A 52227-nucleotide genomic window follows, 5' to 3' on the forward strand; every position below is an offset into this window, starting at 1 on the left:
GGCTGATTGGTTTTTATGCCGAAAATAAAGGAATACACCTTAATTATCAGGCAAATAGTATCAAATCAAGAAGAGTCATCTCTCACCTAACATTAGCGGAGAATGTATTACGCCATTCTCCGCTAATATTATTTGAAATAGTGCTTAATAAAACACTCAAGCACCTCGCCAAAATCTACCAAAATATGGTTTTGATTTATTAGCGCTGATTTGTGGGGATTCCTCAGCGCTTTATGGCGGGCCGTTAATTAGTGAAAGTGAAGAACTGAATCAGTTACGAGCAGATGTTACTGGTGCTGCTGTTTCTTGAACAATGCTGTTAGCGGAAGTTGAGAGCTGTTTACCTAGCGAATTATTCAGAGCAACTAAATCCTTCTCATTTAGCGTACCCAGTGCATGCTGAATATTTAGCTGATTAATCAGATAATCATAGCGAGCATTGGATAGCTTCTGTTTGGCGTCGTACAACTTGGTAGTGGCATTCAGTACATCAACAATGGTGCGTGTACCAACTTGATAACCCGCTTCCATTGCGTCGAGTGAGCTTTGCGCAGAAACAACAAGCTGTTTATAGGCGTCGATACTGCTGATGGAAGCAGATATGTTGTTAAAGGAAGAACGGACAGTCTGTACAACATTGCGGTAGGTGCTCTCTAATTGTTCGCTGGCGCTGACAAAACCATATTGTGCCTGTTCAACGCGGGAGCTGGTGGCTCCGCCGCTATAAATTGGCAGACTAAGTGTCAGGCCAACGCTGTTTTCACCGCTATAGTTGTTTGATCTGCCTGGTGCATGATTCTGGCTGTTTGAAACATTGGTAGAAGCGCCTAAATTGATAGTTGGCATATGCCCTGTTTGGGCCGCTTTGATTTGTTCACGAGCCAGATCCTGACCTAAACGGGCAGATAGTAGACCTAAATTACGTTTCTCTGCCTCTTTTAGCAGAATATCCACTGATTCTGGTTTTTGTGTTTTGAAATGATCAATATTCAGCGAGGCTAGCCGAGGGTAATAAATACCGGTTACTTGACGCAGAGCTTCCAGTGCATTGTCCAGATCATTACGGCGGGCAACTTCCTGAGCTAGTACGTCATCGTAGTTAGCGCGAGCGTTCTGGACATCAGTAATTGCAACCAGACCGACATTAAAACGTTGAGTCGTTTGATCCAACTGGCGGTAAATGGCCGCTTTCTGAGCTTCAATGTAGGAGAGTGTATCAATGGTACGCAGTACTTTGAAATAAGCTGTCGCACTATCCAAGATCAGTTTTTGTTCACTGCTTTGATAGGTAACATCAGCAATACCTGCCGTTTTTTCTTCTAAGTTCAATAGGCGCCATTTAGACATATCAAAAATGGTTTGAGTCAAACCAAGCTTTGCATTCAATGTATTGCTTTCTGTGTCACGTTGATCGCGGTAACCACTGTTATAGGAGTATCCAGTATTTAATTCCAACTGAGGTAATAATGGGCTACGGGATTCATTAATTTTTTCAAAAGCTTTATTACGTTCAGCCATTGATTTACGTAGTTCAGGGTTACTCTCTTTTGCTTGCTTATAAACTTGCAAAAGATCTTCAGCCTGACCCATTGAACTAAATCCCGTCAGGCTCATAGCGATAAAAATGGAGAGCAGTTTTTTCATTGTAATTCCTTGATTGCACAGCTATTTTGCTCGTTGTCTATCCCATTAGGCTATTTTATTTGCCATGTTTTGTGATAAAGAGTGAATGCTTCAGGTGCTGAGCACAGTCTGAGTTCACTGTTCATTTACAAAAACGGCCTGCACCAATTACGCTTATTGGGATAGACTCTTACGTTGCCTTGGTGAAAAACGAAATGTTACTGATTCTAGCAGAGTATGCTATCAGCGAAAGGTAGCCGTTTGTGCCATATTGCCTTAATTTAGCTTAACTTTACACCATCAAAGAGTGAATTTTTTAACTCTGCTTGATTAATATCATCTTAGTGGCTAGCAAGTCAGGAACGATTTAGGAGAATTTTATGCATAAGAAGCCGTTAATGCCAGTCATGTTGGATAAGCAGGATATAGAAATTATCGCGAAAAAAAGTTTGTACAATGGATTCTTTAAGCTGACAAATTATCGTTTCCGTCATCGTCTGTTTGCCGGTGGTTGGAGTGAAGAGGTTAGCCGTGAAGTTTTTGAGCGGGGCCATGCCGGTGCATTGTTGCCTTATGATCCACGTCGTGATGAGGTTGTATTGATAGAGCAGATACGTATTCCGGCAATAGAGACGAAAGCAACGCCGTGGTTACTGGAAATTGTTGCCGGTATGATTGAAGAGGGCGAAGATGTGGAACAGGTGGTGCGCCGAGAAACGATGGAAGAGGCAGGAATCGAAGTTAAACGTTGCAAACCAGTGTTGAGTTATCTCTCCAGTCCCGGAGGAACAACGGAACGTATCTCTGTGATGGTGGGGGAAGTGGATGCGACGACAGCCACCGGTATTCATGGATTATCTGGTGAACATGAAGATATTCGGGTGCATGTAGTCAGCCGTGAACAAGCTTATCATTGGATGGAAGAGGGAATTATTGATAATGCTGCTTCAGTTATTGCGATACAATGGCTGGCATTACACCATGAAAAGTTAAAAAAAGAATGGAATTCAGATGATTCCTAATTTTTAACCGAGAAAAGGGAAGTGTGTGCCAGTCAGCAGATCTCTTGCGTTAAAACGAGTTATGATGCTCGTCGATGACTTATAGGACAAGGAAACCATTTGGAAAGCCAGTTTGAACTGCCTGTGGTAGAGGGAACCACAGCCAAAATATTGCAAATAACAGATACGCATCTTTTTGCCAGCAAAGAAGATACTTTATTGGGTATCAATACTTATCGCAGTTACCAAGCGGTGCTGGATGCCATCCTTAAACAAAATGCTGATATTGGTTTAATCGTAGCGACAGGTGATTTGGTGCAGGATCAGTCGTTGGAAGCTTATCGGCATTTTGCTGATGGTATTGCCCGTTTACCGGCACCTTGTGTCTGGTTGCCCGGCAATCATGATTACCAGCCTGCGATGGTGGATGCTTTGGCGGCGGCTGGCGTTTCTCCGTCGAAACAGATTTTAGTCGGTAAGCACTGGCAACTTTTGATGCTTGATAGTCAGGTGCAGGGCGTTCCCCACGGGGAGTTGTCGGAATATCAGCTTGAATGGATGAAAAAGTGCCTGGATAGGTACCCTGAACGTTACGCGGTGATCTTGCTTCATCATCATCCATTACCATCAGGTTGTACTTGGCTGGATCAGCATAGTTTGCGCAATTCACATATTCTGGCCCAGTATCTGCAAAGTTATTCACGGGTTAAGGCGATGCTTTGTGGGCATATACATCAAGAGATGGATCTGGATTGGAATGGCATCCGTATGATGGCGACACCATCAACATGTTTGCAATTCAAACCACATTGTACCAATTTTATGCTTGATACTGTTGCTCCGGGATGGCGTTATCTCGAATTGTCTGTTGCCGATAATGGCGAATTTGGTCTGACAACCCAGGTCTATAGACTGGCAAGTAATGAATTCTGCCCTGATTTAGATTCGGATGGATATTAGGTTGTGTTTGTCTCCTTGTGTTGCTGTGTTACTCTCTGCTTATTGGATTTGCCAAGCCTCACTATCTGTGGCATGTCGCACAGGAGCATAGTGGCCGGTGGTATTTATGCACAATTGAGGGGCACGGTCTGATGTCAACGTTACTCTATTTGCACGGTTTTAATAGTTCCCCGCAGTCTGCAAAAGCCAATGCCTTAAAAGCGTGGCTGTATCAGCAGCATCCTGAAATTGACATGCTGGTGCCTCAGTTACCCCCTTATCCTGAAGAAGCGGCTGAGCTGCTAGAAAATCTGGTGATGGAGCATGCCGGGGATGATTTGGGTATCGTTGGTTCTTCTCTCGGTGGTTATTTGGCGATATGGCTTTCACAATGTTTCAGCTTGCCCGCTGTGGTCGTCAATCCAGCCGTGCGTCCGTTTGAATTACTGCGGGATTATCTTGGGGAAAATATTAACCCCTATACTAACCAACGATATACGTTGGAATCGCGCCATATTCATGATCTCAAAAGTATGCGGATTGAACCATTGGAGTCACCGGATCTTATCTGGTTATTGCAACAAACCGGAGATGAGGTGCTGGATTACCGCCAAGCGGTTGCTTATCTGGTATTATGTAAGCAAACTATTGAATCTGGTGGTAATCATTCTTTTATCGGATTTGAACACTATTTCCCACAAATCATCAACTTTCTTGGGCTTTCTAGTGATGGCGAGAAAAAACTTGCCAAAAATGTTTGAACGACTGGTATTATCAACAGTATACAAAACTGATTAGCCCTTTAATCAAGAAGCAACCAACAGAATTACAACATGACTCAATCTAGTTACAACGCAGATGCCATTGAAGTTCTCAGTGGTCTGGAACCGGTTCGCCGTCGTCCGGGAATGTACACTGATACAACGCGTCCGAACCATTTGGCACAGGAAGTGATCGATAACAGCGTGGATGAAGCTTTGGCCGGTCACGCTAAACATATTGAAGTGATCCTTCATAGCGATCAGTCACTGGAGGTCATTGATGATGGCCGCGGCATGCCGGTTGATATTCATCCAGAAGAAGGAGTTTCAGCGGTTGAGTTGATCCTGAGCCGCTTACATGCCGGTGGTAAATTTTCGAATAAAAACTATCAGTTTTCTGGCGGTCTCCACGGTGTGGGGATCTCGGTGGTTAACGCTTTGTCCAAGCGGATTGAAGTCACCGTTCGCCGTGACAGTCAGATTTATCAGATTGCTTTTGAGAATGGCGATAAAGTGCAGGAGCTGACAGTAATAGGAAGTTGTGGTAAACGCAACACCGGTACCAGTGTTCACTTTTGGCCTGATGAAAGTTTCTTTGATAGCCCTCGTTTCTCCGTTTCCCGCTTGACCCATTTGCTGAAAGCGAAAGCAGTTTTATGTCCGGGAGTGAAAATTGTTTTTAAAGACAAGATCAACGATACCGAACAGCAATGGTGTTATGCCGATGGTCTGACCGACTATTTAATGGCTGCGGTTAATGGCTTGACAACATTGCCGGCAGCGCCTTTTGTCGGTACTTTCAGTGGTGCAACCGAAGCGGTTGACTGGGCGTTACTCTGGTTGCCGGAAGGGGGAGAGCTACTGACTGAAAGTTATGTCAACCTCATCCCGACGATGCAGGGGGGAACACATGTAAACGGGCTGCGTCAGGGATTACTGGATGCGATGCGTGAATTTTGCGAATTCCGCAATATTCTGCCGCGTGGTGTGAAACTTTCTGCTGATGATATTTGGGATCGCTGTGCTTATGTTCTGTCGGTAAAAATGCAGGATCCGCAATTTGCTGGTCAGACGAAAGAACGCCTCTCTTCGCGCCAATCCGCCGCTTTTGTTTCTGGTGTTGTCAAAGATGCTTTCAGCTTATGGTTAAACCAGAACGTTCAGGAAGCAGAGCAGTTGGCCGAACTGGCGATCGCTAGTGCACAACGTAGAATGCGTGCAGCGAAAAAGGTTGTGCGTAAAAAACTGACCAGTGGCCCGGCATTACCGGGAAAACTGGCTGACTGTACATCACAGGATCTCAATTTTACCGAACTGTTTCTGGTAGAAGGAGATTCTGCGGGGGGATCGGCAAAACAGGCGCGTGACCGTGAATATCAAGCCATTATGCCGCTGAAAGGGAAGATTCTGAATACTTGGGAAGTTTCTTCAGATGAAGTGTTGGCATCACAGGAAGTCCATGATATCTCTGTCGCGATTGGTATCGACCCGGATAGCCACGATCTCAGTCAGTTACGTTATGGCAAAATCTGTATTCTGGCAGACGCGGACTCAGATGGTTTGCATATTGCGACGCTATTGTGTGCCCTGTTTGTCCGCCATTTCCCAACATTGGTTAAGAACGGCCATGTTTATATGGCAATGCCGCCTCTATATCGTATTGATTTAGGTAAAGAAGTGTATTACGCACTGGATGAAGAGGAAAAAAGTGCGGTGTTGGATCGTCTAAGCCGCAAACGGGGTAAGCCTAACGTACAGCGCTTTAAAGGATTGGGTGAGATGAACCCCATGCAACTGCGTGAAACAACGTTAGACCCGAATACCCGTCGTCTGGTGCAGTTGACTATCGATGATGAAAACTACCAGGAAACCTTCTCTATGATGGATATGCTTCTAGCGAAGAAGCGTTCAGAAGATCGCCGTAACTGGCTGCAAGAGAAGGGCGATACGGTAGAAATTGAAGTGTAACACCCACAGGGATAGTCAAAAAAGATTCTGAGGAAATTAGCGAATGAGTGAGATAACTCATGATGGCGTGGAGCGGCAGACGCTCCACTCATTTACTGAAAACGCCTACCTGAACTACTCCATGTACGTCATCATGGATAGGGCGTTGCCTTTTATCGGTGACGGTTTGAAACCGGTTCAGCGCCGTATTGTTTATGCCATGTCAGAACTGGGGTTGAACAATACCGCTAAATTTAAGAAATCCGCCCGTACCGTGGGTGATGTACTGGGTAAATACCATCCGCATGGTGATGGCGCCTGTTATGAAGCTATGGTGTTAATGGCGCAGCCATTTTCTTACCGCTATCCTTTAGTGGATGGGCAAGGGAACTGGGGGGCGCCGGATGACCCCAAATCTTTCGCCGCAATGCGTTATACCGAGTCTCGTCTGTCCAAATATGCCGAGTTACTGTTGACTGAGTTAGGGCACGGCACAGTTGATTGGGTGCCAAACTTTGACGGTACGTTGCAGGAACCGAAAATGCTGCCGGCGCGTTTGCCAAATATTTTGCTGAATGGCACCACCGGTATTGCGGTGGGGATGGCGACAGATATTCCGCCCCATAACGCGCGTGAAGTGGCGAATGCACTAGTCACGCTGCTGGATAAGCCGCAGAGTTCCCTTGATGATCTGATGGAACACGTTAAAGGTCCTGATTATCCGACTGAAGCGGAGATCATCACTTCTCACGAAGATATCCGTAAGATTTATAAAAATGGCCGTGGTTCGGTACGGATGCGAGCTGTTTGGTCAAAAGAAGATGGCAATGTCGTGATCACTGCGCTGCCGCATCAGGTTTCTGGTGCCAAAGTGTTGGAACAGATCGCTAACCAAATGCGGGCTAAAAAGCTGCCTATGGTTGACGACTTACGAGATGAATCTGATCATGAAAATCCAACTCGTCTGGTTATTGTCCCTCGTACAAACCGGGTTGATTTGGAGCAGGTGATGAATCATCTGTTTGCCACTACAGATTTGGAAAAGAGTTATCGTGTCAACCTGAATATGATCGGATTGGATAATCGTCCGACCGTGAAAGGGCTGGTTGAGATCCTCTCCGAATGGTTGGTATTCCGCCGGGAAACAGTTCGTAAGCGTCTGAACCATCGTTTGGAAAAAGTCCTTAAGCGCCTGCATGTGCTGGAAGGCTTACTGATCGCATTTCTCAATATTGATGAAGTCATTCACATTATCCGTAGTGAAGATGAGCCAAAACCGGTATTAATGTCACGTTTTGGTTTAAGTGAGACGCAAACGGAAGCCATTCTTGAGCTGAAATTACGCCACTTAGCTAAACTGGAAGAGGTAAAAATCCGTGGCGAACAGAATGAGCTGGCAAAAGAGCGCGATAAGTTACAGGCGATTTTGGGTTCTGAGCGCAAACTGAATACGCTGTTGAAGAAAGAGATCATAGCTGATGCGGCCACTTATGGTGATGAGCGTCGCTCTCCAATGAGAGAACGCGATGAAGCCAAAGCGATGAGTGAGCATGACATCACACCTTCTGAGCCGGTGACAATCGTATTGTCCGAGATGGGTTGGGTTCGTAGTGCGAAAGGCCACGATATCGATCCGGCTGGGCTGAATTACAAAGCAGGTGATAGCTTCCGTGGTGCGGCTCGTGGTAAGAGCAATCAGCCGGTTGTTTTTATTGATACAACAGGTCGCAGTTACTCGCTTGATCCGCGGGATTTACCTTCTGCCAGAGGGCAGGGGGAACCACTAACGGGTAAATTGACTTTACCCGCGGGGGCAACGGTAGAGCATGTACTGATGGCGCCGGATGAGCAGAAGTTTCTGATGGTCTCTGATGCTGGTTATGGCTTTATCTGTACTTTTAGTGATTTGGTTGCTAAAAATCGAGCAGGTAAAGCACTGATTACATTGCCGGAAAATGCTCGCGTCATGACGCCGCTGGAAATAAATAACCCGCAGGATGATATGTTGTTGGCAATTACCAGCGCAGGCCGGATGTTAATGTTCCCGGTTGCGGATTTGCCGCAACTTTCTAAAGGGAAAGGGAATAAGATAATTTCTGTTCAGTCAGCCGCAGAAAATGACCTATTGAGTTGGTTATTGATACTACCGCCACAATCGTCTATTACACTTTACTTTGGAAAGCGTAAATTGACGTTGCGTCCTGAAGATCTTCAGAAATTCCGTGCAGAACGTGGTCGTAAGGGAACACCTCTGCCTCGTGGATTGCAGCGTATTGAACGGGTTCAGGTTGAGACCCCACCTTCTGCTACTAACGTAATTAAATAGTGGGATTATAAGAGGCGGCTATGTTAGCAATTATTCGCGGCATTATTGTTATTCTGTTTTCGATTGTAGTGTGTGTCTCTGGTGCTATTTACTGTTTATTCAGACCACGTCACCCTGACCATGTTATGGTGTTTGGTAATATGTTTGGTCGGTTGTCAAAAATATTTGGCGTCAAAATTATTGAACGTATTCCTGCTGAAGCCAGGCATTATGGTCCGAGTATCTACATTGGCAACCACCAAAACAACTATGACATGATAACTATGTCCAATGCGGTTCAGCCGGGCACAGTGACAGTCGGTAAAAAAACTTTGGTGCTGATCCCATTTTTTGGTCAGCTTTATTGGTTGGCTGGCAATATTCTGATTGATCGTGCTAACCGCGCCAAAGCACATGGCACGATTACCCAGGTTGTGGAGCAGATTAAAAATCGTCGTCTTTCTGTTTGGATGTTTCCGGAAGGGACACGTAGTCGTGGTCGTGGTTTATTGCCGTTTAAAACTGGCGCTTTCCATGCTGCGATCTCTGCGGGAGTGCCGATTGTCCCGGTTTGCGTTTCTTCCATCACTAATGGACGTATTAAGCTGAATCGCTGGAATAATGGTGCCGTCATTGTTGAAATGTTGCCTCCCATTGATACTTCTGGCTATACCAAAGAGCAGGTGCGTGAGTTGGCAGAATATTGTCATCAAGTGATGAAAGCTAAAATAGATGCATTGGATGAAGAATTGGTTGCAATGGAGAAATAGGGTAAGTACTCATAATAGGTTATATGGGGCCACTCTTTTATAATAAAGTGCGGGTCTGACAAAGGCGATAGCTTTTAAGTGTACTTTAATCCTCACATATTTAGTATATGTGAGGATTTTTGTTCGTTGTCTATGACCACAATTTTTATTCTTAGTCGGAAATGACATGTACTGATCGCTGACCGAGAGAGATTCGTGTAATGCATTCAGATAGTTTAATTCTCTCCATATTCGCGTTATGATGAGAGCTTGATAAATAATGTTTTTGTTAAGCGCAATCAAAAGGATAATAAGCTTTAATAACTTCAATAATGAGTTATTCGCTTCCGGGGTGAATGATTGCAGTGTCTCAACTATTTTTGAGGCATATAAACCCGGAATTTAATTAGGTTTGTCGCGGAGAAAATATGTCATTTAGTCGGCGCCAATTTATTCAGGTATCAGGCTTGGCGATGTGTATCGGAGCCGCTCCTCTATTGGTTCGAGCCAGCAAAAATCAGCAGACTGCTTTGCCGGTTCCCCCTTTATTGGAATCCCGTGGTGGGCAGCCGTTATTTCTGACTTTACAAAAAGCGCATTGGACTTTTGATGGACAATATAAAACCAGTGTATGGGGAATTAATGGCCAATATCTTGGTCCGACTGTACGGGTTCATAAAAACGATGATGTCAAACTGATATACAGTAATCGGTTAGCGGAGCCGGTTTCGATGACTGTCAGCGGATTACAATTACCGGGTACGTTGACCGGTGGGGTTGCCCGTCAGATTTCTCCGGGGTCTGGCTGGTCGCCAGTGTTGCCTATTCGTCAGCAGGCGGCAACTTGCTGGTATCATGCCAATACACCTAATCGGATGGCACCACATGTTTATAAAGGTTTGGCTGGTATGTGGTTGGTAGAAGATGAAACCAGCCGCCATTTGCCGTTGCCGAAACACTATGGTGTTAATGATTTCCCGGTTATTCTTCAAGATAAACGGTTGGATAACTTTGGGGTTCCTGAGTATCAGCCGGCCTCTGATAGTGGATTTATCGGTAATACTCTGTTAGTTAATGGCGTACAAAATCCTTTTATTGAGGTATCTCGTGGCTGGATCCGTTTACGTTTACTCAATGCATCCAATGCCCGCCGATATCAGTTACAGATTGGTGATGGCCGTCCTTTCTATATGATAGGCACTGATTTGGGGCTGTTACCTGCTCCTATAGCCGTTCAGCAACTCTCCCTTGCGCCAGGAGAACGGCGTGAGGTATTAATCGATATGTCCAAAGAGGACGAAGTTGTTGTTACCGCAGGTGAATCAGCCGGGGTACTTGATAAGTTACGTGGGTTGTTTGAACCCTCTACCGTGTTGATTTCCAGCACTGTTCTGACCATTAAAGCAACCGGTTTATTATCTCTGGTGACAGATAATCTCCCATCTCGTCTGGTTGATGATGTTACGCCAGTTTCCAATGCAATCCGTAACCGGGAAATTTATCTTGATGATAATACGCCTGGAATAAACGGTGCGTTATGGAATATGAATCGGGTGGATATTACTAGCCAGCAAGGAACGTGGGAGCGTTGGATCGTAAATGCCTCTGCCCCACAACCATTCCATATTGAAGGTGTGCAGTTTAAGGTGATTAATCACAACGGTGAGGCCCCTCAACCGCAAGATTATGGTTGGAAGGATACAGTTTGGGTTGATGGGCGGGTGGAGTTGCTGGTTTATATGAGCCAGCCCTCTTATGAACACTTCCCATTCCTATATTACAGTCAGATTCTGGAAATGGCCGATCGCGGCTCTGTTGGGCAGTTAGTGACTATACCGGTCAATCAATAATGGAAAAAACCAGATGGGTGATAATCGGTGGAACCATGAAAATAGCTCAGCAAAATCGGGGCGCGGCGTTGATGCCGCGCGCGTTTTAATTCTGTTTTGCCCACTATCACCTTATCAATTTTATCAGCCGTTTTTCAGCACTGATTATTAGCGTTATTTTGCTCAAGAAGCTGAATGAATTCACTGAAATCAACGAATATTTCAGGGGTTGGTCCCAGACGTTTACCGATATCTAGCGTAGTCATCGCGGTCAAATCTTCTTTTTCTAGTTTGAAGTCGAACACATCAAAGTTCTCTTTAATTCTCGATAACGTGGTTGATTTTGGGATCACAATCATGCCGTTATCAATGTGCCAGCGGATAACAACCTGCGCGGGTGTTTTGCCATACTTTTGTGACAGATGTTGAACCAGTTGATTATCAAATACGTTTTCACCACCTTGTGCCAGTGGGCTCCAGGATTCGGTAACGATATTATGTGTGGCATTCCAGGCATGAAGCTGACGTTGTTGTAGCAGCGGGTGCAACTCAATCTGATTAATGACGGGATGAACGCCGGTTTCATTGATCAGTCGCTGGATATGTTCAGGTTGGAAGTTAGAAACACCGATACTGCGAATAAACCCCTCTTTCTGTAATTCAATCAATTGTTGCCAGGCACCGACATATTGATCTTGCGGTGGTGCAGGCCAGTGAATGAGGTAAAGGTCAACATAATCCAGTTGCAACTTTTCCAGACTTTCTGCCAAGGCAGCACGGGCATCAAGGTGTCTGTCATTCCACAATTTAGTTGTAACAAAGATATCTTCACGGGGGATATCTGTTTCTTGTAACGCGTTGCCTACGCCTTTCTCATTGTTGTAGATAGCGGCGGTATCAATTGCCCGATAACCGATATCCAGTGCAGCATGGATTGTTTCTGCTATCTGCTGGTCATCTGCGGCCCATGATCCAAGCCCCAATTGTGGCATGTGATTCCCATCAGCAAGTCTGATAATAGGTTGATTATCCATTACTAACTCCTATAAAAAGATAGACTTAAAATATCAGTTAAAATTATGGCGATTGATATTAAGTTGATATTAAGCGTAATTGAAGGAAGTAATACAATTGGCGTGATCTAAGCCATGTATTGTGATCAATACATGACCAAACACATGAATTAACCGGTTTGGTGGCGCATCGATACCAACAATATCACTTAGTGCTGAGCCCTTAGCCTATACCCGTTATCTTTCAAGTTGCCTCTTTGTTGGCTGCGCTCCCTCACCCCGGTCACATAGTTACCTATGCTCCCGGGGATTCGCTCCCTTGCCGTCGCGATGCATCTTGAAATCCATAGGGTATATATAATATTGGTACATTAAGTTAAGGATAAAAACCCTGCTGCTACTTGTAAACCATGATGACTTTTATTTACGTTTTATCGCCGAGATTTTCTTGTGGCGCCAGTACATCAACAGAGAGGCGCTTAAACCACTTAACAACAGCACTATGGGTAAAATTATCAAAATATTCATCACCAAATCTTGGTGATTTTTAATAAACGGGATCTGATTGAGGAGATAACCAAAACCGACCACGATGACAACCCATAGCAAGCCACTCAACCAGTTAAAAACTTGAAAGCGTTTACTGTTAAGACCGGATATACCAGCCAATGTTGGTAACAGAGTGCGGACAAAAGCCAAAAAACGGCCAATCAGTAACGCGGCCAGACCATGTTTGAAAAACAGCTCGTTAGCTCGCTGACGATACTGAATAGGAAGTTGTGCCAGCCAATCTTTAACCCGTTTGGTATCACCAAGCCATAACCCTTGAAGATAGCCGAGCCAGCAACCGATACTTGCCGCCGCTGTTAATATAAAAACGGTTGGGATAAAACTCATGACTCCCTTGGCAACTAATGCACCGGCAAGGATTAACAGAGTATCACCAGGCAGAAAAGCGGCAGGTAATAAGCCATTTTCCAGAACCAGTGTCACGAATAGAATGCCATAGATAATCCAGAGAACATCGGGGTTGGCAAGTTTAGAAAAGTCATGCTGCCATAATGCCTGCATGATCCCGTTTAGTACTTCCATTGCTTATCCTGTGACTGTTATATACCCGTCATCTTTCAAGTTGCCTCTTTGTTGGCTGCACTCGCTCACCCCGGTCACATAGTTATCTATGCTCCCGGGGATTCACTCCCTTGCCGTCGCGATGCATCTTGAAATCCATAAGGTATAAAATAAATTTATTTCATCTGTATATATAAAGTCAGTTTACAGTAAAAGCTTTGGCATGGCTTGGCTTTATCCCTGATAAGGGAAAATTAATGGCTGATACTAATGAATCAATTGGGGCACATAACCATCAAATAAAAGTTAAAAAAATAGAAAAGGAGCGATTCATCGCAACCTTTTCAAAGTACATTTTAAGGCTCGCTCATCAAAATCGATGTTAAATTTCATCTAGATTAATTCTGATCTGCTTTGCTGGATTTTTGGTACGCTCACGAACCACATCCAGAATATCCTCATCATTAATAAATTCAGTTAAATATGGTGAATCAATAGACTCTTTTAAAAGAGAATTCCAATCGTCCGGTGGATGTCCAACGTTAAGCATTTCACCAAATACTTTGTAAGCGTCATGCTTATCACCATATGCTCTTTTTGTTCTCTCGTCATTTACCCAGCCAAAGATAATAATTTTACTTTCGGCGTGGAAACGGAAAAAAAGGCGATATTGTTGGAAAAATTTTGCTCTGAACCAGTGTTTTCTTTTTCCACCCAATGTGTCATCTAAACGAAAGGCTATACCTGTCATCCTTCAAGTTGCCTCTTTGTTGGCTGCACTCACTCACCCCGGTCTCATAGTTATCTATGCTCCCGGGGATTCGCTCCCTTGCCGCCGCGATGCATCTTGAAATCCATAAGGTATATATTCGCTGGGTCATTGGGAATAATTTCAGTAACGAGTTTTATGATTGCAGCCAGGCGTTTTGTATCATTTTTTTTCAAGTAGTCATTTGGATATTTTTGCTGAAGTTGTACTACCTTATCTATTGCTTGTTTTAATTGTTCTATAAAGCATGGATGAGCAAAAAGAGCCCATCCGTTTATTACACACACTCGATCATACATAGTTCTTTACTCATCGTCAGCAGATAATGGGTTGTTCAGATCTATGTCTATTCCAGCGATAAGTGACTTCGCCCGGTTAATGAGTTGTTCATCTAATTGTTGTACTTGTTCAGGATATTTCTGAATGTCTTTTGCCAGAAAGTTCAGAAATGATTCCATGACAAGATCTTTTTCTTCTTCGCTGTTTTTACGACTAATAAGTACATCACCGGAAGATAAAATCTTATATGCGATACTGTCATGACCTGGTTTTAGCTTAAGCGCTTTACGGATAGATGTTGGGATAGTTGTCTGGCTGCGACGGGTAAGCTTGGATTCTGCACTAACTTCGAACTCAACATTTGGTAAGACGTGCATATTTCTACCTCGTTATGCTGATTTGAGAATCTGTTTAACGAAATGTAATGCAAATACATTGTACTGGCAATATATCTATACCCTATGGATTTCAAGATGGATCGCGACGGCAAGGGAGTGAATCCCCGGGAGCATAGATAACTATGTGACCGGGGTGAGCGAGTGCAGCCAACAAAGAGGCAACTTGAAAGATGACGGGTATATATTATCGCTTCATGCTGACTTCCAAGTGTTAAGTTTTTCAGTTTATTACATTGAATAACAATAAAATTAATCAACCGAAATTCGACTAAATCCCTCTGCGAGGTCATCAATCAAATCTTGAACATTCTCCAGCCCGACATGCAGGCGGAACAGGGTACCCGTTCTTTGTGGCGCACCGTACTGGCGCATCATTTTTATCTCTTCTGGTTGATAACCCAGGATCAGGGATTCAAAACCGCCCCATGAGAATGCCATTTTAAAATGGTGAAAATTATCCAAGTAATCCGTAAATTGCTGTGGGGTTAATTTCTCTTTCAATTGAAAAGAGAACAGGCCACTACTGCCACTGAAATCACGGATAAAATTATTGTGACCGGGGCAGGAAGGCAGAGCGGGGTGATAGACTGCGGCGACTTCGGTTCGTTGTTGCAGCCAGCGTGCGATTTCAATACTGCTTTTTTCATGCTGTCTCAGGCGAATAGCTAAAGTCCGTAATCCACGACTGGCCATATAAACTGTATCGGCATCTGCCATTTGTCCCATCAAATAGGAACTCTCTCGCAGTTGTACACAACAGCGTTCATTAGCCACAGCAATACCTAACATTGCGTCTGAGTGACCAATAATATATTTGGTGCCTGATTGAATCGAAATATCGATGCCGAATTCTAGCGCTTTAAACAGCACGCCTGCTGCCCAAGTATTATCGATCATGATGACAATATCCGGATTGACTTGGCGCACTGCGCGGACAATCGCGGGGATATCTTGTACTTCCATTGTGATGGAGCCAGGGGATTCAAGAAACACCACTTTGGTATTGGGCTTAATCAGATCAGCAATTTCTTCGCCAATCATGGGATCGAAATAATCGGTGGTAATATTCATCCGTGACAATATCTTGTCACAGAAACTTTGCGTCGGGTCATAAGCCGAACCGGTTAATAGAATATGATCACCGGCGGCGGCAAAAGCGAGAATGGCATTACTAACCGCGGCGGCACCAGAAGAGTAAAGCATACAGCCGGCACCACCTTCTAGTTCAGCCATTGCTGCTTGAAAAGAGAAATGAGTCTGTGTCCCACGGCGGCCATAAAACAGTTCGCTCTTGTCCCGGTTTTGCGTCGCATGTCTTTTGGCGGCGACAGAATCGAAGATCACCGATGATGTTCGCTGAATGATGGGATTGACTGCGCCTTGAGTAAATTTTTGGCTTCTACCAGCATTGACCAGTGAAGTTTCCAGTTTTTTTTCTGCCATGATCCATTGCTACCTTAGAACACTTCAATTTTTGAAATGGTGTAAAAAATAGAGTTAACACGTTAAAAGATTTAGACCTTTTTGTACAAAGGGATTAGAACAACTTGACGAAAATTCATCTCATTACCTGTGAGTAGGGGGTGCTTAACTTTATTTTGTGAAGGGGTAATACTTTTTTATTAAACAATAATGATAATTACTATCAAATCACTTAAGGTTTGATATTATCAGCCTGCATGTTCATTCAATCTGGTGAAGATGAGCAAAGACTCGGTATAAATAAGGTTAGTGAGATGACGAAAAGTAATTCACTGCTAAATAACAAGGTTTATAGCAAAGGGAGTAAAGGCCAACTGATGCGAAATTTGACTGCTTCAATAATATTAGCGCTCGGGCTGGCAGGTTCGGCATTGGCTGATACAGCACCAGAATCTGCAACAGAGACCAATAACATGGCGAAAACCGTACAGACTGCAGGGTCTATTCCGGCATCCCCCCCGGCGGTGACGGATGCAACTGCACCACCTGCAAATCAGATTGCGCTGCAAACGGCATCTGCGACGGAGGGCGCCCAAGTGACGCCGGTTGCAACGGATGAGGTTGCACCTAAAGTTCCTGCTGATGAAGCCAGCCTTTCCAGTGGCTTTGCTACTGATCTGTCTATTTGGGGGATGTATCAGAACGCTGATGTTGTGGTTAAGACCGTGATGATTGGCTTGGTGATTGCTTCTGTTATTACTTGGGCTCTGTTCTTCTCGAAAGGTACTGAACTGATAGCTGCCGGCCGTCGTTTACGTAAAGAGCAATTCGCTTTAACGGACGTGAATAGCCTTGATCAGGCTACGGAAATTGCCGAAGGTTTCAGCAAACACAGTATTGGCCGCTTGTTGCTGAGTGAAGTACAGGCAGAACGTCAATTATCTTCCGAGAGTACTGATTTGAATAGCACGAAAGAGCGTGCCACTTTCCGTTTGGAACGTTCCGTTGCGGCTATCAGCCGTCATATGGGGCGTGGTAATGGCTATCTGGCAACCATTGGGGCGATTTCTCCTTTCGTTGGTCTATTTGGTACGGTGTGGGGCATCATGAATAGCTTTATCGGTATTGCCCACTCACAGACAACTAACCTCGCGGTTGTGGCGCCGGGTATTGCGGAGGCCTTGTTAGCGACAGCACTTGGTTTGGTCGCAGCGATCCCTGCCGTTGTGATATATAACATCTTCGCCCGTATGATCGTTGCTTACCGTGGTCAGGTTGGTGACATGGCGGCACAGTCAATATTACTGCTTGGCCGTGATCTGGATTTATCAAATAGCAAGACAAGGTGATTTATGGCAATACGTCTTAATGAAGATCTGGATGATAGTGGCGAATTGCATGAAATCAACGTCACACCATTTATTGACGTGATGTTGGTGTTGTTGATTATCTTCATGGTAGCAGCACCACTGGCAACCGTTGATATTAAAGTGGATTTACCCGCTTCATCGGCAAAACCGCAGCCGCGTCCAGAAAAACCGGTATTCTTGACGGTTAAAGCTGATCGCCAGCTTTATGTCGGAGATCAACAGGTCGATTATGATACTTTGGCGGCGGTATTGGATCAGACCACCCAATCCAATAAAGAGACAACCATTTTCTTTCAAGCTGATAAAACCGTGGATTATGAAACACTGATGAGCGTGATGGATTCTTTGCGTAAATCGGGCTATCTGAAAGTGGGCTTGGTAGGGATGGAAGCGGTTTCATCAGGTTAATTGTCACTGATTCTTCCATTGAATAACCGCGCTGGAAAGCGCGGTTGAGATAAAATGATAATTGGTTTGTATTAATAAGAGCCTAATTTGAACAGAATGGAGAATGATTACGCTATTCTGGATCGATATGAAAACATCGAAATGACATTTACAGAACCTGCCTGATCATGAAGCTCATAAAGTGAACTATCGTTAGCTAGTTCAAGCAGCATTGGCACTGTAATTTTCAGACGCTTAGCTAATGTTTCAATATCAATACAAACATCATTAATAAGCACTTTTATTGCTCGATGAAATAATTCAGGTTTTTCATGGGGAATAAGATAATCCTCTTTTTCCTCAATAGCTTCTCCCTTATGTTTAAGCCCCAAAAAAGCCGTTTTGTATTGCGTATCGGTTAAAAGGGAAAGCTGATGTGCCCGATAAATAATTGCTGCTTTACTTACTTTCCAAGTTAACTTGAACTCACTTAGACCTCGCCAGTTGATTCTTCCGCTTATCGGGACAGGAAAATATTTAGCCATTGCACTTCGTGGTAAAAGTAGGGCAGAGGCAAATTGGTTGGCTTGAGATTCTGTTATTCTGTCACCAGTAGATATTCCGCCGTGTAACACAAGATGTCCAATTTCATGTGCAATATCAAACCGTTGTCGGCATGGTGACTTCTTGGCTGTATTTCTGACAATGAAAGGTCGATCTAATGGAACGGATAACGCGTCAACATCATCAGATACTGAGTCAAACGAGGTGACAAACGCACCTAGCTTTTCAGCCAGGCGAGTCACATTTTCAATTGGCCCAAGCCCTAATCCCCAATCAATCCGACATTTTTCTGCTGCTCGTTCAACTTCTTCCGGGGAGTTTGCTTTTAATTCAGGAAATAATACTGATGGTAAATTTAGGTTTTCTTCGAAAACGACGATTAATCGTCTGTATAATTCAGCCTTTGCAAGTGCTGCTAATTTTGTTGCTACTCTAATTGCGCTGCGTTTACGGAAATGAACAATCTCTTCGTTCACAGGAGATTGTATTGGGGTTTCAAAGAACGCAGGAGTAACCTGCAATACAGTCGCTAATTCATTAGAAAGTTCATTAGTGGGCACAGCAAAGCCGGATTCCAGCCGCTGAATATATTGGCGGGTTTTATTAACCCGCTCAGCCACTTGCTCAAGAGATAGCTCGTGATACAGACGAGCTAACCGCAAATTAGAACCATTGAACACTTGTCACCTACTACTTGTTGTTGCGCTTGTTTTCTCTGGATTTATCAGGCACCGCAGCACTGATAGGATCCAATTCGATTGTTACCGCAGATGGCGGTGTGTTGTCTGTAGAATGCAGCACAGATATTTTGCTGTTATCGTAAGTCCATTGAGACAACATTATTTCTACTGGTTAATACCGTGATACCAGTTATCTTCTGGCTGGTGGCAATCTATCGCAAAAGATGGCTTGGGACGTAGTGTGTAAAAATCATATTTGCTTTCTGTTATTTGAGCTAAACAGGACCACCAGAGCAGCTAATAATGCGCATCCACCACCGCTGAAAGCGATACCATACCAAGAAAAATGCCATGCCGCGACAGCTCCCAAAGAGGAACCTATTGCGCCACCGGCGAAATAGCAGGTCATAAATACGGTATTAAGCCGACTACGGGCATCAGGTAATAATGTATATAACCGTGTTTGATTTGCCACTAAACCCGCTCTGCTGCCAAGATCTAGCAGAATAATACCAACGAATAAAAATAGAATACTGTGGCTCGTGCCGCTAATTAGGCACAAGGCTAGTGTTACGAATAAAGCGCCTGCGGCAACAATTGCCTTTCCACCGAAGTGATCTGTCAACGAACCTATTATTGGTGAAGCTAGCATTCCTACAATGCCCGTCAAACCAAAAAGACCGGCGATATCACTCCCCCATCCGTAAGGTGGTTGGGAAAGTAATAAGGCCAGCGACCCCCACAGCGTATTAAAAGCGGCGAACAGTAAAAAACCGGATAATGCGGCCTCACGCAAAAGGGGGTGTTGTTTTATTAACTTACCGAGTGAAATAAGAAGTTGGCTGTAATTTATCGTGTGTGGTGTTTCTATTTCTGGCAACACAAACCAGATCAGAAAAAATAGACATATATCGATTAAAGCTGCCAATATAAACATTTCACGCCAGCCGAAATGCTCTCCGACCGCACCACTCAATGCCCTGGCAAGCAGTGCGCCGGCGAAAAGGCCACTCATCAGACTTCCTACCGCCCGGCCGCGCTTTTCTGGTATTACCCAACCGGACACGGCGGGAATAATGATTTGTGCTGAAATAGAAGTTAGCCCCATAATCAGGCTACTTGTCAGAAGACATGTAAAATTTGGTGCTGTGGCACATAAGATAAGGCTGATTATATTTCCGATTAAGAGGCAGAAAATCAGTTTGCGACGACTTAGTGTATCTCCAAGCGGCCCAAAAAAGAGAAGCCCCGTCGCATAGCCGATCTGCGTTAGTGTCGCGATCCAGCCGGATATTGAACCATTAACGTTAAAACTTGTCCCAATTATTGGCAATAATGGTTGATTATAATAAATATTCGCTACAGCAAAACCACAAGCAGCGGATAATAAGATAAGAGAAACGGAAGAAATAGGATTTGGTTTTATTGCTGTATTTGACATGGGAACTCTCAGCATTTCAGCATTTGGCCGGAATTATGATGAAATGATTTTGGCATTATCTTGAGAGCGTGGGAATAAAGAGAGCGAACGAAATTGTTTTGCATAGAATGCAAAAATAATAGCGATACCAGATATTGTGTATTATTTGTAATATATGAAATGTATAGGTAAAAATTGCGATGAAAGATTTATTACGTACCGATATGCTAACAACATTCATTCATGTTGTCCGCTCACAGAGTTTTTCTGCCGTTGCTCGTTTGCAAGGTATGGCTGCATCCTCTATCACACGTCAGATAGACAACCTTGAACAGGTGTTAGAGACAAAACTATTCTTTCGCTCTACCCGCGGTTTATCGCTGACTGACGCAGGGGAGATTTTGTTTTCAAGGGCGCAAGGTATTATCAATGATCTTGTTGATGTTCAGGCTGAGTTAGCGGCGTTGAATGGCGAACCGCAAGGGGCATTACGTGTAGCTTGCCTGCCAACTTTTGGACGTCAACATATTATTCCGATGCTAGCAGAACTATTCACTCGATATCCTAAAATTCGGGTTGAACTTGATCAAACAGAACGTTTGACTGATCCGGTCAGGGATCGTCTCGATATAGTTATTCGTATTGGTGAGTTAAAGGATAGCACACTTTATTCCAAACGTATCGCCACACAAACTTGGATTATTTGTGCCAGCCCAGGCTATATTCAAAGGCATGGAACACCGACAACACTTACTGAACTGGGTGAGCACTATTTGCTTGATAAACATCATGACCCCGCAGGTATTTGCTGGTCACGCTATCGCAGTGTTATTAACTTCAACGATGATAACAGGATCTTTCGCAGTGATGACTTTGAAACATTGAGAATGGCCGCAGTGAGTGGATTTGGAATAGCGCTTCTGCCTAATTGGGCGGTATCAGCAGATATTCGTTCTGAAAAACTTATTCCTCTATTTGATGATCCAGATGGACGTAAAGAAGATATTTATTTACTGCGGGCGCTTGCTCACCCGCCAGCAAAATTAACCGTATTTATGTCGTTATTGCAAAAGAGGCTTGCCAAGATTATTTAGGAGAATCCGTCTGATATATATTAATAAATTTATGCGATATTATTTAATATAATTCACTCACTATATGATTTTATTGGGTGTTTTTTTACTGTCGTTATTAATATCAATTTATTATTGAAGTATATGTTCTTTAGTGCTGATTTTGTTAAATAAATCACAGGATCGATTATTGGCGTAAATAATTATATCTATGTGATTATTGATTGATATAATAAATTAAAATTAATATAGGGTAATTTTAAGATATAGTTAAAAGTAATATTTAACTATTCTCTAAGTATTCGGTTCATTTATTGTTGTTGAGTTGTCAGAGAAATATATTTATTCTTCTATATTATTTTTGATTTATAACAATGTCATTTCTTAATGAATATAGAGGTTTATTGTGACTAAAATTTTTTCATTCAATAAAAATCATCGAGATTTATCGGCAGGGCATCACTCATTGCTTAAAGAGGTTAATGGCTTGAATGGTGCTCCTAAATCTTTGATGCCGGGTTTCCCTGATTTAGATGATCAATTTAATCAGATGGAAATTACCCATATCCGGCTGCATGATGGTTTTGGTATTGGGGATATGGATAATTATTTCCAAGTGGATAGAGTCAATGATCGAAATCAAATTATTGTTAATGTCCCAGAAGAAAATAAACCTGCGGCTAAAAAACTGCTTACTGATATTTCAAATATCAGAAGCATTTTTCCCAATGCGGCTGCCGGGATGAGAAATAATGATATTAGTCTTGCATTAAAAGAGGCTAATTATAAAATGACTGATGCTTATCTGCGCGATATTATGAATAATCAAGCTGAGCTAAACCCGGATAATATTCAGCGACAAATCATGTTTCGTATTGGACGTACCGGTGACGGTGGTTATGAAATACCAGAAGATTTTGATATTTATGCCATATTAGTCAGTACGCTGGTGAATCGCTACGCTTTAAACTATGCCAGAATTGGTTTACCAAGAAAAATAACCTATTGGCAGGTTTGGAATGAACCTGATTTAATTTTTTTCTGGAATAGTAATGATCCTCAAAAATATTATGAATTATATGCCAAAATTGCAAGAATAATTAAAGCTATTGACCCGGATGCTAAAGTTGGTGGCGCGGGTATTGGGTTTGTTGATAGAGCACAAGAGGATTATCTTGATGGGTTTTTACGATATTGTAGAGATAATAATGTACCATTAGATTTCTTTTCCTGGCATGGGTACGTTGAAACTGGAGACCCACAAAACATTATTGATGTGGGGAATAAGGTTCAAAAAGGTTTGCATACTTATGGTTTTACCGGTACAGAAAGTTTTTGTACTGAATGGAATTCTTGTCCTATTGGGACAAAAAATACATATACAAAAGTGCAGGGTATTAAAAATGCGGCATATATTGCTTCCACGTTTATTTATATGCAATATATAAAAATCGACAGAGCTTATTATTATCGAGGAGATGGTTCATCTTTTGGTTTGTTTAACAACCAGCCCAACCTTGAAAATCCAAGTGTTAAAAATTTCTGTACCTATTCAGCTCAATCCTTTTACCTGTTTGCCAAAATGTTCGAAACACCTTATATTTTAAGTGGTAATAAGGATTTTTCCACAGGTTTAACTGTTTTGGCTGCCGAGAATACCGAAGGAAATAAAATAAATATTCTTGCCGCAAATTATAAAGTTGATAAGACCCTTGCCGATGGTAATGCGGCTCCTGATTATTTATATCAACAATACTATTTGGATACTAGCCGAACACTGAATCAATTAACGGATACTGGGAGTAAGAATAAATGGTTTGGCGGTGTTGATCCGACAACCGTTCGCGTTGATAACGCGGTAGTACAACATGAACCGGTTAAGCCATTTCCGGATAATAATATGTTGAGAGCTAAAAATCGTGATTATACCGATAGCGACCAAGGTGTTACCGTGGTAATTAATCATATAGGTTATAAAAAATTTAAAGTTAAAGCATTCCGTATTCAAGAAGGTGGATCGCTAGCACAAATGACACCACCGGAAGTAACTGACCAGATTAATGTGTCTATAGCTAATAATAAATTAACGCTAGTGGATAAGGGAGCGAAGCCTGAGACAGTAACATTATATTCGTTAGAGTTAGAGGATAATTAATTTTATATTCAATGGAAATATTATTGTAAATTATTTTAATCGAACAGGCTCTGGAAAGAGCCTTTTTGATAACAGTTAATTAAATTGTATAGATTTTTTATATTTTTTGGTGGCTTGTTAAGGTTAAAAACATGTTTTTAATATATGTCGATGATCTTTTGTACGATATTTTTAAATATAATCTACTCTCTGTATGGTTTTATTGCGTGCTATTTTATTATTGTTATTAATATCATTGTTGGTTGATTGATATATCTTTTTTTATTTTAATGATTCTGCGGTTAAATAAGTCACGGAGTCAATTTTATTATCATAAATAGTTGTGTTAATGTAATTGTTTGTTTAATCCAATAAATTCAAAGTAATAGCTGAGAATTTTAAGGTGTGGTTGAAAGTGATATCTAACTATTATTTGGGTCTTCCATTCATTTATTGTTATTGAGTTGTCAGATAAATCTATTTATTCTTTGATATTATTTTTGGTTTATAGGGATACAATTTTTTAATGAATATAGAGGGTATTATGACTAAAGTTTTTTCATTTAATAAAAATCATCGGGATTTATCAGCGGGACATAACTCATGTCTTAAAGCGGTTAATGGTGTCAATGGTCTTACTAAATCTATAGCGCCAGGTTTCCCTGATTTAGATAATGAATTTAATCAGATGGGAATTACCCATGTCCGGCTGCATGACGGCTTTGGTATTGGGGATATAGATAATTACTTCCAGGTGGATAGGAAAAACAATCAAAATCAAATGATTGTTAATGTGTCGGAGGAAAATAAACCCGCGGCTAAAAAGCTTGTTGCTGATATTGCAAATGTTAGAAGTCTCTTTCCCAATGCGGCTCTCGGAATGAGAAATCATGATGTGAGTCTTGCATTAAAAGATGCCAATTATGAAATGACGGATGCTTATCTACGTGATGTTCTGAATAATCAAGCAGATCTGAATCCAGATAATATTCAGCGACAACTTCTGTTTCGTATTGGGCGTTCACTTGATGGCGGTTATGAAATACCCGAGGATTTTGATATTTATGCAATATTAGTTAAAACCTTGGTGAATCGTTATGGTGTAAATTATGCCAGCATTGGGTTGCCGAGAAAAATAAGCTACTGGGAAATTTGGAACGAGCCTGATTTACTGTTTTTCTGGAATACGGATGATCCACAAAAGTATTATCAATTATATGAAAAAGTAGTGAGATTAATTAAGACGGTTGATCCTGATGCTAAAGTGGGTGGTGCAGGTATTTCGTTTAGTAATCATGCAGGAGGGCATTATATTGATGGATTTTTCCGATATTGTCGGGATAATCATGTACCGTTAGATTTCTTTTCTTGGCATGGATATGTTGATACTGGAGACCCGCAAAACATTATTGATATGGGTAATACCATTCAGAATAGTTTGCATACTTATGGTTTTACCAAGACAGAGAGTATTTGTACTGAGTGGAACTCTAGTCCTTTTGGGTCGAGAAATACATTTACCAAAGTGCAGAGTCCTAAAAACGCAGCATATATCGCCTCCTCGTTGATTTATATGCAATATACCAAAGTTGACCTAGCCCATTATTATCGGGGTGATGGTTTATCTTTTGGTTTGTTTAATGATCAGCCTAATCCTAAAAACCCAAGCGTTAGAAATTTCTGTACCTATTCAGCTCAATCTTTTGGTCTTTTTGCTAAAATATTAAAAACCCCTTATATCTTAAGTGGTCAAAAAGATTTTTCAACTGGCTTAACGGTTTTGGCGGCTGAAAATAAATCGGGTAATAAAATTAATATTCTTGCAGCAAATTATAAAGTGGATAAGAGTTTTTCTGATGGTAATGTAGCCCCCGTTCCTGCGGATTTATATCGACAATACTATTTGGATACTAGCCGAACATTAGATCAATTAACGGATACCTGTAGTAAAAATAGATGGTTTGGTGGTGTTGATCCGACAACCATTCAATCTAATAATGCGGTAGTGCAAAAAGATCCGGTACAACAATTGCCACTAGATTCTCTTTTAAGACCTAAAGCTCGTGATTATATTCATAGTGACCAAGGCGTTACTGTGGTGATTGATCATATAGGTTGCAAAAAATTTAAAGTTAAAGCGTATCGTATTCAACAAGGCGGATCGCTGGAACAAATAACACCACCAGAGGTGACTAGTCAGATTAATGTGTCTATAGCTAATAATAAATTAACGTTGGTTGATAAAGGCGCGAAACCTTCAACGGTAACACTGTATTCGTTAGAGCTAATTCATCATTAATTTATATCCGTTATCTTTCAAGTGGACATTAAAGCACTATAGTTATGGTTTTCATGTCCACTTAATGAGTTTGCCAAAATAGTGACGGGAGTTAATGTTTCGCTGGTGTGGTTGAATTATTTTGTTAATACATTGATATTTCAGTAGATATTATAGCTCAATCTTATTTATGCAGGTTTTCACATCGAAGCCACCGATAAGGTAGGAATTGGTTACTTTTCATTATTTGTGGTGAGCTTTTAAATTCACCCCTTTTTCTGTCAAACGATAGCGCTGTAATGGACTGCTCGGTTTTTCTGGATGGCTCATTTCAATTAATTCTGCTGCCAGTGCGGGTTGCAAATAGCGCTGTCGGAATGAATTACGATCTTTTAATCCAAGTGCTGATTGCAGTTGCCCACGGTTCATTTCCCCTTTCAATACCATAATTAGTTGTTTAACTTGTTGGGTAGCCTGATGGGTAGCCTGATGGGTAGCCTGATGGGTGGATGTCAGAATTGCATCACGGATCATGTGCAGCATAAACTCAATAAATGGTGTACAATCAACAAGTTGGCTACTGAGATTAATTGCCTGATAGTAATGAGCTTGATGTTCATAAACCAGACTTTCAACGGGAATAAATTCAAATAATGGATTCCAGTGGCTTAAAATCAATGTCTGCCATAACCGGCCTATTCTGCCGTTTCCATCGGCAAATGGATGAATGAATTCAAATTCATAATGGAAAATGCAACTGGCAATAAGTGGATGAATATCAGTAGAGCCTAACCAGTGAAAAAGATCACCCATCAGCTTTGGAATCCGGTTTGCCTGTGGAGCCATGTGAATGACTTTTTCTCCATCCATTACACCGACGCCGCTGTGTCGATAACTGCCGGCATTATCTAGCAATCCCTTCATCAGAACATAATGGGCTTCCAGTAAGTTTTGCTCTGATGTGAAATGCCAATGGTTAAGCTTTTCATAAGCCAAGATAGCGTTACGCGCTTCTTGTATTTCACTGATCGGTGCAATAACTCGCTTTCCTTCAATAATGGCTGTGATTTGGCTTGCATCAAGTAAGTTACCTTCAATTGCCAGTGAACCGTGAATTGTGCGTATCCGATTGATACGTCTCAATCGCAAAGCGGTTATTTGTTCCTGTTCTGTGCTTAACCGCCCGATATTTTCACTGATTTCAGCAACTAATTGGATCATTTTAGCTGTAATCGAGAAAGGCGGCTGATAGCCTTTTTTAGCTGAATTCATTGAATACCTAATTGGATTACCGTGACTAGTTTTAACGTTATTATACCCGGTTGCCTCTTTGTTGGCTGCACTCGCTCACCCCGGTCACATCGTTATCTATGCTCCCGGGGATTCACTCCCTTGCCTTCGCGATGTATCTTGAAATCCATAGGGTATATAATTGAAATAGTTTGATGATGACCGAATCTAATGATTTATAATTAATGAATGCAGATGTTGTTCCGATTCAGTCATCAATTTGGTTTTAAGGCTTATACCAGCTTGGCATACTGCGTTTAAATCCTTGATAATCGTGCCAGATCATATTAATACGGTTAAGGCAATTTTGAATTGTTTTTTCTCCAAATGATTGTGCCCAAAGTAAACTAAAGAAAGCGTTATAGGCGGTATGAAAAGCGATTCTTTTTAAAAACTCTTGGCTTGGTTGGCCTGCAAAATAACCATCCATTTGTCCATGAACAAATTCCGTGCTATGTAATCGGCTAAATATCATCATCTGACTAAAGTCTTTGGCCGGATCGCCAAAACGATAACGATTGAAATCAATAACCCACAGTTTATATTTATTATCGATTATCATATTCCCGACATGATAATCACCATGTAAGAACACAGGGGATACATTATCAAGCAGAGAGAAATTATCCTTTATGAAATCAGTAAAGTCTGCTTCATGAGGGATCTTGATCCCACATTGTTCATACCGGGCCAGTTTTTCCTGATAAATGTTTTCTGCTTCCTGACGGGGAGAAATGGTTTGAGATGGGATTGTTAATTGATGTATTTTTTTTAAATGTTTTCCTGCTTGTAAACCTGCTTCATATTGTAATTGTTCATTATGTTGTTCCAGCCAATGAGTAGTATCCTGTCCTTCGATCCAATTTAGTAAAGAATAAACACTCTGGCCGTTGTTGCAAATGCCAAAATTAATGGGTTCAGACATGGGAATATTTTGTTTAAATAGTTGTTGTGTCCAGAAGAATTCTTGTTTTTTCTTATTTTCTTGGCTGATATCTGCCAAGCGTAATAACAAATTCTTACCTTGTTTATCAACAACATGGTATTTCTGATCTTTAGACCAGCCGCGATTTTCAGGCTCTATTATCTGCCAGTTTTCGGCTAATGGGATATCAAATATCATATCTGCACTCCACTGTTGTTGATTAAAGTATAAGGTTGAGAAAGACATAAGAATACCGCTCTGAAAAATAGTTCAAAGCGGCAAATAGCATTAAAGGTTGAGGTTATTTTTCCGCTTCGCCACCCAGCGCTTCAATGGTATTTTTAATCAGCGCACTCAATTCGCCGGTCATTAGAATAAAGTCAGCATCAAACCGTTGGGCAAAATCTTCCCGATCAATGTCATCATTTTGTTCACGCAGAGTATCACTGAATTTTATGCGCTTGAAAGCGCCATCATCTGACAACATAAATTGAATACGCTCTTCCCAATCGAGCGCCAATTTAGTGACACATTTGCCTGCTTCTATATGGGTGGCGATTTCGTCAGAAACCAAATCTTGTTTTTTACAACGGATCACGCCACCCTCTTCCAGAATAGCTTTTAATTCAGCTTCATCCATTAAAGCAAAACCTGTCGGTAAATTACCGGAACGTACCCATTCTGTCAGGGTTAATTCTATCGGGTCTGTAAATGTCAGAGGAACAACAGGTAAAGAACCCAGACTTTTTCTCAATAATGCCAAATTATCTTCGGCTCGTTTAGCACTGGCAGCGTCAACAATAATTAGATTATTGGCGATATCGATCCAAATATAAGTTTGGCTGAATCGGCTAAATGCCCGTGGTAGCAAGGTATGTAATATTTCATCTTTCAGAGAGTCTTTCTCTGTTTTTTTAAGTTTGCGATGCTGTTCTCCTTCCAGTTTTTCAATTTTTGCTTGCAGTGCTTGTTTGATAACAGGTGAAGGCAACATCTTTTCTTCTTTACGGGCGCAAATCAGAATGTGGTTATTCGCGACATGGGTAAAGGCGTCACTGTGTGAACCCATTGGTGGCACCCAACCTGTTTTCGCCATATCTTGACTGCCACATGGGGTGAATGCTAACGGACTCAATTGTTTTTCCAGTTCATCCGCAGAAAGTGAAATTTCCCGGTTTAAACGGTAAATCATTAAATTTTTGAACCACAACATAAAATTACCCCATATTTTTGCTCAATGAATCGGTGAGCATGACCAACATAAGGTAGCATGATAGCGAATCACAGGGATAAGCCCTAGTATCTTGTATCAATTATCCTGATTGATGACTTTATTATATACCCTATGGATTTCAAGATGCATCGCGACGGCAAGGGAGAGAATCCCCGGGAGCATAGGTAACTATGTGACTGGGGTGAGCGAGTGCAGCCAACAAAGAGGCAACTTGAAAGATAACGGGTATATTTAAACGCGGAGACACGCCGTGCTTACTTATGAAAGTACGGCGCTGTCAGGTCATCCGTCGAAGTGAGGACTTACCGGAGTAGCTTAAATTCCCGCTTGAACACAGTGGTGCTTTTCACTCTTTGGCGTGGGAAGGGTATCAAAGGGTTCAATTAAATAATGGTATATATCACGTTGTGGCAACGTACTGCCGCTAATCCTATTACCTTCATACCAAAGGCATGAAGCCGCCGGCCCTTGACCACCATAGGGAAGATAACCGTGTTCTTCCAGATGTAAATCAGTATTACTCAGAATACTATCTGGCAAGTGAAGGCGTTCGCTGAGTTGATGATGGATATAGTCACTGGTACCAAACAAAGATATATACATAGCATTAGCAGAATACAAAGGATCAGAAAAATAATGGATTAAATCTTGATCCTGATAATATCTTTGTAAGAAGAACACAGGGGCAAAAAATTCTTTATAATTGCCACCTAATGATAATTCTTTCTCGAAAACCGTTGGTTTTATCATGCCATTGATGGGATTAACTTCTCCTCCATAGGTGCAATAGGGTCTATTTACTTTAAATACTGAAGCAATTTTTATACTGTGATCAATATCGCTATTGGGACCGACAATATTTTTATAGTCACTATAAGGGCCAACTCTATCTTCAATGTTCTTCAAATCAGAGATTAATCGTTGCTTGAATAAATCGTATATATCATTGTGTACTAATATGGCGTTTGGACCAGCGCAATCCTGCCCTTGATTGTAAAGAACAACTCGTTTTGCACTTTCAACAGCCAGATTAATGTCTGCATCTTTTGAGATAATAAGTGGGTTATGACCGGCACCATTAAGAATAAATAAGGTGTTTTTTCTGAAATGTTTACGGACTTTGAGCGCATTCTCTGGTGTTCCAGTAAAGATTACTGCATCAGTTATTTTTACGCGTTGACTTAAAAATAACTCTTTATCTTCATAAGAAATAGATAATGTTGGAGAAAATTTGGATAAATTAATAACCTGCTCAAATTTTTTGTAATCTGTATGCATTGCTGTCGGGGGGCGTATGCACACGTTTTCTGCCATAAGTGAAGGGATAAAACCAAAACATACGGAAGCGTAAATGGGTTGGTTAAGCGGGAGGAATGATGTCACACCATAAATTTTCTTTTTGAAATATTCTCTGTTGTTCTCAATATTATTCAAGACATCTATTGAACGGAGAATTTCATCTTCGGTGACGTTTTTACATTGATAGTCAGAGAGTGCTTCAACTAACGCCTCACTATTCTTCTGTAAAGCAGAGGAAAGTTCATCACATTTTTTCCTGATTTCGGTGAAATTAATTTTACTGTATAACTTAGTCATATATGTTTTGTTCTCCTCGATGCTATTGTTTATTAATCTCTCTTTTTGAGATTTTTTAATTTCATTGTTAACGATATTTTCCTCATTTTTTTGGTATGAGTTTTTATATGGGTTGTTAAAATGGGTTAAAACATGCTGCATGCAATTTAAATCTAACCATGTTTTAATTCGTGGGCCTTTGGTATCACCAAATAACCCTCGGTAGAGCAGAGGCCATATTTGGGATGATTTATCATCTGAAAAATGGTCTTCATATGTACTGATTATATGCTGGAAAAGTTGATCCTTAGTGGATATTTCTCCTGAACTGATTGAGTTGGCAATGGCTGAGAAATACTTTTCTTCTTTAATGTTTTGTAATCCTTGATTTTCATTTTTACATGTCCTGATATAATAATTATAACTTATTTCCAACTCCTGATCTGAAATGGACTCTCCCGGTTTTTTATAGCGATTCAGAAAATTTTTAGCCGCGAGTTTATTTGCTGGTTTTGACGCGTGTAATATTCTTGCTATCTTCGAAAAAGATAGTCTTTTTCCATCTTTTTGCGAAATATTAACTTGATCATTGAGATGTGGTGCCAGCGCGACATAAAATTTAGACGATCTCTGTGGCTCTTTTGAGAGGTAAGTGCGAATTGCATCTCGTGTAAGCAGATGGCGAATATCATCTAAAGAGAAACTATTTCCTTTCGATTTCGATATTTTTTTACCTGAATCATCAAGGAAAAGCCCATATTTGTAAAAACGTGGAATTGGCCTGTCTAATGCTCCCGCGATCTGGCGAGCAACATCGGCAGAAGCCAGCAAATCTTCACCATGCATTTCAAAATGAATGTTTCTGGCAAGGAGGCGCATACCCCAGTCTGCTTTCCACTGAAGTTTAGATTTACCGTTTAGTACCGAAATAGTTTGCTCTTGATCCAATATTTCATTTTTATAGAACTCCCGAATTTCTACGCCATATTCATAACCGGGTTTATTAATGACTTCATCGCCAGGTATGTAATAGGTTATTTCTCCTGATGCAGGGTTCACGTCGGTTACTATAATATGTTCCAGTACGGTGCCAGTTCTTTCAGAAATGGGCATGATCATGCTGTAGGTTCTTTGTCTTAAAGATCCAGTAGATTCCTTGCATATTTGGTTTAGCACCAAAAAATTTTGTAGGAATAGTTTGATTTCGTCATTGTAATCGCCATTTTGATAGGCTAGAGAGTTTCTGACTAGCTGACACTCTATTTCGTATTCTGTGGCGAGCTTCATGAGTTGATATTCCGCCATTTCAGAGAATGACGGGAAATTTCCGAAAGGGTCCGGCACCTTGCTTATCGGTTGGCCTAGATAAGGCGTTAATTGTTCAGCATTTGGAATATTCAAAGGCACTTTTCTGAAAGGGTCCAAATCATCTGAAATGAGATAAAAATTAACTGTTCTGCCTACTTTCTCCAATTCGGTTTTGATGAGATTGGCTCGGAGGATTTCACAAAGGGTTCCTATGTGTGGAAGCCCTGTTGGTCCAAAACCCGCTTCGATATTGATTGATTCCTCGTATGGTATAGCCTGATTAATTTCGAGGGCTTCCTTGACATACCATTTCATTTGCAGTTACCTCCATCATAATGTTTTGATTATTTTAGGGTTAATGGTGATGAATAAAGACAGTAGAGGTGTTATTAACTTGTCAGGAAATCCTCAGTAATCCTGATGAGAAAAAATGCTTTAAAAATGTTATATTATTTTATATTTTTTGTTTTGACGTCAGCGATTAACCTTAAAATCTCTTTAAAATTAATGAATAGTTAACGCGAGTTCTAGCTAATTAACTATTACTACAATCAATTATTGCTATAAACTTATTCTAAGTTCTTTCGGCTCTACGAGAGTGCTGAAATGATAAGGTTCAATGATATTCTTTATAATGTTAAATAAAATTAATGTAATTATTGTTTCTGGTCAAGAGGGGAACATAAATTTTTTTATTTTCTCTTCATTGCTGAATTGAGTGAGATAGTGGGGGCGATGGATGAATGTGTCATGCTGATCAGAAAAGTCGTTTATAGTCATTCTAGTGGTATCAAAGTTATTGATAAATTATTTTTCTTTTAAATCAGTATGATAATTAATTTTTATATTTTGTTTGTAAATTAATTTATTATTTTTGTTTTATTTTAAAAGATAAAGGGTATTTTTGCTTTTTATAATATTTGAAATATATTTCTATATTTTACAAGGAATAATTTTAATTAATTTTAGAGGTTTGTTTTATATAAAATTAATAACATTTTTTTTATGACTTTTAATATTTTCTTATTTTATAATTAAAATCAATTTATATTTAAATTAATTATTAAAGTTTTAATGTTTAAATTGTTTTTTTTATAAATAATGTAATTAATAAAATTAAAAAGATAAAGTTACCTGATGATGTGATTATTATCACAAATAATTTTAATTATTTGTTTGTTTAACGATGTAATTGTGCATTTTATCACGAAAATGATTTTTGTGTTTATTTATTATATGGTTACAGTAGATTGTTTGGTTGAAGGTTATATCAAAAAATTGAAATTTTAATAGAATCACTCATTTTTAATTAAAAGTGTTCATCATTATAACCTAAATTAACGATTATTTTTTAATTAAAAACCATAAAAGTTTATATAAGGAAACCATAATATGGATGATAATTGATTGCTCGAAAATATTTACAATTTGTTAACAAGTTTGTTTTATACGGTAATATTATGAGCGGTATTTATTAGCCTGAATATTTTACCGGCTCAATGGAATAGAGAGGTTTTTGTCCAGAAATAAAGCTAATAATTAAATACAAAGCATTGTAGATATTTTATTCTTACTTAACTTAAATTAAACCGTATTAAAGGTGGCTAGAGGGCCGGTTTTACTGTGTTAGTGTTATAGGAGGAGTGAGATCTTGGCAAAGTGGTATGTCTGCGAGTGACTCTTTGCGTGATAAAAATGCAGGCACCCTAACTATAAAAAAACAGATTTATCTTGTTGGTTGAGATAAACGTTTTGCAATTTCTCAGTACAATAGCCTGAATTTGTTCGTTGAAGCGGCATATGATGATGCGCACAGCGACAATCCAGCTTATGAAAATAAAAAACAGATGATTGTGGAAATCGACGCTCATCTGTACTTGTAAGTTGACAGTTAAAGGAGAGCTGATTTTGAGTCCTCCTAAACTACCTAAAAAAGAGGTGTGAAATGGTTAACAATGTGTTGAAAGTCTCCACATTAACCTTATTGGTCGCATGTAATGTCCATGCTGAAACAGTTGATTTGCGGGTAATGGAAACATCTGATGTTCACAGTAACCTGATTGATTTTGATTACTTTAAGGATAAACCTACAGAACAATTTGGTTTGATACGCACAGCGAGTTTAATTAAAGCAGCCAAAGCAGAAGCCTCTAACTCCATTCTGGTCGATAACGGTGATTTGATTCAAGGTAGCCCACTGGCTGATTACGTGGCCGCAAAAGGCCTTAAAAAAGGGGGATCTCATCCAGCACATCAGTTAATGAATACAATGGGTTATACCGTGGGTAACTTTGGTAACCACGAGTTTAACTTTGGTTTGGATTATCTGAAAAAAGCCATTGCCGGTGCGAAGTTCCCTTATATCAATGCCAACATCATGGATGCGAAAACCGGTAAGAACTATTTCACCCCCTATATTATTGTTGATACGCCGGTAAAAGACCGGGAGGGTAAGAATCATACCATCAAGATTGGCTATATCGGTTTTGTACCGCCACAAATTGTTATCTGGGATAAGGTCAATCTGGATGGGAAAGTTGTCGTTAACGATATCACTGAAACCGCGAAAAAATTTGTTCCTCAAATGAAAAAAGCGGGGGCAGATTTGATTATTGCTATTCCTCACTCCGGCTTTTCCAAGGAGCCTTATAAGGCAATGGCTGAGAACTCGGTTTATTACTTGAGTGAAGTTAAAGGTATTGATGCGATTATGTTTGGTCACTCACACGGTGTGTTTCCAAGTAAAGAATTTGCAGACATTAAAGGCGTTGATGTTGCTAAAGGTACGGTTAACGGTATTCCGGCTGTTATGCCCGGCCAATGGGGTGATCATTTAGGTGTTGTTGATATGGTTATCGACAACGGGGGTGGGGCATGGAAAGTGACGGAAGCAAAAGCGGAAGTGCGCCCGATTTATGACAAAGTGAATAAAAAGGCACTGGTTGAGCGTGATAGTGAGTTGGCAAAAATTATCGGGCAAGCTCATCAGGGGACGCGGGGTTTTGTCGGTAAATTGATTGGCAAAGCGTCTGCCAATATGTATAGCTATTTGGCTTTGATTCAAAGTGACCCGACAGTGCAGATTGTGAATGATGCACAAGCCGATTACACGCGGCGTTTTATTCAAGGTGATCCCGATTTAGCAGATATTCCTGTTCTGGCCGCTGCGGCACCATTCAAAGTTGGCGGGCGTAAAAATGCACCTTCAGAGTTTATTGAAGTTGAAAAAGGTGATTTAACCTTTCGTAACGCAGCAGATTTGTATCTCTATTCCAATACACTGGCTGTTGTGAAGGTCACTGGCGCTGATGTGATTGAATGGTTGGAGTGTTCGGCCGGCATGTATAACCAGATTGATCCAAATTCAACTCAGCCGCAGTATCTGTTGAATTGGAGCGGTTTTCGTACTTATAACTTCGACATGATAAGTGGCGTGAATTATAAGATTGATCTGACTCAGCCCGCTAAATACGACGTTGATTGCCAGATCATCAATCAAGGGGCGAATCGTATCAAAGAGCTGACTTACCAAGGTAAACCGATCGATCCTCACGCTAAATTTCTCATTGCTACCAATAACTACCGCGCCTATGGTGGTAAATTTGCCGGCACAGGCGAAGATCACATTGCATTCGCTTCACCGGATGAGAACCGCGCTATTTTGGCTGCTTACATTGCCAAAATGTCTAAACAGAAAGGGATAGTAGCGACCAAAGCAGAGAATAACTGGTCGATTATGCCAATCAAAACTGACAAGAAATTGGATATCCGTTTCGAAACGTCTCCAAGTGAGAAAGCGGCGAAATTCATCAAAGCATTTTCTCAATATCCCGTGAAATATTTGGAAAATGATGAGATCGGTTTTGCCGTGTATCAAATTGATTTGACTGAAAAAAATAATTTTAATAGTCGCCTGCCTTAATTTTGGCAGGTTTTTGTTTGTTTACCATCAACAGGGAAATAATTTCCCATAAAGGAATTAAGATGCGTTTTTTTAATTTATTATCAGCAATATTCGTTTTACTGATTGTGGGTTGTGTGAAGCAACCAGAAGTGACTGACTCGTTGGAGTCTCTATCAACATTGGAAGAGGGGGCGTCTTGTATCTTACCTGCTACTCCGCCGAAAGATTATGATTATGTTGCTAAAGGTGACCGTTATGGTCAGAACGCAATCGCATCGACAGATTATTTCAAACTGTCTATTAGTTATTCTCCAGCATTTTGTAAGAGCAAAGCAAAGAATATTGAGCGCCTGAAAAATAGTAACAAACTTGCTGAAGCGCAGCGTGAATATGAAAAGTTTGAATTGCAATGTTTCTCCGAAAACAAATTTAGTTGGGTAATTCACGGCTTGTGGGCGCAAACCTGTGATAGTAAATCAATGGCACAGTGCCGTGATTGGTCTGATGTCAGAAAACATCCACGTCTTTGCAAAGGGGATTTGCCACCACTGGATTATCAGGTGATTAAACCTTATCTATGCGCTTCTCCAGGGGCAGATTTGTTACAAGGTGAGTGGGAAAAACATGGTGTTTGTGCGTTTACAACGCCAGATCAATTTTTCAGTAAGCAGCAAGAACTGTTTGATGGATTGGTATTGCCTAATGATCGTCCATCTAATAAACAGTTAATTAAGTTCCTCCAGAAAAATAACCCATCATTGAAGGGAAAAGCCATTCAAATCAATCGTGATGAATTTTACATTTGTTACAGCAAAAATTTCGACGTGATTGATTGTCCAAAGCGTGAGTTGTGATGGTTCTCCTTTCTATAAAGGAAAATCACAGTGATGTGCCTGACCTGCGGTTGCGTGGGTCAGGTTTGCTTTCTCTTAATCGTCGATGCCGATATATCCCTTTCAGGGGATATTTTGTATTTATCTGTTATAGGGGTAATTATGAAGATCACATCACCAGAGATACTCGCACTCGCAATGAGGGAGACCCGCAAAAAAAGCAAATTGACTCAGCGAGAAACGACTGATCGGGTCGGTATTAAACAGAGCACTGTATCGGGGTTCGAGAAGTATCCAGAGGGCAGTAAAATGCTGACGTTTCATGAGGAAGCCATGCCAGCCCGCATCCCCGATAGCGCGGGCAAGGTGGCGATTCTTCATCATGTTGGCCGATTTCAGCGTCTCAACAATGACCGCCTGGTTTTCGTCAACCCTTGTTCGAGAGAGTCTGTGTTGAAAATCGGCGCGGGCATGGGCTATTCGCTCATGGACTGCCGCCAGACGTAAGCGTGCCTTGCCGCGGTTAGCGCTGCCCTTTTGTTTGCGGGACAGCGATTTCTGCTTTCGACGCAGGTTACGGGTGGCGTTGATAAGGTGACGCGGGTTATTGACCTTCTCCCCGGTCAACTGGATAAGATAGTGGGATAACCCCATATCACATCCTGTCACGCGGGTGATAACGCCCGGCTTTTCCGGCGCATTTTTGCCATCGTCACACAGGATAGCCGCGAAATATTTTCCCGTGGCGGTTCGGGATAGCATAATGCTCTTCACTTCCCCTTTAATTTCTCGGTGTATGCGTGCCTTTATCGGTGACAATTTCGGGATCTTCACCGCGCCCTCCAGCACTTTCACCCCAACACAGTGATAGCTGGATTGACAGCCATGTTTGCGTTTGAACGTGGGAAATTGGGCGCGTAACTTCGAATTGAAGAAATTATCAAACGCGGTATTCAGATTGATCACCGCCTGCTGTAACGCGATAGCGTCATATGCCTTGAGCCAGGCGTACTTGCGGGATTTCTTCGCGACCGCCAGGAGCGGTTTGAGGTCTTTGCGCGGATTTAAACTCACGCCGTGACGTTTGTAAGTATGCTTTTTGATGTGCAGCGCCTTGTTGTACGCAAAACGGACCGCACCGAACTGGCCGTTAAGATACTCGGCCTATTCGGGGGTGGGGTAGATGCGGACTTTGGTCGCTCTTAACATATTCAGCGCTCATTGATAGAGTGCATTCATTTTAGCCTGTTGTACAGGCAGATATCAATTCAGCCAGGATACGTCGGACTAGCCAGCCCTAACGCCCTTTGGGCTTTTCGCCTGATATCCCCGTCCGCACGGGTTTTCCGGTTTAAAGGCATAAACTATCGCCGACAGGGTGTTCGGTACTATCGGTGCTCAGCGGGGGCGATTTTTCTCTTTCCCAGGGCTTGAACCGGTACCAGGATGTCGTCGCCGTGTACTTTACCCGGCATCAGAACATACTGACGCAGTATGATGGTGTGGTTGGGGCTTATGGATCAGGAAATTGACCGGTTGTTACCTGAATGGTCACTGCATAACCGGGTCTGCCAGTTCGTTCTCCGCGCTGTTTTTTAGCAGAGATCCCTTCAGCCTGCCTTTCTCGAGAATTAATGCACGTTCAAACTGGCGGGATGGAGACATCATATGCAGTTGTGGCTCTTGCATAGGGGGGTTGTTAGCACTAAAAGTGAGCTGTTCCTTTAGGAATATCAGGGTAATGCCTTGCTGGCGTAAACGCATGGTCAAGGTACACATATCCATCATATTGCGGCATAACCGATCCACGTAGACTTTTTATGACAGTGACTTATGCGTATTGCATGTTCAATACACCACAGCCCCACAGCGTGACTAGGACCGCATACAAACAGACATGCAGGTGGTCAATCAGATGAAATGGTGTATCGAAATAGTCAGCGTGGTCACACTGGCAGGAGTGACAATAGTATGCCTGATGTGCATGTTTCGTCGGTTTTACGGCCCGTTTTTCCTGACTGCCTCTGAGATGATATTTATCGAGTTCCGCGACCAACTCACGCAACACCGGTTCACGCTGCCAGATTTGACACACCAAGGCATATTCCTTTGCATCCAGGTGAGAGAAAGCGTCAACAACATTGTTCATAGATAACCAAAATCCTTACAGTGAATTGATTAATGGATAGCAGGCTGCATGATCAGTGCATAACGATTGAGTAATTGATTGAAACGGATGTTAATTTGCTGACACAGTGCCGGGGAGACCGTGCCGCTTTTTTGTTGTTCGGCCAGTTGGCGCAACAATTCTTCCAATGGCGGCGTGCTCGCCAACGGTTGCTGAATGCCAAATACCCTCGATTTCAATTCAGACCCCGTGAGATAACGACCGCGTCTTTCATCCAGCTCATCAAGGCGGGCCGCTAATCTTTGCAGACGCGATTGAGCCAGGTGATAATTTTCCAGTTCAGAGACAGGTAACGCTGTGGCTTCACGTTGCTGTTGCCACTGTTTCTCCATCTCTTGCACCGTTTGGCTGGCCGGCCATAATGTTTGCAGTTGGTGTAATAGCTGCGTCCCGTACGTTAATCGCCACAACACAGGCAAGGTCTCCAAACTTGCCAGTTGCGACCGGCTGGCCGCCAGCGTTTTCTCCTGCAACTGATTCAGCAGCACGGCGTTGTCCGGGTGGCGCAACTCAGCAAGTTGCGCTGGGAGTAAGGTCCGCGGCAAAGGCTGCGCGGTCACTTGCAATGCCTGCGCCAGCGGCGGCGCTTGTCGCATCCCTTTCACCCACCAAACACCGGCCGCTGCCAGCGCGCACAACGCGACACCCGCGACAAAACCGTGCCAGACTTTCCCGCGGGACACAGGTAAAGCCCGGACACCATTGCCCTGAGGGGGGACACCAGAAACCGTTTCACGCACGACATATATCAGTTGCGGCCGGAGGGGGGCTGTGGGCGTCAAAATAGCATTCCCCCCAGGTTGTACGGAGGAGACCGAGACAACAGGCCTCATCCCCGTTTCCGGTTTCAGCCGCTCTAAGCGTTGAGCGCTGTTGTGAAGCCACACGCGGAGGCTGTCGAGTTGACTCACATATTTCAGTTCCCGACGTTGAAGCACTTCACACAGATGTTCAAGAACCTTTTCCACCGGGTAAATCAGCGGCAGGTCAATATAAGAGAAAACCGAGGTACGTAACACCTGTTGTAACCGTGCGACCAGCCAGGCCAATATCTCAACCCGTACACGTGTAGATTGCGGCCAGAATTGCGACCATTGATGAGCCACTAACCCCTCAATCAGGGCCAGCCCTTCATGAATACCCGCAAATCCGGCCCGTTGTGCCCGGGCCAATGTGTACCAGGCGGCACTTTGCAGTTCTACACCGTTAACCTGAAACAGTGTCAAACAAAGTTGTTCAACTTTAGCCCAGTCAATGTCGGGCCGTGCCGGATGGCTCAGTTTGCTCATTTCGTCTTTCAGCGCGCGGAATTCAGGCTGCGTACGGGGATTATCCCCGGTATAGACAATATTTTCAGTCATCACTTTATTTTCACCCAGATTTGTTGCTGAAATCAGCATGATTAACGCAGCGGGACAACATCAACGCATTCAACAGTCCGGGCGGCCCCCCCGGCCCGTTCCGATAACAGAAAGCGGCGGCAAGATAGCCCCACCGCAGATTAATCCCTCCGCCCTTGTTGGCGCAGATGGCGGACCAACACTTTCCCTTCCGGGACAAATTCCGTGCTAAAACGCACCCGCCCCACCTCTTTCAGTTCGGCGTTGATGTCATAACGCAAATGCGTCGGTTCAATCTCCGGCAATAACGTCACACTGACCTGCTTCAGGCGGGGCTCATAAGTCAGCAGCGTGTGTTCAATCGTCGCGATCAAGCGTTGTGACGATTCAGGCAACCCTTGCAGGATAGTGCTGAGATCAGGCAGGCCATAATCCGGCAGATGGCTCAGCGAACCCGCCCGGCCATTGAGGATACACTGCATATTATCCAGTACCGACAAAATCACCTGATTTTCCTCACTGATCTGATGCAAATCCAACCCGCCGCGAACGTTGCCGAACAGGCATTCATACAGGGAAGGCTTGTTGGTTTTCTTTTTCATCGACTTACTCCTTTTCAGGCAACAGAGTCAGTCCGCCGCCATTCAACTCAATGGTACGCGGCTTATCCGGTAACAGCGCCTGGCGCCTGATGATTAGGCGCCAGGTCGCCCCGGCTAAATCGGGATTTCTGAACAGACCCACCACCGCGACATATTTCGCCTGCGCCGCCATCGGCATATTGAGTGAAGCATGACTACCCGGTTTGACCACCACCTCCCGACTCGCCAGACAATCGGCAGCGAGTATACGGTCGCCGTTCTCCAGCAAATCCGCATAATCCGCTTTTTCCAGCGCCTGGTTATCCCGCAACTGATAAACCCGGACCAGCGTAGGGACGGACAGGGCAACACTTTCCCCGCTATCCGTGTTGACCGCTGCCCGGGGCGTAAAATCCAGCCGCATTGTTTTCACTTGTCGATGAAAAAGGGACTGTGTGGCGGATACCGTGCCATCGGCTACCGTCTGCGTCAGCCCGCAGCCGGTCAGCAGTAAGGTGATTGCCGCTATCATCGGCACCGTTTTATAAAAAGCGGTAGTGAACATGGTGTCCTCCGGTGTTTTGATGGCTGTCCGGCGATATTCCCTGATAATCTCCCAGACTCACCGTTATCTTGTCCGGGATTGCCGCCTGATTTTTTTCAGCCTGCAACCCCAGCACCCCGGTCAGCCCCAGCTGAACAGGCTTATCGCTGCCCAGCACCGGCACCGGTAATATTCGGGTCTGAAGGGTCAATTGCAGCCGGGCCCGGTACCGCCAGCCCAGATAAACGCGCAGCAACGTCAACAAATCAGTGTGTAACTGCCCGCCCGGCAGCCAGCCCCGCGCTTCCGCCGGGCAATCCGTGTGCAACGCCAGCAATAACTGGCTGTTGATATCCGTGCCGACTCTGCCCAGCACGGTACGTTGCGACAGGGAAATCGGCTGCGAGTCTGAAAAACCGGCCGGTTGCCGCAGATGGATCTGCCGCGGGCAGGCGGGCGTCACTACGACACGGGTCTGCGGCGCCAGCAACGTCACCAGCGCCGATACCCCTTCCGCCGTCCGGGTCGGCAGGCGCATCACACTGAGCAACGCCAGAAAACGGGACGCCGGCGTGGCAATCTGCTGCTGACTGCCCGGAATGCCTAAGCCAATGAGTCCCAGTAAACACTGCGATGTTGGGTCACTTCCCCCAGAGGCAAACGTCGCCGGGTAGGAATATTTACGCCAGATACGGTAATACTGGGTCAGTATCCGGTGGTTAAACATATCCAGAAAGGCCTCCACCGCTTCATGCCCTTCCCGGTGCTGCGCGATATCGTTCAGGTAAGCGGTCGGCAACGGGGAATCCACGCCGTACAGCCCCATAAACGTGGTTCTGACTGTCGGGGGGCGATCCGGGTATTCGCAGTCAGTTTCCATCGCTTTCAGCGCGCCGGCCGGGAACCCCATCCCCGGATGGGGCCGGAAACGTATCACATCATCGGCGGGATTATCCGTACTGCCCAGGGGGGCCGATCCGGGACCGCGCGCTCAACGGCCTGACAGAACTGATAGAAATTGAGCGTCGAAATATCGTCCTTTAGTCCGGACATTAACCGGGAATACACTGACTGTGCTTCTCTTGCCATGACAAGCGTTCTCCTGTGGGTTGTAAGACCAGCGTCAGCCGGTTGAACAGATGGATATCGGCGTACAAGGCAAAAAAGCGACTGAGCATTTCGCCGAACAGACAGATATCCCCGGTCCCGGTAAAGCCGTTGCTGTCCAGCGTGACTTCAATATGCACGCCCCGTTGCAGGCACCCCTGCTCAAACCGCTCGATAAGCGCATGTTTCACCGCCACAATGGCCGTCAGACGGCGATAGTTCATCTCGTCATCGGTCCAGTCATACAGGGCCAGCGTGCCGCGCAACACTTCCGGGTTATCCATCAAACTGAGGAAATTGGAGCCGAGATGACTGAGTACCCGCCAGTGAAAGCGATCCCGGTTTGGCGGATAACACGGCAATGTCGGTTCACACAGATTACGCACGGTCAGTTCCGCCAACGGGGGAGACACCGCCGTATCCAGCAGCGTCTCCTGCAATGCCCGACGAGGCAGTTGCCCATGAGTACCGGTCATCGTGAGTGACAGATTTTCTGCTTCACGCGATCCCTCATTATTATCAACCGCCTCCCCGCCCAGAATAAGCCAGGTGTCGTACAAACCCGACGGCCCCTGTTTCACCCGGGTATGGTAGTAACGCGCCGGGGCGTCATGGCGCAGCATACCGCCTTTGTGGCGAAAACTACTGAAGGGCACATACGACTGGTGATCACTGCGTTTCGAGGAGACTACCGCATCCACCGAATAAATCTCGGTATGCCCGTCCTGAAGGCGCATCGGGCGCAGCAAATACTCCGTTTTCAACGGTGACAGCGGCAACGGATCGGATTCCAGCGGGAACAGGTTAATCACCGGCACACAGTGCAAACGGATATGCGCCGCAGAAAACGGCCACTCCTGAGGCCAGCTTTCACCTAACACCGCATCCAGTTCAAACCACGGCGTCCTGTCGGGTATAGTCAGCTGTTCCAGCCCGTACAACGCGACAAACATAAATTTCTCACGGAAGGTAAAATACTCCAGCAGCAGCTGATAACCACTGAACGCGCTGTCTCCTGTCGGCCACAGCCTTTCCTTATCGCCAAATCCCAACGGGGAGAATCCCCCGTCAAACGGCTGGCGGTCGGGCTGACCGGGCAGACGCAGATACAGCTGTTGCGTCTGAAGCGTCAATGCCCGATGTAACGCGCAGGCCAGCGGGCTGTCCGCGCTCAGGTACAGCGGCAAACGACTCAAATCAACCTGGCGCCAGTCCGCCTGAGTGCCACAATCAAAACGCAGGCGAATGACAGCCCGGCCATCCGGCTCAGATTTAAGCGAAGCGTCAGTCAGCGCCAGCGGCAGCAACTGAACCGCCTGAGTGGTGGTATAGCGGCACCGGGTCTGTTGCGGGCCGATCGGCTGCGAAAGTACCTCGAAGCCTTTTTTCACCTGGACCGGATTTTTCAGCTGTTTCAACTGTGCCCAATCCGCGCCCAGTTCCACAATGGACAGGGAAGGGATGGCGCGCAGGTAATGCGGCCACAGTAAACTGACCAGCCCTTCCGTCAACTCCGGTAAGTCATCATCCAGCTTCTCGCGCAGGCGGCCCATCAGAAAGGCAAAGCCTTCAAACAGACGCTCCACATAGGGGTCACGGGTGCCGACTCTGTCCAGATTGAGCAGAGCCGCCCGGTCAGGGTAGGCTTTGGCAAACTCGTTGCCCGCTTCACGCAGGTAGCGCATTTCTGCCTCGTAATAGCGCAGGATTAAATCATCCATCGGATTGTCCTCAAATAAACAGTTCAGAATAAATACCTTGGGGAGGGTAAAACGGGTCGAACAGGGATAAGCTTGTCATGCCGTATTCCAGGGCCATCAGCCACACAACACCGCCGCCCTGACCGGATCAATCGCCACCAGTCCGGCCAGCAATGTCTCCCTGCGTTGTGCCGTCAGCGCCTTATCCTGTTCACTGCGTTGGGCTTTCATCCGCAGCAACTTAAGTTGCCGGGCTTTCACCTCAAACATCAGCGCTGGTTCCCACTCACTCAGACCCAACGGTTCGCCGGCGTCCAGCTCCGCAAGCAGATGCAACGCCATCTCATTTTTGCCGTACTGCTCCGCCACCCGCGCCATCAACAAGCGCTGGAGCCAGCGGGGACGCACCCCCATGATCCCCGGTAATTGCCCCAGCCAACGCAACGCGGCCTCAATACCTTCACTGTCCGCCAGTTGTAACGCCTCCGCTTCCCGCGCCAGGAGGTCATTCTCACCCTGGGCCGGCGGGGCGTCCGGTAACCCGAGGTCCTGGGCCGCCATCACGTCCCGCGCTATCCACTGACCGGTCACCTCATCGGCAAACGGTGTTCCGTCGTTATAGGCCAAATTCTCCAGCCCCGGCAGGCGCCCAAGCAGGATGCTCAGATCCTGTTTCACAATATCCGCCCAACTTTCATCAGGATGGTCCAATTTGCTTAATGCCTGACAGAGATACCACTGTAAATCGAGCCAAAAGTGGTTAACCCCTTCCGCAAACATCCGATCGACCTGCGCCAACAACTCACGCCAACTTTGTTGCCGGTAGAGCCGTTTCAGCTGCGCCCGGTATTCCGTACGAGGCGGTGCCAAACGGGTCAGTCCGGTGGTATCCTGTGGCGGTAACTGATGGACGGTGTCCCAGCGCAGACTTTTCATCAGGCGATGACTGGATAACCACCCGCGCGGTTGATCACGCAGATAACGCGCCAGTTCTCGCGCCTGTTCCAGCAAATCACGCCCGGACTGCACGGGCCGCACGCCGGGTGACGGCCCGTCACCGTTCGCCGACGCGGTCTGTGCGATAGTTTGCGGCACCACGGCGTCAACACCGCCCGATTGGGCCAGACGGGTTTCCAGGGGGCCCGCCAGCCCGGCGAGGGTGGGACGAGCCGCCGCGTCCCAGTCGGCAAACACGTGTTCCAGTAACGCCAGCGCGGCCAGCACGCGTTCAAAATCGGCGCGATTCACTTCCGGGTAGCGGGATAAACTGGCCTGAACTTTGCCCCCGGTCAGCCACGCCAGCGCCGCCTGACGGCGGCCTGCCCGATGGGGTAGCAGGGTTTCGCCAAAACGGTCCGCCAGCGCGGCTAACAACGTCAACCCCTCAGCCAGACCGTTTTCACCCTCCTGATGCAGACGCGCCCAGACGTAATAGGTTGCCACGCGAACATCTTTGCAGTAGGTCATCAGCAGTTTTTCCGCCAATTGACAGATAAGGGCCGTATCAATGCCACTGAGTTTATTGACCTCCTCACGCATGCGCTGAAAATCATCGTGATGAACCGGATCCTCTCCGGTCGGCGCCTCCGCGCTAATGGGCAACAACCACGTCGTCCACCGTTCGGTCTGCTCTCGGGCGAGGGTCAACACATCACGCTCACCCAGACAGGTTGTTATCAATCGTTGCAACATGATCCCTCCGTCAGGTCATCGTCATCGACCGCCGACATTTTCGTGTCATCCCCCGGCGTCACCACAAAGATCTCTTTCGGCAACGTAAATCCCCGCAGTTTCAGCAACGCCAGCGGTCCGCCGCCCATTTCCGTGCGTAATATCCAGGTCACCGGTAAACCGTCCGGCATAGTGAATGTCAGCCGGTAACGGCTTTCATCCCACTTTTCCGCTTTCGCCTGTGCCAGCCAGCGAATGAGCCCCCAGGTTCCCGGATAATCACCGAACAGCCTCGCCCCGGCATTGACACTGGTCCAGGTCAGCATCACCCCCGGTTTATACGTCTCTCCCGGCCAGCGAAAACGCTGCCAGCTTTCCATCTGGTTGAAGTAACGCAATTTCTGCCCGTCTATCGTCAGGTCGGTTTCCACCACATCCCGCGCCGCGCGCGCGCGCAGTTCAAACCGCAGTCCCTGACTGCCGTCCGCAAACAGCACATCCGATAACTGACCGAGCTGATTCACTGCCCTGAGGAAACGCGGGTTAACCTGCAATCCCTGACCGTTCACCTTGTCCTGTACCCAACGGTTGCCCGCTTTATGCAGCACCCCGCCTAACTGGCGCGTCAAAAACTGCTCAATGCGCCCGGTGTCCGGGCGGATAAACTGCCCCAGCATCGGCAATGAAATGTCACTCTGCCCGCCGGCAAACGGGTAGCGACCGGCAAAGGCGCTATTCCAGTTAGCCACTATTGCTGTCTGCCACTGTTCATTTAAACTTGCCGCTGCCGGTTTCAGTATTCCCTGCCATGCCTGATTTAACGGCTGTACGAACATCGTCTGACCGAAACCGCGCCACTGGGCTCCCAAACCGGCCGCCATCAGATTGCCGTAGCCTTGCGTCTCCGTCAGGTCGGTGCTTTTGCCCTGAAACACCGTCTGCGCCAGCCTGCCCACCCTCTCCGAGGGGTCGTCACTGTTGTCCATCTGTTGCAGTTTCAGCCGCACCTGCGTGACACGGGTCAGGAAGGTTTGCAGGTTGAGGTTGCTGTCCGCCGTTATGACATCCGATGCCTTATTTTTCCCCATCAACGCCAGTAACGGACCGAAAGTGCTGTCCATCGGTCCGTTTACTTCGCCAGCCTGTTGGTTAATCACCGGCACCGCCGTTTTATTCAGCAACGTCTTCGCGGATTTCACCCATGCATCCGATAACGCCGGCCCCTGCCGGCCGGTCTGCCCCTGATACGCCACCGTGTTCATCAACGCTATCAGCGGGGACTGGCGCACATCCGTCATCAGGGTTAACTGGTCTGTCACCCCGGCCAGATTACGCGCTTTGTTCCAGCGCAGGCTGTTGAGAAAATCCTGCCAGGCCCCGGCAAAATCGGTAAAGTAACGCGCGGTCAGGCGGGCTTTCAGCTCCGCCGGTGAGACGGCTGCCGGGACGGCCTGACGGTTATCACTCAATACCCAGTCAATCGCTTCCTTGCGTGAAGCCACCGCGTTATCAATCGCTTTCTGTATCTGCCCTTCCCACGCCTGACGGGTAAACATTCCCGGCACCACGCGTGTCGTGGTAAACAACCGTTCCGCCTCGGTGTCGCCGGTCATTTGCCTTAAGGTCAGGTCGGCATAATCCTGCTCCACCGATTGCAGCATCTGCTGGTAGAGCGTGGCTTCCGCATTGTGCCGCCCCATCTGTTCCAGCAATATCCGGCGCGCCTGACTGACCAACGCCGTGTCCGGCGTAATCCGCCATTCCGGATGGGCGGGCAGATTCTCCGCATAAAAATCCCACAAATCCGGGGCCGCGCTCAACCACACGCCGGGGGCAATACCGGCCCGGGCCGGCTCATTTTCACTGAGGACGCGGGTTAAAAACGCGGCCTCCGCTCTCTGTGGGTAGGCCATCATCAGATACGCTTTAAGCTGGTTGTGCGCGGCTTTTGCCCGGCGGGCCCGTTGCGGGCTACCCGGGGGCAGATTCACCAGGGCGCTCAATTTTTGGCGCAGTATCGCCGCCGCCTTATCCCGTATCAGCCGGTTATTCATCTGGGTGTAGTACGGCAACACCGCCGTCAACAGCGGCTGATTTTGATTCAAACCGAAACGCTGATACCAGGGGGCACCGTGTTCGGCCCGGTACTGCAACCGGCCCAGTTCATTACGCAGCGCCTTAAACGCCATCAACTGGGCGTCGGACGCCTCAGGACGGGCTTGCAAATCAGTCACCGCCGCGTTGATCTCCGCTATCTGGTCGCGGTTGGTAAAAAAAGAAAGCACACTGCCCGCGCCCCACAATAAGGCCAGGGCCATCAGGCCGTGATAAACGTTGCGCTTCTGGATCCAGCCGACCCGTCTGCCGTGCCGGTGCCGACTGTCAGCTAATACCCCCTGCCAGGCGGCATCGGGCAGCCAGCTTTGCGGTCCTGCATCCGGGGTCGCCGCTAGCGGCAGACTGAACATCAGGCCACGCAACGACACGACCTGAGCGTACTCCGCCAGCCACGGCGTTAACATCTTGCGCCAGTGGGCAATGCCTGTTTTCTCCAGCGTGGAGGCCAGCCGATACAAAAAATCATGGGCATTCTCGGGCAACAGTTGCTGCATCCCCCGCTTGCGTATCGGGTCAATCAACTGGCGTAGCTGGGTCTCCACCATCTCGGGGGTACAGCGTTCAGGCAAAAAGCACCCCACCGCCTGAGTCACCCGCCCTTCCTGTGACCAGAGACTGTGACACACCTGCCACAAATAGACCGGTGCCTGCCAGTGCAACTGTTGGGCCTGTTTCTGCAACATCCGCAATGCCTTATCCACCCAGACCGGTTGGGCGCTTTGTTGTTCGGTCAATGCCCAGACGATACCGTTGAGCGGACGGAAACGGCGCAAGCGACGCAGGGCCGCCAGTTGCGCGGCATCGGGTTCAGTGTGTAAACTACCGCCCCACAGCAGGAGCGTACGATGGCCCTCCAGCCAGTGTTGCGTCGTCAACCCCGGTACAATCGCTTCCACAAGCGCCTTTTTACCTGTCACCAGTAAAATTCGCACTTTAAAACGCCAGAAATAACCATAGCGCCGACGAGCACGGCTTTTCAGCGCCCAAAAATAAGATGGCTCTTCAGAGGAAAGTGCTTTTCCTCTGAAGGCATTGGGCACTTTCTGTGGGGGTGTCCCCTGTTTGACGTCACGAATCAGGTTCAACAACCAGATGACGCCCACCATACTGACTATCCAGACAACTATCTTGAGCGCCGGCGTATTTAATCCTAACTGATCCCCTCGGAGATATAGCAGCCCGCCTGACACCAGTGCTATCAGCGGGGTTATCAACCCCACCCCCAGATTACGGGTAATAAACGCTTTAGACATAGGAATTTCCTGATGTTATCGCCGGGTTTACTGGGGAGACCGTCCCCAGTTGTAACGTAGCATGCTGAGAAAGCAGAAAAAGCTGAGGGACATGTTGATATTCCGCCATTCTCATAGCGAGCGTCAGGGTAAACCAGTCGGTAAAATCCCCTGATTTCCCCAGCCAGTGGCTCACACACTGGTGATCCGGCATGACCGGTGCTGTCGTCACCTCTGGTGATAACAAAGATGTCAACACTTGATTCAGCTGGATAAGTAAGCGATCTTTTATGGCGGGATCAACATCGTTGTCCCACAGTGTCCCCGCCGCGACAGCCGGGCATTGATAATGCAGAAACCGGGCGATATCCCGCTGAGCATCATCAGGCGTTGTCGTCATTGTACGATGCAAACAACATTTTGCCGGCAGCTTAGAAGACGATGCTGTTAATAACCAGGCTACTGCGCCATCACTGGCCCTGCTACGCTCATCAGGACTTTCCCACGACCATGTGATTATCAGCATCAGATCCTGGCTTTCCGTCACCAGCCAGTCATTGAGTTGACTGGCATAATCCGGTTTCAGCACAACAGGGCCTTGTAACTGCGACAACGAAAACCCCAGCTTTTGCCAAACCTGGCAGAATTGATGCCAAACGGTCTCTGCGACCGGTAAAGGGAAATAGAGAGTCAACTGACGGCGAGTAACATGTTTCAGCAAACTCTGGCGCATCGGTCCTAACACCTCTTCAAACAAGCGGGTATACCCCGGAAAAGGCGGTAAGACCAGGGCACTATCGCCATTGACTAACACCGCACTGTCCGCCGGTGACGGGACTTCAGGCGGAAAAATCGCATGATAATCCACGACCTTCATGCCTTGTGAAGCCCACGCTTGCCAATACGCTTCCTGCCAGGCATTTTCCTGCGTCAGTAGCTCCGCCTGCTCCAATTCCACGCCGTAACGAAAAAACTGCCAACCGGCTATCAACCCGAACACCATCGCGGCTCCTACCACCGCAACCACGGCGTAGAACACGCTACGGGGATCTTCAAACATGTACCAAAAACCACTGGCGGCCACCACCACGACAAAACAGATCAGACTGAACAGCCGCCACCAGAGTGACCAGTTCAACGACGCTGGCCGGTGCACAACATGCGGTTCCGGAATTTCCCAGGTCATCACGCTTCCCCTCCGGTACCCATTTTCGATGTGCTGGAAATGACATAACAACCGCATTGACAAAGGGCTTTATCAAAAGCGACCAGCTTGCCATCAGAGATAAATTGGGCATTGGCTTTGACAATACGGTTAATACCATGCCCTTCCAGCGGACAACTGACTACATCATGCAATAACGCGGCGCTTTTACCGTCAATTTCTATTGAGGAAGAAGCGGAAATCACTTCACCGCCGCTGCTGAGCTTATCACCCAGGCGAATAATGCCTTCAAACATAATAGCTCCGGTATAATTAAGGATAAATTTTTCACATCTCAAGAGCAGCAATAACTACTGTTTATCACCCTGATTATTTGACGCCGCCAGCGACAGCGTATTAACGACTTTTTCCAGCTCTGCTCTATCAATAAATTTCGTTGAACACACTATGTCGATTTTTCCCTTTAACTTAACGGAAACAATTACTTTATTTTTACGTTGTTCAACCTGTTCAATACATCCATAAGGCAAAAAAATCGTTTTACTAAAAGTGGTCGGGGTTAACAAAAAGCCGTTCTCTTTCTCGGCAAAGAAATAACGATCTTTTATTTTACGATATGAGACATAATGCATCACCGCCATCGTGATACACGTACTACTTAAACCTTTAATCAAGAGTAAAATAGCCCCCCCGCTCCAAATTAACGCTTTGTATCGATACTCGTCCCGTAAAAAACAAACCGCGCTATCTGGGACGGTATTATTATTTTCACACTCAGCAAATGAAGAAAGTGCCACGCGTTGAATAGACAATAAACACCCAATAAAATAAACCACCCCCAACGGAAAGACACAAGACACGATAAAAGAACTGATTTTTGCATACTTTGGCATTTTGATAATAATAAATAAATTAACAATTTGCAGGAAAATGAAAACCTGTAGCACTTTATCCACGATAAATAACTTATCAACCACACTTTGTAATTGATAAGAGAGATCATCATAACTGGCATAAAGCGCCCTGGTCGCCACCAGTGAAGCCAAACATATTAATACATTAATGGTAAAACCGACGAAAACCATTTTATAGATCTGTTTCATAAAAAAACCTCAATTTACACAAAATTACCTATCACTCGAATAGTATTAGATAACACTTTACCTTCGATAATTCGTTGCTGATTTTTTCAAAGTTTCGCTGCGATTCCGGGTCAATCAATTGGGTTGATTTCATAATTTCAACCAATCTGATCAAAGAAATAATACCTTTAAACATAACAGTTTCTTACCCGGTAATTACTTGAGTCAGTAATAGTAATAATAGCTTACGAAACAAGCTCTATCTGGCAATACTCTATCACTGTCTTTACCGGGTTCCCTCTCAGGGGAATTAGCCTTAATTTCCTTAAGCCTCTTTTTTGTTAATCGTCTAAGATTAACCTCTGTAGGGTCAGGGAAACCTAATGCAGTGAAAATCTCTTCAGCCAACCTAATCGAG

The 52227-nt window shown here is 44.8% G+C and carries 40 protein-coding genes and 5 pseudogenes; 16 read left to right on the forward strand and 29 right to left on the reverse strand.

Translation table 11 applies throughout. From position 1 onward, the window contains the following. A pseudogene (locus CKY02_RS16685) lies at positions 1–203 on the forward strand (IS4 family transposase); the annotation flags it as partial. 67 nt (positions 204–270) lie between these two features. Here the strand turns inward: CKY02_RS16685 and tolC are convergent. Then, complete coding sequence (gene tolC / locus CKY02_RS16690; RefSeq protein WP_112896166.1) at positions 271–1644, reverse strand: outer membrane channel protein TolC; 1374 nt, start codon at positions 1642–1644, stop codon at positions 271–273. Positions 1645–2003: 359 nt separating this feature from the next. Here tolC and nudF point away from each other — a divergent pair, with 359 nt between their 5' ends. From nudF to ftsP, 7 genes are all read left to right on the forward strand, one after another. Further along, a complete protein-coding gene (nudF, locus tag CKY02_RS16695) occupies positions 2004–2645 on the forward strand; it encodes an ADP-ribose diphosphatase (protein ID WP_112878305.1) in 642 nt (213 codons plus the stop codon). A 99-nt stretch (positions 2646–2744) separates the two neighbouring features. Then, positions 2745–3584, forward strand: coding sequence for a 3',5'-cyclic-AMP phosphodiesterase (gene cpdA / locus CKY02_RS16700; RefSeq protein WP_112896167.1), 840 nt, complete (start codon positions 2745–2747; stop codon positions 3582–3584). Between the two features lie 131 nt (positions 3585–3715). Then, the gene (yqiA, locus tag CKY02_RS16705; protein WP_112896168.1) at positions 3716–4324 is read left to right on the forward strand and encodes an esterase YqiA; all 609 of its coding nucleotides are present in this window, start codon (positions 3716–3718) and stop codon (positions 4322–4324) included. 72 nt (positions 4325–4396) lie between these two features. Continuing rightward, entirely contained in the window at positions 4397–6292 is a 1896-nt protein-coding gene (gene parE, locus CKY02_RS16710) for a DNA topoisomerase IV subunit B (protein WP_112896169.1), read from the forward strand. A 43-nt stretch (positions 6293–6335) separates the two neighbouring features. Beyond that, positions 6336–8597 (forward strand): DNA topoisomerase IV subunit A, encoded by a 2262-nt coding sequence (gene parC / locus CKY02_RS16715; RefSeq protein ID WP_112896170.1) that lies wholly within the window; start codon positions 6336–6338, stop codon positions 8595–8597. A gap of 20 nt (positions 8598–8617) precedes the next feature. Next, positions 8618–9346: a 1-acylglycerol-3-phosphate O-acyltransferase gene (locus CKY02_RS16720; RefSeq protein ID WP_112896171.1), complete on the forward strand. Its 729-nt coding sequence runs from the start codon at positions 8618–8620 to the stop codon at positions 9344–9346. A 407-nt stretch (positions 9347–9753) separates the two neighbouring features. After that, the gene (gene ftsP, locus CKY02_RS16725) at positions 9754–11175 is read left to right on the forward strand and encodes a cell division protein FtsP (protein ID WP_112896172.1); all 1422 of its coding nucleotides are present in this window, start codon (positions 9754–9756) and stop codon (positions 11173–11175) included. A gap of 134 nt (positions 11176–11309) precedes the next feature. Here the strand turns inward: ftsP and dkgA are convergent, their stop codons facing one another. The 7 genes and pseudogenes from dkgA to metC form a co-directional block, all read right to left on the reverse strand. Next, positions 11310–12188, reverse strand: a complete 879-nt coding sequence (dkgA, locus tag CKY02_RS16730; protein WP_112896173.1) for a 2,5-didehydrogluconate reductase DkgA — start codon at positions 12186–12188, stop codon at positions 11310–11312. A gap of 399 nt (positions 12189–12587) precedes the next feature. After that, positions 12588–13259, reverse strand: a complete 672-nt coding sequence (locus CKY02_RS16735) for a DedA family protein (protein WP_112878297.1) — start codon at positions 13257–13259, stop codon at positions 12588–12590. A 361-nt stretch (positions 13260–13620) separates the two neighbouring features. After that, entirely contained in the window at positions 13621–13989 is a 369-nt protein-coding gene (locus tag CKY02_RS26370; RefSeq protein WP_476641919.1) for a type II toxin-antitoxin system YhaV family toxin, read from the reverse strand. Beyond that, complete coding sequence (locus CKY02_RS26885) at positions 13961–14119, reverse strand: hypothetical protein (protein ID WP_162120617.1); 159 nt, start codon at positions 14117–14119, stop codon at positions 13961–13963. Before CKY02_RS26885 ends, CKY02_RS26370 begins: the two co-directional genes overlap by 29 nt. Before the next feature lie 43 nt (positions 14120–14162). Then, positions 14163–14306 (reverse strand): annotated as a pseudogene (locus CKY02_RS26890) (type II toxin-antitoxin system YhaV family toxin); the annotation flags it as partial. 6 nt (positions 14307–14312) lie between these two features. After that, positions 14313–14663: a type II toxin-antitoxin system PrlF family antitoxin gene (locus tag CKY02_RS16750; RefSeq protein ID WP_112896174.1), complete on the reverse strand. Its 351-nt coding sequence runs from the start codon at positions 14661–14663 to the stop codon at positions 14313–14315. Positions 14664–14933: 270 nt separating this feature from the next. Beyond that, positions 14934–16127, reverse strand: coding sequence for a cystathionine beta-lyase (gene metC / locus CKY02_RS16755; RefSeq protein WP_112896175.1), 1194 nt, complete (start codon positions 16125–16127; stop codon positions 14934–14936). Positions 16128–16483: 356 nt separating this feature from the next. Here metC and exbB point away from each other — a divergent pair, with 356 nt between their 5' ends. Together exbB and exbD are read left to right on the forward strand one after the other, a co-directional pair. Then, positions 16484–17455 (forward strand): tonB-system energizer ExbB, encoded by a 972-nt coding sequence (gene exbB / locus CKY02_RS16760; RefSeq protein ID WP_112896195.1) that lies wholly within the window; start codon positions 16484–16486, stop codon positions 17453–17455. 3 nt (positions 17456–17458) lie between these two features. After that, complete coding sequence (gene exbD / locus CKY02_RS16765) at positions 17459–17884, forward strand: TonB system transport protein ExbD (RefSeq protein WP_112878294.1); 426 nt, start codon at positions 17459–17461, stop codon at positions 17882–17884. A 107-nt stretch (positions 17885–17991) separates the two neighbouring features. On the opposite strand, the gene CKY02_RS16770 is transcribed toward exbD, so the two are convergent. The 3 genes from CKY02_RS16770 to CKY02_RS16775 all read right to left on the reverse strand — a co-directional run bounded on the left by CKY02_RS16770 (position 17992) and on the right by CKY02_RS16775 (position 20548). Further along, positions 17992–19107: a helix-turn-helix domain-containing protein gene (locus CKY02_RS16770; RefSeq protein WP_112896176.1), complete on the reverse strand. Its 1116-nt coding sequence runs from the start codon at positions 19105–19107 to the stop codon at positions 17992–17994. Positions 19108–19117: 10 nt separating this feature from the next. After that, a complete protein-coding gene (locus tag CKY02_RS24825; protein ID WP_162120616.1) occupies positions 19118–19267 on the reverse strand; it encodes a hypothetical protein in 150 nt (49 codons plus the stop codon). Positions 19268–19357: 90 nt separating this feature from the next. Further along, a complete protein-coding gene (locus CKY02_RS16775; RefSeq protein ID WP_162120615.1) occupies positions 19358–20548 on the reverse strand; it encodes an MFS transporter in 1191 nt (396 codons plus the stop codon). A 179-nt stretch (positions 20549–20727) separates the two neighbouring features. Here CKY02_RS16775 and CKY02_RS16780 point away from each other — a divergent pair, with 179 nt between their 5' ends. The 3 genes from CKY02_RS16780 (at position 20728) to CKY02_RS16790 (ending at position 26033) form a co-directional block, all read left to right on the forward strand. Beyond that, positions 20728–21621, forward strand: a complete 894-nt coding sequence (locus tag CKY02_RS16780) for a LysR family transcriptional regulator (protein ID WP_112896178.1) — start codon at positions 20728–20730, stop codon at positions 21619–21621. 385 nt (positions 21622–22006) lie between these two features. Then, positions 22007–23755, forward strand: coding sequence for a GH39 family glycosyl hydrolase (locus CKY02_RS16785; protein WP_112896179.1), 1749 nt, complete (start codon positions 22007–22009; stop codon positions 23753–23755). 523 nt (positions 23756–24278) lie between these two features. Next, positions 24279–26033, forward strand: a complete 1755-nt coding sequence (locus tag CKY02_RS16790) for a GH39 family glycosyl hydrolase (RefSeq protein WP_112896180.1) — start codon at positions 24279–24281, stop codon at positions 26031–26033. Positions 26034–26255: 222 nt separating this feature from the next. Here CKY02_RS16790 and CKY02_RS16795 read toward each other — a convergent pair whose 3' ends face one another. From CKY02_RS16795 to rdgC, 3 genes are all read right to left on the reverse strand, one after another. Continuing rightward, entirely contained in the window at positions 26256–27284 is a 1029-nt protein-coding gene (locus tag CKY02_RS16795; protein ID WP_112896181.1) for a Fic family protein, read from the reverse strand. A 244-nt stretch (positions 27285–27528) separates the two neighbouring features. Beyond that, positions 27529–28425: an aminoglycoside phosphotransferase family protein gene (locus CKY02_RS16800; RefSeq protein WP_167405324.1), complete on the reverse strand. Its 897-nt coding sequence runs from the start codon at positions 28423–28425 to the stop codon at positions 27529–27531. A 103-nt stretch (positions 28426–28528) separates the two neighbouring features. After that, positions 28529–29440 carry a recombination-associated protein RdgC gene (rdgC, locus tag CKY02_RS16805; RefSeq protein WP_112896183.1) on the reverse strand — a complete coding sequence of 304 codons (912 nt, stop codon included), beginning with the start codon at positions 29438–29440 and terminating at the stop codon, positions 28529–28531. Positions 29441–29552: 112 nt separating this feature from the next. On the opposite strand from rdgC, the gene CKY02_RS24830 reads away from it, so the two are divergent. Next, on the forward strand, positions 29553–29696 hold the full coding sequence (locus CKY02_RS24830) for a hypothetical protein (protein ID WP_162120610.1): 144 nt from the start codon (positions 29553–29555) through the stop codon (positions 29694–29696). An 80-nt stretch (positions 29697–29776) separates the two neighbouring features. Here CKY02_RS24830 and CKY02_RS16810 read toward each other — a convergent pair whose 3' ends face one another. Continuing rightward, positions 29777–32659 (reverse strand): aldehyde dehydrogenase family protein, encoded by a 2883-nt coding sequence (locus CKY02_RS16810; protein ID WP_112896184.1) that lies wholly within the window; start codon positions 32657–32659, stop codon positions 29777–29779. A gap of 1630 nt (positions 32660–34289) precedes the next feature. Here CKY02_RS16810 and CKY02_RS16815 point away from each other — a divergent pair. Both CKY02_RS16815 and CKY02_RS16820 read left to right on the forward strand, forming a co-directional pair. Further along, on the forward strand, positions 34290–36266 hold the full coding sequence (locus CKY02_RS16815; protein ID WP_112896185.1) for a bifunctional 2',3'-cyclic-nucleotide 2'-phosphodiesterase/3'-nucleotidase: 1977 nt from the start codon (positions 34290–34292) through the stop codon (positions 36264–36266). 62 nt (positions 36267–36328) lie between these two features. Beyond that, complete coding sequence (locus CKY02_RS16820) at positions 36329–37102, forward strand: ribonuclease T2 family protein (protein ID WP_112896186.1); 774 nt, start codon at positions 36329–36331, stop codon at positions 37100–37102. Positions 37103–37390: 288 nt separating this feature from the next. Here CKY02_RS16820 and CKY02_RS16830 read toward each other — a convergent pair. From CKY02_RS16830 to CKY02_RS25315, 14 genes and pseudogenes are all read right to left on the reverse strand, one after another. Further along, positions 37391–38290, reverse strand: a pseudogene (locus tag CKY02_RS16830) (RNA-guided endonuclease InsQ/TnpB family protein); the annotation flags it as partial. 342 nt (positions 38291–38632) lie between these two features. Then, on the reverse strand, positions 38633–38845 hold the full coding sequence (locus CKY02_RS16835; RefSeq protein WP_238399210.1) for a recombinase family protein: 213 nt from the start codon (positions 38843–38845) through the stop codon (positions 38633–38635). 67 nt (positions 38846–38912) lie between these two features. Next, complete coding sequence (locus tag CKY02_RS16840; protein ID WP_112896187.1) at positions 38913–39230, reverse strand: hypothetical protein; 318 nt, start codon at positions 39228–39230, stop codon at positions 38913–38915. A gap of 29 nt (positions 39231–39259) precedes the next feature. After that, positions 39260–40669, reverse strand: a complete 1410-nt coding sequence (locus CKY02_RS16845) for a VasL domain-containing protein (protein WP_238399209.1) — start codon at positions 40667–40669, stop codon at positions 39260–39262. Positions 40670–40770: 101 nt separating this feature from the next. Next, a complete protein-coding gene (gene tssE / locus CKY02_RS16850) occupies positions 40771–41211 on the reverse strand; it encodes a type VI secretion system baseplate subunit TssE (RefSeq protein ID WP_112896188.1) in 441 nt (146 codons plus the stop codon). Positions 41212–41215: 4 nt separating this feature from the next. Beyond that, positions 41216–41755, reverse strand: a complete 540-nt coding sequence (gene tssJ, locus CKY02_RS16855) for a type VI secretion system lipoprotein TssJ (protein WP_112896189.1) — start codon at positions 41753–41755, stop codon at positions 41216–41218. Beyond that, positions 41733–42823 (reverse strand): annotated as a pseudogene (gene tssG, locus CKY02_RS16860) (type VI secretion system baseplate subunit TssG). The gene tssJ and the pseudogene tssG overlap by 23 nt, the downstream one beginning before the upstream one ends. After that, the gene (tssF, locus tag CKY02_RS16865) at positions 42787–44562 is read right to left on the reverse strand and encodes a type VI secretion system baseplate subunit TssF (RefSeq protein WP_112896190.1); all 1776 of its coding nucleotides are present in this window, start codon (positions 44560–44562) and stop codon (positions 42787–42789) included. The pseudogene tssG and the gene tssF overlap by 37 nt, the downstream one beginning before the upstream one ends. 96 nt (positions 44563–44658) lie before the next feature. Then, entirely contained in the window at positions 44659–46233 is a 1575-nt protein-coding gene (gene tssA, locus CKY02_RS16870) for a type VI secretion system protein TssA (protein WP_112896191.1), read from the reverse strand. Continuing rightward, entirely contained in the window at positions 46218–49436 is a 3219-nt protein-coding gene (locus tag CKY02_RS16875) for an ImcF-related family protein (protein WP_420899236.1), read from the reverse strand. Before CKY02_RS16875 ends, tssA begins: the two co-directional genes overlap by 16 nt. Before the next feature lie 139 nt (positions 49437–49575). Next, positions 49576–50748: a hypothetical protein gene (locus tag CKY02_RS16880; protein ID WP_112896193.1), complete on the reverse strand. Its 1173-nt coding sequence runs from the start codon at positions 50746–50748 to the stop codon at positions 49576–49578. Then, on the reverse strand, positions 50748–51023 hold the full coding sequence (locus tag CKY02_RS16885) for a PAAR domain-containing protein (protein ID WP_167405325.1): 276 nt from the start codon (positions 51021–51023) through the stop codon (positions 50748–50750). The genes CKY02_RS16880 and CKY02_RS16885 overlap by 1 nt, the downstream gene beginning before the upstream one ends. 54 nt (positions 51024–51077) lie before the next feature. Further along, positions 51078–51830, reverse strand: a complete 753-nt coding sequence (locus CKY02_RS16890; RefSeq protein WP_112896194.1) for a hypothetical protein — start codon at positions 51828–51830, stop codon at positions 51078–51080. A gap of 204 nt (positions 51831–52034) precedes the next feature. Beyond that, positions 52035–52227: pseudogene (locus tag CKY02_RS25315) on the reverse strand (putative type VI secretion system effector); the annotation flags it as partial.

Origin of the sequence: Photorhabdus bodei, from assembly GCF_003287735.1 — a bacterium.
Taxonomy (GTDB): domain Bacteria; phylum Pseudomonadota; class Gammaproteobacteria; order Enterobacterales; family Enterobacteriaceae; genus Photorhabdus; species Photorhabdus kayaii.

Bases quoted from the DNA above. Each gene is read 5' to 3' on its own strand.
- tolC (WP_112896166.1), bottom strand. From the start codon at position 1,644: ATGAAAAAACTGCTCTCCATTTTTATCGCTATGAGCCTGACGGGATTT.
- nudF (WP_112878305.1), top strand. From the start codon at position 2,004: ATGCATAAGAAGCCGTTAATGCCAGTCATGTTGGATAAGCAGGATATA.
- yqiA (WP_112896168.1), top strand. From the start codon at position 3,716: ATGTCAACGTTACTCTATTTGCACGGTTTTAATAGTTCCCCGCAGTCT.
- parE (WP_112896169.1), top strand. From the start codon at position 4,397: ATGACTCAATCTAGTTACAACGCAGATGCCATTGAAGTTCTCAGTGGT.
- parC (WP_112896170.1), top strand. From the start codon at position 6,336: ATGAGTGAGATAACTCATGATGGCGTGGAGCGGCAGACGCTCCACTCA.
- CKY02_RS16720 (WP_112896171.1), top strand. From the start codon at position 8,618: ATGTTAGCAATTATTCGCGGCATTATTGTTATTCTGTTTTCGATTGTA.
- ftsP (WP_112896172.1), top strand. From the start codon at position 9,754: ATGTCATTTAGTCGGCGCCAATTTATTCAGGTATCAGGCTTGGCGATG.
- dkgA (WP_112896173.1), bottom strand. From the start codon at position 12,188: ATGGATAATCAACCTATTATCAGACTTGCTGATGGGAATCACATGCCA.
- CKY02_RS16735 (WP_112878297.1), bottom strand. From the start codon at position 13,259: ATGGAAGTACTAAACGGGATCATGCAGGCATTATGGCAGCATGACTTT.
- CKY02_RS26370 (WP_476641919.1), bottom strand. From the start codon at position 13,989: ATGACAGGTATAGCCTTTCGTTTAGATGACACATTGGGTGGAAAAAGA.
- CKY02_RS26885 (WP_162120617.1), bottom strand. From the start codon at position 14,119: ATGACCCAGCGAATATATACCTTATGGATTTCAAGATGCATCGCGGCG.
- CKY02_RS16750 (WP_112896174.1), bottom strand. From the start codon at position 14,663: ATGCACGTCTTACCAAATGTTGAGTTCGAAGTTAGTGCAGAATCCAAG.
- metC (WP_112896175.1), bottom strand. From the start codon at position 16,127: ATGGCAGAAAAAAAACTGGAAACTTCACTGGTCAATGCTGGTAGAAGC.
- exbB (WP_112896195.1), top strand. From the start codon at position 16,484: ATGCGAAATTTGACTGCTTCAATAATATTAGCGCTCGGGCTGGCAGGT.
- exbD (WP_112878294.1), top strand. From the start codon at position 17,459: ATGGCAATACGTCTTAATGAAGATCTGGATGATAGTGGCGAATTGCAT.
- CKY02_RS24825 (WP_162120616.1), bottom strand. From the start codon at position 19,267: ATGTTGTCTCAATGGACTTACGATAACAGCAAAATATCTGTGCTGCAT.
- CKY02_RS16775 (WP_162120615.1), bottom strand. From the start codon at position 20,548: ATGTCAAATACAGCAATAAAACCAAATCCTATTTCTTCCGTTTCTCTT.
- CKY02_RS16780 (WP_112896178.1), top strand. From the start codon at position 20,728: ATGAAAGATTTATTACGTACCGATATGCTAACAACATTCATTCATGTT.
- CKY02_RS16790 (WP_112896180.1), top strand. From the start codon at position 24,279: ATGACTAAAGTTTTTTCATTTAATAAAAATCATCGGGATTTATCAGCG.
- CKY02_RS16795 (WP_112896181.1), bottom strand. From the start codon at position 27,284: ATGAATTCAGCTAAAAAAGGCTATCAGCCGCCTTTCTCGATTACAGCT.
- CKY02_RS16800 (WP_167405324.1), bottom strand. From the start codon at position 28,425: ATGATATTTGATATCCCATTAGCCGAAAACTGGCAGATAATAGAGCCT.
- rdgC (WP_112896183.1), bottom strand. From the start codon at position 29,440: ATGTTGTGGTTCAAAAATTTAATGATTTACCGTTTAAACCGGGAAATT.
- CKY02_RS24830 (WP_162120610.1), top strand. From the start codon at position 29,553: ATGACTTTATTATATACCCTATGGATTTCAAGATGCATCGCGACGGCA.
- CKY02_RS16810 (WP_112896184.1), bottom strand. From the start codon at position 32,659: ATGAAATGGTATGTCAAGGAAGCCCTCGAAATTAATCAGGCTATACCA.
- CKY02_RS16815 (WP_112896185.1), top strand. From the start codon at position 34,290: ATGGTTAACAATGTGTTGAAAGTCTCCACATTAACCTTATTGGTCGCA.
- CKY02_RS16820 (WP_112896186.1), top strand. From the start codon at position 36,329: ATGCGTTTTTTTAATTTATTATCAGCAATATTCGTTTTACTGATTGTG.
- CKY02_RS16835 (WP_238399210.1), bottom strand. From the start codon at position 38,845: ATGCGTTTACGCCAGCAAGGCATTACCCTGATATTCCTAAAGGAACAG.
- CKY02_RS16840 (WP_112896187.1), bottom strand. From the start codon at position 39,230: ATGAACAATGTTGTTGACGCTTTCTCTCACCTGGATGCAAAGGAATAT.
- CKY02_RS16845 (WP_238399209.1), bottom strand. From the start codon at position 40,669: ATGCTGATTTCAGCAACAAATCTGGGTGAAAATAAAGTGATGACTGAA.
- tssE (WP_112896188.1), bottom strand. From the start codon at position 41,211: ATGAAAAAGAAAACCAACAAGCCTTCCCTGTATGAATGCCTGTTCGGC.
- tssJ (WP_112896189.1), bottom strand. From the start codon at position 41,755: ATGTTCACTACCGCTTTTTATAAAACGGTGCCGATGATAGCGGCAATC.
- tssF (WP_112896190.1), bottom strand. From the start codon at position 44,562: ATGGATGATTTAATCCTGCGCTATTACGAGGCAGAAATGCGCTACCTG.
- tssA (WP_112896191.1), bottom strand. From the start codon at position 46,233: ATGTTGCAACGATTGATAACAACCTGTCTGGGTGAGCGTGATGTGTTG.
- CKY02_RS16875 (WP_420899236.1), bottom strand. From the start codon at position 49,436: ATGGTGGGCGTCATCTGGTTGTTGAACCTGATTCGTGACGTCAAACAG.
- CKY02_RS16880 (WP_112896193.1), bottom strand. From the start codon at position 50,748: ATGACCTGGGAAATTCCGGAACCGCATGTTGTGCACCGGCCAGCGTCG.
- CKY02_RS16885 (WP_167405325.1), bottom strand. From the start codon at position 51,023: ATGTTTGAAGGCATTATTCGCCTGGGTGATAAGCTCAGCAGCGGCGGT.
- CKY02_RS16890 (WP_112896194.1), bottom strand. From the start codon at position 51,830: ATGAAACAGATCTATAAAATGGTTTTCGTCGGTTTTACCATTAATGTA.